Below are 56,394 nucleotides of genomic sequence, written 5' to 3' on the forward strand. Positions count from 1 at the left end.
GTCGTGGCCGCAGGCGTGCGCGACCCCGCTAACCTCCGAGGTAAACTCCAGGCCGGTGACCTCCGTGACCGGCAGGGCGTCGATATCCGCGCGGAAGGCCACGCGCCCGCCCTCAGTCTCTGGGCCGATGTCGGCCATCAGGCCGGTCTCCGGGAAGCGATGGGCGCTAACGCCGTACTCGGCCAGGCGGGCGGCGATATACCGGGTGGTCTCTACCTCCCGGTTGGCCGTTTCCGGGTGGCGGTGGATGTGGCGGCGCCAGCCGTGAATCTCCGCCCGGTGCTCCTCGAACCAGGCGCCGACGAACGCGCTGATTGACTGTGGGACCGCCGGGTTTCCCGTCTGGTCTGCCATAAATGGCCTCCTCACCGCGTTAGGCAACTACTCGTAAAACTACTCGCCACAGTCTACAACTAGACCATGCTGTTCAGTTAGTCGCCCAGTATAACCGCCCCTCCTCTGGGCGCCAATAGCCGGCCACTCAACGTGCCCACGCGGCCGGGAAGGGCTGGCTCGTCGCCTCGCGGCGGCGCTGGCGCACGTACGCCGGCGAGAAAGCGGCGACGTCGGAGACCTCGGCCACCAGCGAGGCCGCGAACTGCCGGGTGTACGGCAGCAAGACCGCCGGCGGGATCTCCAGGGCCAAGGCCAGCTTGTAGACCGTGGAGACGGTCGGATCCGCGGCGCGGGCGCGCTCCAGGTTGCCGATCTGGTTGCGGGAAACACCGGAGATATCCGCCAGCGCCCGTTGGGACAGGCCGCGGCGCACCCGCGCTGTGCGCAGGTTACTGGCGAATAATTCCCCGCAGGATTTCCAAAAGCTCAAGGCCGGACGCGCGATCGTAGTCAAAACTTCCCCACCCCCGTGGAAGACGCTCGATGATGTGCGCCTTAAAGCCTAGCTTAGAAGTCGATGTTGCGCGGGCCGTAGAGGCGGTCACCGGCGTCACCCAGGCCGGGCACGATGTAGGCCTCCTCGTTCAGGCCCGGGTCAATGCACGCGGTGACCAGGCGCACCGGCAGGCCCGAGTTGGCCAGCGCGTCCACGCCCGGCTGTGCCGAGACCATGCAGATGGCGGTGATATCGGTGGCACCGCGGTCGGCCAGCAGCTGCAGCGAGTGCAGCAGCGAGCCGCCGGTGGCCAGCATGGGATCAACCACGAAGACGGTGCGGCCGGATAGGTCCTCCGGCAGGGCCTCCAGGTACGGGACCGGCTCGTGGGTCTCCTCGTTGCGCGCCATGCCGATGAAGCCGACCTGGGCGTCGGGGATCATCGCCAGCGCGGGGTCGATCATTCCCAGTCCGGCGCGGATGATCGGCACGATGATCGGCGGGTCCTGCAGGCGGGTACCTTCCGCCACGTCCACCGGGGTCTGGCAGTCGAAGTGCTCCACCGGCAGGTTCCGCGCAGCCTCATAGACCAGCATGGTGCCCAGGTCCTTCAGCGCGGCGCGGAAGGCCGCGTTATCGCTGCGGGCGTCGCGCATCAGGGTCAGGCGGGACGCCGCGAGGGGGTGATCAACAACGTAGGTTTCCATGTCCCCCATCGTAGGGCATGGACAGCACTGAGAAAGTGGCGGGAACCGTGTCGGCGCCCGCGCAGTCTAAGAAGGCATGAGCATTTTCGACGTTGACCCAGATCTGACCCACCAACTAGCCACCGACGTAGCCCGCAACGCCCAGGGCAGCCTGCCTGCCCCACCGGTAGTCCCCCTGGATGCCGCCACGCACGACTTCGGCGCCCACCTGGCCGCCGCTGTGACCAATATTAACCAGCGCACCGAGCGCCTGCGCGCGGACCTGGCGCATATTTCCCGGGCCGGCTACGCCCTGGCCGCGGCCGCGGCCGCTACCGACGAGCACACCGCCGGCCGCTTTAGCGCCCACTCGGAAGGTTCCTAATGCAGGTCATCACCCAGGCTCTCAAGACCATCTCCGAGATGCGCCCGGCCGACCTCCCCGCCGGCGCTCAGCTGCCTGTCAACCCCGACGTCGCGGCGGTGGAGCCGCTCGCACGCATCAGCCAGACCGACGCCACCCCAGTGCTGGCGGCCGCCGGCGCCCTAGCCAGCGACCAAGAATCCCTCCACCAGGCGCTCGCCCGCGGCCGGGACTTGGTCTTTGCCGCCGGCGGGGACATCGTAGGCATCGCCGTGGAGCTGGGGCGCCAGGCCCTGCCCATCGCGCTGGGCATGCTGACCATCAACCCGGCGGCCCGCGCCGCGGCGGCCGCCCAGCTGGAGGCCCTGGCCCAGCAGTTCGTCGCCCGGGCGGGCGCCCGCGTGGCCCAGCTGGTCGAGGAACTCGCCACGGCCGCGCAGCCGCTGGCCGATATCGCCGCCTCCCACGTGGGTTCCGCCCTGCCGTCGGAAGAACGCGGCGCGCATGCGGTCGCCGCGCTCGAGGAGCAGGCCGCCTCCCTCGGCGCCGGGGGAGGCCGCGCGCCGGAGGCCCTGCCGGAAAACGAGGTCGAGCCGGTCGCCCACCAGGAAGATACCGGCGGGGAGGACGGCGGCAACGCCGCGGGCAAGGCGGCGGTTAAGGCCGCGCTGTCTCAGCAGGGCACGCCTTACGTCTGGGGCGGGACGACCCCGAACGGCTTCGACTGCTCCGGCCTGACCCAGTGGGCCTACGCCCAGGCCGGGGTCGACCTGCCGCGCACGGCGGACCAGCAGGCCGTTGGCCGGCAGGTGGACGCCAGCGAGCTGCAGGAGGGAGACCTGGCGGTGTGGGACGGGCACGTGGCCATGTACGCCGGCAACGGCCAGTTGGTCGAGGCCGGCGATCCGGTCCAGGTCAACCCGGTACGCACCTCCAACATCGGGATGCAGTTCCACGGATTCTGGCGGCCTACTGGCTAAAGCTCGGGCGGGTCGCCTATCCGGGCGGGAGGTTTGGGTAGACTTAAACGCCATGAGCACCCGCGCGATCGTTCCCGTAAAGCTGAGTTTGCCCGCCGGTGATTACTTCACCCTGTGGGCCCCGAAATGGCGCCAAGACGGCTCCGAGTGGCAGGCCTTCTTAGGCAATGACGAATCCGTCCTGCTGTTCGGCTCCTCCGCCGAGCTGCTGTGCTACGTGGAATCCGACCACAAACACGATCTGCTCGATCACCCGGAGTGGCAGGCCTTCGCCGCCCGCGGCGAGGACCGCATCACCCCGGCCACCCGCGACGTCTACGACCTGGTGGACGTGCCCAACCGCTTGGCCGGCGCGCCCAGCCACGACAACGTCGGCACCGTGGCCCGCAACTTCGAGCTGACCCAGTCACTGGCGGAGGTCTCCGGCGCGGAACACTCCGTGATCTTCTTCGCCAGCCACTCCCTGCTGCGCAACGTCGCCCGCGGCGCCGACCACTACGCCGGCCCGCAGGGCATGAGCGAGTGGACCGGTGTCGGCAGCGTGGTCGCCGGCAACTGGGCCGAGGTCTTGGACGACCTGGAGGCCCACACCCAGGTGGTGGATAGCTCCGAGTTCGACTCCGCACAGGTCGAGGACGCCGACAAGCGCATCACCGCGGCCGCCGCGGCCACCCGAAAGGCCCGCGAGGACGCCGCCGCGGCCCGTAAGGCCGAGGAAGAGGCCGCCGATCCTTACGACAAGTCTATCTGGGCGGCCGCCGGCATCGACCCGGTGAAGATCACCATCGACCAGAAGTCCGTGTACACGCTGCGCACCTACCTGGGCTCCTCCCCTGTCTTTTTGGGCAAGTGGGGCGAGATCTTCACCTTCCCCACCGGTAAGCACCTGGCCCGGTGGGTGATAGAGAACGACGACCACGACCTGGCCCGCGTGTCCACTTGGGAGGACATCGTCAACGCCGGCAACGCCGGCGAGCTCGAGGTCACCGTCCACCCGGACAACCAGTACACCTTCAACGGGATCGCCCGGGACATAGAAAAGGGCCCGGAACACGTCGACTCGCAGCAGATGAATCGCTGCTACGAGGTTTGCGCGGATGCCGCCGACTGGGCCGGCGACGACTCGGTGAACTCCTTCTTCCTATCGCACCCGCGCTTCCAGGACTACCTGGGCTACATGCTGGGCTCGACCGAGCAGGCCGGCTACGTGCCGTCCAAGCCGTTTAACGACCACGCCGAGGCGTGGAAGGAGCTCGAGGAGATGCTGGTCAAGCGCTTCTCCAAGTTCTAGGCCAAGTTTTGGGCCAAGGTTTAGGCCCGCCACCGGCGCGAAAGACAGCCGGCATAGCAAAAGCCAGCACCGAGTGATTATCTTCGGTGCTGGCTTTTGCTTGTTGACTAGCGCAGCGCGGCCAGGATGCGCTGGGCCAGCGGCTCCGAGGAGACCGGGTTCTGGCCGGTAAACAGGTGGCGATCCTTGACCACGTTGGGCTGGAGGGGTTCGGCGGCGCGGTAGTCCGCGCCCAGCTCCCGCAGGCGCTGCTCCAGACTCCACTTCGCCTTCGCCAGCGTCTCCTCGCCCTCCTCGACGTCGCTGAAGGCGGTCATCTCGTAGCCGGCGAACGGCCACTCGCCGTTCTCATCGGCCGGCACGGCCAGCAGCGCCGCCGGCGCGTGGCACAGCAACGCCAGGGGGCGGCCGGCCGCGTGGCGGCGGGCCAGCAGGGCCGCCGAGGTGGCGTCCTCAGCCAAGTCTTCCATCGGGCCGTGGCCGCCCGGGTAGAAGACGACGTCGTAGTCGGCCTCGTCGACCTCGGCCAGATCCAGCGGCTGGGACAGCTCGTAGTCGATGGCCGCCAGGTAGTCCTCCTGGGACTCGCGCTGCATCTCATTCAGGCCCTCCAGGCTGGCCTCGTCCACGACGGGCTCGCGCCTGCCCGGGGTGGCAAAGGCGATCTCCCAGCCCGCGTTGGCAAAGGTGCGGTGCGGGGCGACGAGCTCTTCGGCCCAGAAGCCGGTCTCGCGCGTGCTGCCGTCGGCCAGCGTCCATTCCTGCGCCGCGGAGATTACGAACAGTACTTTCGACATGGTTTATACCTCTTCTCCTGGGGTTTCGGCAGCACCTGGGATGCCTTCGGCGCCGTCGTGTTCGTGGTGGTCCTCGGCGAATTCGGCGTCGGAGAGTTCCTCGTAGGCCGGCAGAAAAACCGTCTCGAGCAGGTGCTGGCGGTCGTCCTGGGTGGCGAAGGAGTGCTCTATCGCATTCACCGACAGGTCGAAGAATTCCTCCAGCCCGTAGCCGAAGGTTTCCGCCAGGGCACTGAGTTGCTCGGTCATGCTGCCGGTGTCCCAAGACCCGGAGCTGACCGCGCAGTTGAAGCCCAGCTGCTGCAGCAGCGGCAGCGGGTGGTCAACCAGCTCCTCGATCTCGCCGCGGTCCACCTCGAAGCGGGGTGCGGCATCCAGCAGAATGTGGCGGTCGCGCACCCAGGCCGAGACCCGGCCCGGCTCGATGCCCTCCAGCGTAGCGCTGAAGTCATCGATGATGCCGGCCGTCAGCGTCAGCCGCGTCGCACCCGCCTGCAGCGCCTGGCCGATGTCCTCTGCCTGCCCCGCGGCCGTCAGCCTCACCGCGAATGGCATGTAGGCCTCGCGCAGGGCCTGGAAGGCCTCGGCGAAGCCGGCCAGCGGCGCCAAGGCCTGATCGTCATGGCCTTCCTGGCCGTTATCCGCGGCGAGCTCGAAGCCGACGATCTTGCCGCTGTGCTGGGCCACGGCGAGCCGGGCCAGCTGGGTCACGGCCGCAGGATCCTGCGCGCCGCGCTCGGCGGTGACGATGATCCGGGCGTCGATGCCCTCGACGTCCAGCCCGGCCACGGCCGCGGCCAGCGCCTCTTCCGCCGCGAGCTGGGTGCGGGCCGGGCTAAAGCGCAGCTCCGCGTAGACCACGTGGTCGTCTACCAGCCGCTGCAGGTGCGCGGAGACTGCCGCGGTGAGAGCCGCCGGGCTGCCAGCCTGCGCGACCGTGGCGCCAAGCTCCTCGAAGAGGGTGATCTTCGGCAGCTGGACGAAAACGTCCGCGTCCGCGTCTTTGTTTTCCGGACTAATTAATGGTGCGTCATGCATACCGGCCATAGTAGGTGTGCCTTTAAGATATGTCATGCCATGAAAAGAATTATCACTGCAGCTCTAGCCGCAGCCCTCGTCGCCCCCGCCCCCGTCGTGGTGGCCCACTCCCCCGCCGGAGTCGCCGCCCAGGCCCAGGAGGCCGGGCAGGGCGATCCAGCCGCCGAGGTGCCCGAGGGTTTTGAGGAACCCGCCGCCGATCTGACCGACGCTGAGGTCGCCGAGGGCCTGCAGGACGACGGTACCGGCGACGAGCCGAGCAGCTCCATCCGCACCACCGCGCCGGATACCAACGACTGCCCGCACTCCCTCGTGCCGGCCGAGCCGAACACCACCTCCGAGAACCTCGCGCCCGGCCAGGAATCCCCCTCCCCGCTGCCGCAGGTGGAGGGCGCGGCCTGCGGTGCCACCGCGCCGGAAGGTTTCGATCTCAACCCCGAGGTCGTCGCCAGCGCCTGGATGGTAAGCGACATCGACACCGGCGAGATCATCGCGCAGAAGGATCCGGACGGGCGCTACCGCCCAGCCTCTATCATCAAGGCTCTTCTGGCCCTGGTCGCCATCGATGAGCTGGATCTCGACAAGGAGGTCGTCGCCAACGAGGAAACCGCCGGCATCACCGGCTCCTCGGTCGGGATCGGCGCCGGCGGCCGCTACACCATCGAGCAGCTCCTCCAGGGCCTGCTCATGGCCTCCGGCAACGACGCCGCCCACGCGCTGGCCCAGGAGCTCGGCGGGGACGCCAAGGCCTTGGAAAAGGTCAACGACTTGGCCCATGAGCTGGGCACCACCTCGACCTTTGCTGCGTCCTATTCTGGCTTGGACGCACCCGGCATGTCGACGTCCGCCCGAGACATCTCCCGCATCTACCGGGTGGCCTACGCCAACCCGACCTTCGCGCGGATAGTCAACACCGAGTCCGTGGACTTCCCCGGCTACGAGGACCATCCCGGTTACGAGTTGGGCAACGACAACGGGCTGTTCATGCACGACCCAGACGGAATCGGTGGTAAGACGGGCTACACGGACGACGCCCACCACACCTTCGTCGGCGCCCTCAACCGCGACGGCCGCCGCCTGCAAGCCGTCATCCTGGACACCACCATCGAGCACGGCCCGCGGGCCTGGGAGCAGGCCCAGATGCTCCTCCACGCCGCCTACGAGGTCCCGGCCGGGGCCGGCATCGGCAGTCTCGACCAGGAGGATGCGAACGACAAGGAAAAAGATAGCACCGCCCAGGACGCGACCCCCACGCCCGCCCCGCCGGCGGATGCCGGCACCCACCAGCGCGCCAGCTGGATCGAGAAATCAGACGGCTGGCTGGGCATCGCCGCGGTGGCGGCGGTGGCCGTAATCGTTATTGCTGCCGCGGCTTTTTCGTTACTTCGGCGTCGGCCCAGCGGTCGTGGGAACCACGCAGCTCGTTAGACGGGCTGATAGAAGCCAGCACGAACAGAGAACCACCCATGGAGACCAGCGAACCCAGGCCGGGGATGATCTGCACGACGCGGAACCACTGCCGCTTGACGGACTCGCCCAGGGTCAGGTTGCGGCCGGTCTCCACGTTGGCGACCTTATAGCCCATCATGCGCTTGACCGGGGTGCCGCCCATGTAGGTTTCAAAGCCTAGGAAGTAGGCGATGGAGAGCAGGGTGAAGACCACGACTCCCAGCGTTCCGCTCATCGCGTCGGAGAGCACCCCACCGCCGGCGGCCAGCAGACCACCGACCAGGCCGGAGGCGGCGGTGGCAAGAAAACCGTCGAACAGGGCCATGCCGAAGCGCCCGCCGGCGCTCGGCCGGGCGGCGATGCGCTCGACCTCGGGGTTGGCCGCCACCGCATTCGAGTAGCGCTGGGCCGCCGGCAGGTTCGCGCTCTGGGTGGGCACCTGGTGCGGGTTAAAGGGCTGCGCGTACGGGGACGCCGGCGGGGCGTACTGCGTCTCCGGCTGCCCGTAGGGCGACCCCTGCTGTGTTTCCGCCTGCCGCTGCGGCTGCTGGAAGAACTGCTGGGTGTGCTGCGTTTGTTGCGGGTGCTGGGCCTGTTGCGGCTGTTGCGGCGGCTGCTGGTTGTCGGCATTGGTGACCGGCCGGGCGAGGTTCGGATCCGGCCAGCGGTCGAAGTTGGCTAGGTGCTCCAAGTCGGACCAGTCGACGCTGCGGCCGGCGGAGATGGCGGCATCATAGAGCTCGCGGCGCTGCGGGTTGGACAGCACGGCGAAGACCAGCTGGGCCTCGCGGCGCTGCGGCGACTGCTCGGATTCGCCCAGGCTCTGCAGGCGCGCGTCCCGGCCGGCCATGACGATCCCCAGGGCTTGGCAGCTATCGCTGGTATCAAGTTGGTGCGCCTGGTAGAGATTGTGCGCAATGGCCATCCGGGAAAACCTCACTTAAATTACCTCGTCAAAACTATTTCTTGCGGTTGAGCAGTGCCAGTATACCGGCGGCGGCAGCGCCCATAGCCGCGCCGGCCCCCAGGGTAACACCGGTGTTCGGGCCCTCGTGGACCTCATTGCGTACGCGGATGACGGCCGGCTCCGGCGCCGGCAGCGGGGTCTGAGCCAGCGACTCATCGGTGGTCGCGGTCCAGGCGGAGACGTAGAGCACCACGCGCCAGATCAGGTACATCACAATCATCAGCACGATGACCGGGCCGAAGACTGCGCCGGCCGGGGAGCCGGTGGCCGAGGACATGATGACGGTGGACAGCTGCTTGATGACCTCGAAGGCGATAGCGCCCAGCAGCGCGCCCTGCAGGCCCGACTTGGCCGGGACCTTGGTGCGAGGGAGCACGACCACTAGCCACCAGATGACCAGGAAGTTGGCGATGAGGCCGACCACCAGGCCGGCGGCGAAGAGGACGAAGTTCATGCCGGGGAAGGACTCGATGCCCACCCACTCGAAGACCTTCTGGGTCAGGCCGGAGGTACCGGCGGCGGTCACGCCGAAGGCCACGGCGAAGGCCAGCAGTAGGCCGATAAGACCAATCAGGTCGTTGAACTTTTTGACCACGAAGTTGCCGCCCTCCGTGGCGTCGATGCGCCACATGGCGGAAATGCCCACGCGGAGGTTGTTCATCCAGCCCAGGCCGGACCACAGGGCGGTAATACCACCGATGCCGAACATGGCGCCGCGCTGGTCCACGGCCGTCTGCAGGACCTCGTTGAGGGTATCGCCTAGGTCGCCGTCCACGGCGTTGGTGATTTGGTCCTGGACCTGCTCGAACAGGTCCGGGCGGTTGGCCAGCACGGCGGCGACTGCGGCCATGGCCAGCATGAGGATCGGGAACATGGCCAGCACCGAGTAGTAGGTAATGCCGGCGGCGAACTGGTTGCCGCCCTCCGCGGAATAGCGCTCCTGCATGCGCATGGTGCGCTCAACAATCCGGGACTTGTCTCGCAGCTTGTCTACGGCGCCGGGTTCATCCTGGCGGGTGCGCTCGATGCCGTACTGGTCGGTGTTCTCGCGGCGCGAGGTGTTCTTGGCTGCCACGACGGGCTCTCCTCTTGGGTTCGGGGGGACGGGCTTGATTGCGGGCTAAGTTATTTCCTGCGGCTGTCCAGACAGCTTAACCGTAATTGCTTATCGGCGCGCAGGCAGGAAACCTACCTTGGCGTAGACGTCGTCTACCAGGGGCTGGGCCACTTCAGAGGCGCGCTCGGCGCCGCGGGCCAGGATCCGCTCGATCTCGGCCGGGTCCGCCATCAGCTCGTCGAAGCGCGCCTTCAGCGGGGTGGTAAACGCCTCCAGGGCGTCGGCGGTATCCACCTTCAGGTGACCATAGCCCTTGCCGGCGTAAGACCCCACCAGCTCGTCGATGGCCTTACCGGTCAGCGCGGACTGGATGGCCACCAGGTTGGATACGCCCGGCTGGGTCTCGCGGTCGAAGGCCACCACGCCCAGGTCGTCCGTCACAGCCGACTTGATGCGCTTGGCCGAGGTCTTCGGCGGATCCAGCAGGTTGATGATCCCCTTCGGGTTGTCGCCCGACTTGGACATCTTCGCCGTCGGGTCCTGCAGGTCGTAAATCTTGGCAGAGCCCTCCGGGATGAAGGCCTCCGGCATGCGGAAGGTCTCGCCGTACTTGCTGTTGAAACGCTCCGCCAGGTTGCGGGTCAGCTCGAGGTGCTGACGCTGGTCCTCGCCCACCGGCACGTAGTGCGGCGAGTAGAGCAGGATGTCCGCGGCCATGAGCACCGGGTAGGTAAACAGGCCCACGGAGGTCCGCTCCGAGCCCTGCTTGGCGGACTTGTCCTTGAACTGGGTCATGCGGGAGGCCTCGCCGAAGCCGGTCAGGCACTGCAGGACCCAGGTCAGCTCCGCATGGGCGGGCACGTGCGACTGCACGAAGAGGGTGGATTTGTCCGGGTCAATGCCCAGCGCGATAAGCTGCGCGGCCCCGGCCAGGGTGCGCTGGCGCAGCTCCTCCGGGTTCTGCTCAACGGTAATGGCGTGCAGATCCGGGATGAAGTAGAACGCGTCGTGGTTGTTCTGCAGCTCAATCCACTGCTTCAACGCTCCCAAGTAATTGCCCAGGTGGTAGGAATCCGCCGTGGGTTGGATGCCGGATAGTACTCGGGTGGTCGCGGCCTCGGCCGCGTTCGCGTTCTGATCAGTCATGACTCAAGTGTAATCCCTGTTACCCCCGCCCGGGTCACGACGCCCCTCCCGGGCGCGAAGCCCGCGCCGCCCGCCGGCCGGAAGCAGGCACGAACAAGCACCGCCGGACATGCCGGCGGGAAAACCACCGGGTATGAAAAACCGCCGGGCAACGCGGTGCCTGGCGGTTGGGTGTTTGCTTAGAAAGCTTAGAGCTTGCGGCTGGTCGGGCTCTTGACGTCCATCAGGACGGCCCAGCCGGCCACCATGAACGCGCCGCCGACGCCCATCGTGATGGTCGGGAGCAGGAAGGCAAAGCTCGGGCCCATCACGGTCCACCACCAGATACCGAGTGCCAGCAAGACAGCACCGAGCACGAAGTAGATGATTGCGCGCGCCATAGTTTCTATTAACTCCAAGTTTTCCGGGAAATATTGTGCGTGCCATAGTCTAGCACCCGGGTACGCAGATTGCCTTAATTGTTCTGCTCCCACTGCCCCTCATCCGGGCGGCTGCGCCGCGGCAAGCCGCCCTTCGGCAGGCGCGGCCACTTGGCTTTGGGCTTGGGCTTGGGTTTTTTGGGCGCCGCGGCTTGGCGCTTCGGATCCGGCTTGGCGTGCCGGGTGGGCTGGGTGGCCTTGCGGGGGCGCTGGATGACCCACTGCTGCTGCGGATCGCGGTTCCGGTTGCCGCGGGCGTGCTTGCCGGTCTGGCGGTTGACCGAGGTGTAGGCGGAGGCGTCGAAGCGCAGGCTCCGGCCGCTGGCCAGGCTGCCGGCGCGGCGCTTCATCGAGCGCGCCCCGTCGCGCACTAGGCGGGCGGACAGGCGCAGACGCGGATCGATGGGCTGCTCGGCGCCCTTGTACTCGAAGACCGGCAGGCCGCGCTTGGAGTAGATGGCCCACAGGCGGGCGCAGAAGCCGAAGATGACGGTGACGATAGCGGCGATCTCCACGCTCAGGCCGGCCTCCAGCAGCAACATGTAGACCGCGGTGGCGGCCAGAGAGATGGAGGCGTAGAACTCGCCGGAAAAGACCAGCGGCACGCGGTCGGAGAGCAGGTCGCGCAGGATGCCACCGAAGACGCCTGAGATGATAGCGGCGACCGAAGCGATGACGAAGCCGTGCCCCAGGTTGAGCGCGGCCTGCGTACCCAGCACCGAAAAGACCGCCAGGCCGAGCGCGTCTAGGATCAAAAACAGGTGCCGGAAGTAGTGCATCAAAAACGACATCCACACCGTAATAATTGCCGCTACCAGCACGAAGACGAGGTATTTGGGCTGACCCACCCAGGTCAGCGGGTAGTCGTCGAGCACCATATCGCGCACCGTGCCCCCACCCAAGGCCGTAATGGCGGCCAGCAGGGTCACGCCGAAAAGGTCGAGTTTTTGCCGCCCGGCGGACAGCGCGGCCGTCATCGCCTCGGCGGTGATTCCGATGATGTAGAGGACGCTAAACAGTGGGGTCAATCTGTTCTCCCGCCGTTTCTTAAGCGTAGGTCACCAGCAGTGGGGAGTGGTCCGACCAGCGCTGTTCCACCGTGGGCGCCTTATCCACGCGGCTAGACTGGGCGCGGTCCAGCATTGCCTGGGTGGCGGCTTGGTAGTCGATGCGCCAGCCCGCGTTGTTGTTGAAGGCCTGGCCGCGGTAGGTCCACCAGGTGTACGGGCCGTCCTGCTCCGGGTCCGGATGCAGGCGCCGGTCGACGTCGAACCATGCCGGTTCCTCGGCCACGGCCCAGACCTCGCCGCCCGGGTAGTCCACTACCCCGCGCCAGTCGCCCAGGCCAGTCTTGTCCTGCGGTGTGGGATCCGGGAAACTGCCGAAGACGTGGTCCATAAAGGCGCGCTCCTCCGGCAGATGGCCGGAGACCTTCTCGTTGGGCTTGTTGTTCTTCAGGTCCTGGGAGCGGTGGCAGATATTCCAGTCGCCGCCGATGACCATCTGCGGGTAAGTTTCCGCGCGCTCGGCCAGGACCTCAGAGAACTGCCCCAGGAAGCGGTACTTCTGGTCCTGCTTGGCCGTGCCAGTGTCCCCGCTCGGCAGGTAGAGCGAGGCCACGCGCAGGGCGCTGCCGCCAGCGGCAGCCGCCGGGTCCTCGACGGTGGCTTCGATCCAGCGCCCGGAGTCGCCGAAGGTGCCCAACCCGACCACGACGTCGCGCAGCGGGGTGCGGGACAGAATGCCCACCCCGGCCCGGCCCTTGGTGCCTGGGTCCAGGGACTCGGCCATCGCCAGGTGCCAGCCGGCCTCCAAGGCTGGGGCCAGGGCCTTTTCGGCCTGGACCTGAGAGGCCCGCACCTCTTGCATCAGCACCACGTCAGCATCAGTTTCTTGCAGCCAGGCGTTCATGCCTGGGTTGTTCTCATTGCGCTGTTTGCAGGCCGCGCGGATGCCGTTGACGTTGACGGTGGCGATGGTAAAGCTCATGCTGCCAAGCTTAACGCGCGCGCTGCGCGAGCGCCCAGATGCCCACGGCAATGGCGGCGAGCACTGCGCCTGCCAGCGCCGGGGAGCCGTAGCCCCACCCCGCGCCGACAACGGCCCCGCCCAGGGCGGCGCCGGCCGCGTTGGCGGTGTTCAGCGCGGACTGGTTGAGCGCGGCGGCCAGGGTCTGGGCCTTGCCCGCGTAATCCAGCAGGCGGACCTGCAGCGGCGGCTGAAGCGCCATGCCGAAAACGCCGATGAACATAAACGTCACGATGGCCGGCACCACCGCGGTGGAGGCGAAGTAGAAGGCCAGCAGGGAGATGCACAGCAGCCCGACACAGAGCACCAGGCCGCGCTCGAGGTTCCAGTCGGCCAGCCGGCCGCCCAGCCAGTTGCCGGCGGTCATGCCCAGGCCGAAGAGCATGAGAATGAGCCACATCCAGCCCGCGCCCAGCCCGGCGCGCTCGGTCATCACCCAGGTGATGTAGGTGTAGACGGCGAACATGCCGCCAAATCCCACCACGCCGATGGCCAGGGTCAGCCACACCTGGCGGTTGGCCAGGGCGGAGAACTCGGCGCGCAAGGAGGTCGCTGGCATGAGCGTCATGTGCGGCATGACCACCCACAGCAGGGCCAGGGCCACCGCGGCCAGGCCGGCGACGATCCCGAAGGCGGCCTTCCAGCCGACGGCATCGCCCACGGCCTGGACGGCCGGCACGCCGAAGATGGTGGCCACGGTCAGGCCGGTGACCACGAAGGCGAGCGCCCGGCCGCGCTCCTTGGGCGGGGACATCGACGCCGTGGACAGCATGGCTACGGAGAAATACGCCCCGTGCGGGATGCCGGCTAGAAAGCGCGCCCCCAGCAGCACCGGGAAGGAGCCGGCCATCACGGACAGGGCGTTGCCGGCCACGATCACCGCTAGCAGGACGATGACCAGGCGCCGGCGCGGCTGCCGGGCCGTCAGCGCGGCCACGCCGGGCGCGCCGAGCACCACGCCCAGGGCGTAGGCGGAAATCACCGCGGAGGCCTGGTCCTCCGTCACTCCTAAGTCCCCGGCGATAAGCGGCAGCAGCCCCATCGCGGCAAACTCGGTGGTGCCCAGGGCGAACGCGCCCAGGGCCAACGAGAGCATGACCACCTTCCGGCGGGCCGGGGTGATATCGGTTTGGACCGGCCGTGGGCGCCGGCGCAGCGCCGGTGGCGGGACGTGGAAACGGGACATGAAAATTCCCTCCTTCCGGGCAGTGGGATAGGGAGCAGAAGTAGGCACCGGCCGCGGGGAGCGGGCCCGAGCCTTCGCGACAGCCTTAGCGACGAGGTCTCGCGGGTTTTAGCTGGCCTTTTTAGCGCGGGCTTTGGCGGCCTGCGTGATGAACCAGATGACGATGGCGCTTAGCGCTAGGCCGGCGCCGGCTAGAGCCGGGCTGGCGTAGCCGAGGCCGGCGCCGACCACGGCCCCGCCCATCGCGGCGCCGGAGGCGTTGGCCAGGTTGAGCGCGGAGTGGTTGAGCGCGGCGGCGAGCGTTTGGGCATCGCCGGCAACGTCCATGAGCCGGATCTGCAGCGAGGGCACCAGGGAGGAGCCAAAAAGCCGATGATGCCGAAGTTCAGCACGCCTAGCACCGGCGACTGAGAGCTGAAGTAGAAGGCCACGAGCACGACGGCGATCATCACCAGGGAGAACAGGATGCCCTTTTCCAGGTTGCGGTCGGCCAGGGTGCCGCCGAAATAGTTGCCGGCCACGTTGCCTATGCCGTAGGCCATGAGCACCAACCAGATGAGCGACGGGTCTAGGCCGGCGCGCTCGGTCATGGTCCAAGAGATATAGGTATAGACCGCGAACATGCCGCCGAAGCCGACGGTGCCCATCGCCAGCGTCAGCCAGACCTGGCTGCGGACGAAGGCGCCCAGCTCCGTGCGCACGGACGTGGCCAGCATGCGGGTCATGTGCGGCATGAGGAACCACAGGGCCACCAGGGTGGCCACGCCGATGAGCGCGACCAGGAGGTAGGCCGCGTGCCAGCCGGCCGCCACGCCGAGCGCCTGGGCGGCGGGCACGCCGGCCACGGTCGCCACGGACAGTCCCATGCCCACCAGGGCCACGGCCTTGCCGCGCTTGCCGGCCGGGGCCATCGAGGCCGCGGCTAGGCCGGCGACGGAGAAATACGCGCCGTGTGGCAGGCCCGCGATGAAGCGGGCGGCCAGCAGCAGCGGGTAGTTGGCAGCCACCACGGACAGGGCGTTGCCCAGGGTGAAGGCAATCATCAGCAGGATGAGCAGCCGGCGGCGCGGCGTGCGCCCGGTGACCGCGGTAATCAGCGGCGCGCCTACCACCACGCCCAGCGCGTACGCCGAAATGGCGTGGCCGGCTTGGTTCTCGGTAATGCCAAAGTCGTCCGCGATGAGCGGTAGCAGGCCCATGGAGACGAACTCCGTGGTGCCGATCCCGAATCCACCCAGCGCCAGTGCGACCATGACCACGCGGCGGCGGAGCTCGGAAATCTCGGTCTGCCGCGGCTTCGGCTGGCGGCGCAGGCCCCGCCCGGGCTGTCGCTTCTGGGGTTCTGATTGGTTGCGCATCGGGCTTAGAGTACGCCGCGCCAAAAATATTCGCACGTCAGCGCCATATTCCCGTGAACTTTCCAACGCGCACACGTGACGGGCGATATAGATCACTTTGCCCCGACTAGGATACACCCGCCCCTGCCACTAAAGTAGGTAAGCCTAAACAAGCACCACCTAGGAGGTTCCCGCCCATGAGCAACCCTCATCTCCCCTCTGCCACCCGTCGCCGCGCCCTCACCGGCCCCGCCCGCACCGCCGCAGCCCTCGCCACCGCCGCCTGCCTGTCCTTCGGGCTGGTGGCCTGTTCCAGCGGGGATGAGTCCGGCAGCGACTCCTCGGCGCACTCGACCTCCGGGGATAGCGCGGCCAACGGCTCCGACGCGGAGCAATTCCCCACCACCGTCACCCACGCCTTCGGCGAGACCACCATCGAGCACACCCCGCAGCGCGTGGCCACCGTCGGCTGGTCCAACCAGGAGGTCCCGCTCGCCCTCGGCATCGTGCCCGTCGGCATGGCCAAGGTCACCTGGGGCGACGACGACAACGACGGCATGATGCCCTGGGTCAAGGACAAGATCGACGAGCTCGGCGGCGAGCAGCCCGCGCTCTTCGACGAGACCGACGGCATCCCCTTCGAACAGGTCGCCGACACCCAGCCGGACGTTATCCTGGCCGCCTACTCCGGCCTGACCCGGGAGGACTACGAGACCCTATCCAAGATCGCCCCGGTGGTCGCCTACCCCGACATCCCCTGGGCGACCTCGCTAGAGGACATGGTCACCCTGAACTCCCAGGCGTTGGGCAAGCCTAACCAAGGCCGCGAGCTCCTGGAGAATCTGGATTCGCAGGTCGACGCCGCGCTCGAGAAATACCCGAAACTTAAGAAGACCAAGCCGCTGTTCACCGCCTTCGGGGGTGCGTCCGACAAGTCGAAGATCGGCTTCTACACCACTGGGGATCCCCGCATGGGCTTCCTCACAGACTATGGTTTCGAGGCGCCGCAGATCATCAAGGATCACTCAGAAAACACCGAAAGCTTCTGGGAGGAAGTCTCGGCTGAAAACCCCGAGCAGTTCGAGGACGTCGACTTCCTCATCGCCTACTCCTCCGGCAACGCGGACGAGGACGCCAAGGCCATCGAGGACATGCAGAAGGATCCGCTGCTGTCGAAGATCCCGGCCGTCCGCGACGGCCGCATCGCCCTGCTGCCCGACGGCCCGCTGGGAGCGGCCGCTAACGAGTCCCCGCTGGCCCTGCCACCGACCATCGACGACTACTTCCGAATTCTGAATGACGCCGTTGAAGATTAAAAACTCCGCTGTTGTCGCCCTGCTGATCCTCGCCGCCGTCGCGGCGGCGGTCAGCTCCGTCATGTTCGGGGCCCGTTCCATCGGCGTCGCCGACGCCCTGGACGCCCTCCGCGGCCTATCCGCCACCCCGGAGCAGGCGGGGGCCTATACCCGCCTGCCGCGCACAGTCATGGCGCTAGTGGTGGGGGCGGCCCTTGCCGTCAGCGGCACCACCTTACAGGCCGTCACCCGCAATCCCCTGGCTGATCCGGGAATCTTCGGGGTTTTGTCCGGCGCGTCCTTGGCCGTCGTCATCGGCATCGCCTTCGGTGGGTTGGCGAGCGCGCTCGGCACCATGGTGGTGGCCATCGTGGGCGCTTTCGCCGCCGCTGTCTTCGTCTACGCGATCGGCTCCTTGGGGCGCGGTGGGGCCACCCCACTCAAGCTCGCCCTGGCCGGGGCGGCCACCGCGGCAGCCTGCTCCGGGCTGGTCAGTGCCATCCTACTGCCGCGCACCGACGTCATGGACCGCTTCCGCTTCTGGCAGATCGGTTCCGTGGGCGGCGCCCAGTGGGACCTGCTCGGAATAGCGGCCCCGCTGCTGGTGCTGGGCCTGCTGATCGTCGTGATGCACACGGGCGGGCTCAATGCCTTGGCCCTCGGCGACGACGTGGCCACGGGGCTCGGCGTCAAGGTGCTGCGCACCCGCCTGCTGGCTACCGTCGGCGCCGTCGTCCTGTGCGGTACCGCCACGGCCCTAGCCGGGCCCGTCAGCTTCGTCGGCCTCATCGTCCCGCACGTCCTGCGGTTGCTCATGGGCCCCGACAACCGCTGGCTAGTTCCCGCGACGGCCCTAGCGGGAGGAGTGTTGCTGACGGTGGCCGATACCGTGGGGCGGCTTGTCATCCGCCCCGAGGAACTCGCCGTCGGCATCATCACCCCGCTCATTGGCGCTCCGCTGTTCATCTGGATTGTCCGTCAAGTCAAGGTGCGTGAGCTCGCATGACAAAGCTTTCTTACCCCGCGCTCAACGCCGACCGGCTGCGCGCCCAACGCAACCGCCGCCACGCCCGCTACGCCGTGGCCCTGGCATTACTGGGCATCGCTGTGCTTGCACTGTGGTGGATAACCCTCATGGTGGGTGAGACCACCTACTCGGCCGGGGAGATCCTGCGCGTCCTACGCGGGCAGACGGTCCCGGGCGCTTCCTTCACGGTCGGTGACCTGCGCCTGCCGCGGGCTACCGCGGCGGTCGCGGCGGGAATCGCCTTCGGCATCGGCGGCGCCACCTTCCAGACCCTGCTGCGCAACCAGCTGGCCTCCCCGGACATCATTGGCATATCCGCCGGGGCCTCGGCCGCCGGGGTCACCGCGATAACCTTCCTTCACCTGTCACAGACGGCCACCTCCGCCATCGCGCTGATGGCCTCACTGGCGGTCGCACTCATCATCTACCTCACCAGCCTGAAGTCGGGTTTTTCGGGCACGCGTCTCATCCTCATCGGCATCGGCTTTGCCGCCCTCCTCCAGGCCTGGGTCAACTACGCGCTGTCCCAAGCCGCCGCGTGGGATCTGAACACCGCCACCCGCTGGATTACCGGCTCCCTCAACAACATGAGCTGGGAACGCGGCCTGCCCCTGCTGGTCGTGGTCGCCGTCGTCGCACCCGGCATGCTGGTGTTTTCCCACGTGCTCAACCTACTGGCCTTAAACGACGAGCTAGCCATTGGTTTTGGCCTGCGCGTCAACCTCTCCCGCGTGCTACTCATCCTAGGTGCGGTCACGCTGGTTTCCGTGGCCACCGCGGCCACCGGACCCATCGCTTTCCTGGCCTTTATGTCCGGTCCCATCGCCAGCTGGCTGGTCCCGCGCGGCTTCCCCGTGCTGGCTCCCGCCGCCCTCGTCGGCGCGGTACTGGTGTTGGCCGCGGACCTAGCGGGCCAGCTTTTCTTCGGAACCCGCTACCCCGTGGGGGTTATCACCGGCGTGCTGGGCGCGCCCTTCTTAATCCTCGTTCTTATCCGATCCCACCGCTAAACCGATCCCTGCGTTAGGAAAGTCATGACCGGTCAATTACACGCCCGCGACCTCCGCCTCGATTACGGGCACGGCACCGTCTTAGACGGCCTCGAGGTCAAGCTCACCCCCGGCGCGATTACCTCCATCGTCGGCCCCAACGGCTGCGGCAAGTCCACCCTGTTGCGCTGCCTGTCCCGGCTACTGGCGCCGACCTCCGGGTCGGTTTACTTAGACGGGCACGACATCAGCTCCCTGCCCACCAAGCAGCTGGCCCGGCAGCTGGGCCTGCTGCCGCAGTCGCCGGTCGCCCCGGACGGGATCGTCGTAGCCGATCTCGTGGGCCGCGGGCGCACCCCGCACCAGGGGCTGCTCGGCCGCTGGTCGCAGGAGGACTACCGGATAGTTGCCGAGTCCCTGGAGGCCACCGGCACCGCCGCGCTGGCCGAGCGCGCCGTCGACGAGCTTTCCGGCGGGCAGCGCCAGCGCGTCTGGATCGCCATGTCCCTGGCGCAGCGCACCGGCATCCTGCTGCTGGACGAGCCGACCACCTACCTCGACGTCAAGCACCAGCTGGAGGTCCTAGACCTGCTCACCGACCTCAACCGGGACAACGGCACCACCATCGTCATGGTCCTCCACGACCTCAACCTCGCCGCCCGCTACTCGGACGAGCTGGTGGCGGTCTCCGACGGCTACGTCTACTCCCACGGCGCGCCGACGGAGGTCATTACCCCCGAGGCCGTCCGGCACGTCTTCGGCATCGACTGCCAGGTCATCACCGACCCGGTCTCCGGTACCCCGGCCGTAATGCCCATGGGCCGGCACCACGTCCCAGAGCGCCCAACCAAAGAGCAACCGCGTTAAAGTGCACTAGCCCTACACCGCCTACTCCATCGAGATTCTTAGAGGTCTACCCCATGCCATTTCTGCCCTTCCTCGCCCGGGTCCGGGCCAGCCGGCGCATTAGCCCCAATTTCCAGCGCGTGACTTTGTCCGGGCTGGCGGGCATGGGCCCGGCCGGGCCGATCCGGGACCTGCGCATCAAGCTCATCATCCCCGGCCCCGAGCCGCTGACCGGTTTCGCGGGCGCAGCGGACTGGTTCGCCACCTGGCGCGGCCTCGATCCCCGCGTGCGCGGGGACATGCGCACCTATTCCATTCGCGCCCGCCGCGGCGACGAGGTCGATATTGACTTCGCCCTGCACTCCGGCGCCAACCCCGGCCCCGCCTCCGCGTGGGCCGCGTCCTGCCAGCCCGGCGATACGCTGTGGCTGATCGGCCCGACGGCGGATGATTCCACCGGCGCCGGCATCGAATTCCGGCCCGGAAACAGCGAGCGCGCCCTGCTCTTCGGCGACGAGACCGCCCTGCCCGCCATCGCCCGCATCCTCGACGAGTGGCCCGCCGGGCTTGCCGGCCACGCCTTCATCGAAGTGGCCTCTGCCGCCGATGCCGAGGCCCAGTCCCGCGACATCGCGCTGCCCGACTGGGTGGAGCTGACGTGGCAGGTCCGGGGCAACGCCCCGCGCGGGAGCCTGCTCACTGACGCGCTGCGGCAGTCGTCCGCCGCAGGGTCAGGAAAGACTGCGGAACAAAAGGCAGAAACGGAAGAAAAGACTACAGGGGCGGATAGGCCGGCTGACGCGAGAGAAGATCGCAGCGCCACTGACTCCGACGGGGGCGCCACTCTGGTGTGGGAGACACCCCAATTTTCGTCGTCGGGCGAAGCTCTCCCGCCCGCGGGCCCGGCGTTGCGCGATTATTACTGGATCGCCGGGGAATCGGGTGCGGTGACCAGCATGCGGCGCTACTTGGTGAAGGAATGCGGCATCGACCGGCGGCAGGTGTCATTTATGGGCTACTGGCGCCTGGGGCGGACGGGTTCCTAAAAATTCATAGAATTCGGCGCTGGAGCGGGGTAAACTAGTCCAAGCTGTACTTTAGTTAATCGACACTACGCAAGAGGAGATACTTACCTTGGCTAAAATCATGTGGACTCGCACCGATGAAGCGCCGCTGCTGGCGACCTACTCGTTCAAGCCGGTAGTCGAGGCCTTCGCCTCCACCGCCGGGATCGACGTCGAGACCGCGGATATCTCCCTGGCTGGCCGCATTGTCGCCCAGTTCCCGGAGCGCCTGACCGACGAGCAGAAGCAAGACGACGCCCTGGCCCAGCTCGGTGCCCTGGCCAAGCGCCCGGAAGCCAACATCATCAAGCTGCCAAACATCTCCGCCTCCCTGGTCCAGCTGAAGAAGGCCATCGCGGAGCTACAGGCCGCCGGCTACAACCTGCCGGACTACCCGGACAACCCGTCCACCGACGAGGAAAAGGACATCGCGGCCCGCTACGACTCCGTCAAGGGCTCCGCCGTGAACCCGGTTCTGCGCGAGGGCAACTCCGACCGCCGCGCGCCGGAGGCCGTGAAGAACTTCGTCAAGAAGCACCCGCACCGCATGGGCGAATGGTCCGCTGATTCCAAGACCAACGTCGCCACCATGTCCGACGGCGACTTCCGCCACAATGAGAAGTCGGTCATCATTGACAGCGAGGACTCCCTGACCATCAAGCACACTGCCGCGGACGGCACCGAGACCGTCCTGCTGGACGGCCTGAAGGTCCAGGACAAGGAGGTCATCGACGGCACCTTCATGTCCGCCAAGGCCCTGGACGAGTTCCTGCGCGCCCAGGTCGCGCGCGCCAAGGAAGAGGGCGTTTTGTTCTCCGCCCACCTGAAGGCCACCATGATGAAGGTCTCCGACCCCATCATCTTCGGCCACGTCGTGCGCGCCTTCTTCGCCGATGTCTACGACAAGTACGGCGAGGAGCTGCTGGCCGCCGGTCTGAACGGCGAGAACGGCCTGGGCGCCATCTACGACGGCCTGGAGAAGCTGGACAACGGCGCAGAGATCAAGGCGGCTTTCGACGCCGCTTACGAGGCCGGCCCGGACCTGGCCATGGTCAACTCCCACAAGGGCATCTCCAACCTGCACGTACCCTCCGACGTCATCATCGACGCCTCCATGCCGGCCATGATCCGCACCTCCGGCCACATGTGGAACAAGAACGATGAGGAGCAGGACACCCTGGCCGTCATCCCGGACTCCTCCTACGCCGGCGTCTACCAGGCGGTCATCGAGGACTGCAAGGCCAATGGCGCCTTCGACCCGACCACCATGGGCACCGTCCCGAACGTCGGACTGATGGCCCAGAAGGCCGAGGAGTACGGCTCCCACAACAAGACCTTCAAGTCCCCGGCCGACGGCAAGATCGAGGTCCTCAACACCGCCGGCGACGTCCTGATTTCCCACGACGTCGAGGCCGGCGACATCTGGCGCGCCTGCCAGACCAAGGACGCCCCGATCCAGGACTGGGTCAAGCTGGCCGTCAACCGCGCCCGCCTGTCCGGCATGAAGACCATCTTCTGGCTGGACCCGGAGCGCGGCCACGACGCTAACCTGATCTCCCTGGTAGAGAAGTACTTGGGCGACCACGACACCGAGGGTCTGGACATCGAGATCATGGATCCGGTGGCCGCTACCAAGACCTCCGTGGAGCGCATCCGCCGCGGCGAGGACACCATCTCCGTGACCGGTAACGTCCTGCGTGACTACAACACCGACCTCTTCCCGATCCTGGAGCTGGGCACCTCCGCTAAGATGCTCTCCGTCGTCCCGCTGATGGCCGGCGGCGGCCTCTTCGAGACCGGTGCGGGCGGCTCCGCCCCGAAGCACGTCCAGCAGGTCGAGGAAGAAAACCACCTGCGTTGGGACTCCCTGGGCGAGTTCCTGGCCCTGGCCGAGTCCTTCCGCCACGAGCAGCAGTCCAACGGCAACGAAAAGGCCGGCGTGCTGGCCGCCGCCCTGGACCGCGCCACCGAGCGCCTGCTGAACGAGGGCAAGTCCCCGTCCCGCAAGGTCGGCGAGATCGATAACCGCGGCTCCCACTTCTTCCTGGCCGCCTTCTGGGCCGACGAGCTGGCTAACCAGACCGACGACTCCGAGCTGGCCGAGAAGTTCGCCGCCGTCGCCAAGGAGCTGAACGAGCAGGCCGACGAAATCGCTCAGGCTCTGCTGGACGTTCAGGGCTCCCCGGCGGATCTGGGCGGCTACTACCTGCCGGACGAGGCCAAGACCACCTCCGTCATGCGCCCAGTCGACAAGTACAACCAGATCATCGACGGCCTGAAGGCTTAACCACTTCGCCTTCTCCGCCTAGCGCGCACTAAGCCCCGGGGGCTCCCCGGGGCTTTTCGCATGCCTCGGGCCTAAAACCGGGTCACTCAGCTTCTCGCCCCAAGCAGCACCGGAGTTCCAGGCCGGCTTCCCAAGCCGGATTCCCCGCCGGAAAGCCGGCTTTGCCGTTATCCTGAAGGGCATGGATATAGGCACCCACGACCGTGAATTCGACATCATCCTGTTTGGCGCGACCAGCTTTGTCGGCGCCACCACCGCGCGCTACCTGGTGGACTGCCACCCCGAGCTGAAGATCGCCGTGGCCGGCCGCAACGCGGACAAGCTCGCCGCGTTAGACCTGGGCGTGGAGACCATCGTCGCCGACGCCCAGGACGCCGCGGCTATCGATGCCATGGTTCAGCGCACCGCGGTGCTGATCTCGACGGTGGGGCCGTATACCCGCTACGGCGACGAGGTCGTGCGCGCCTGCGCCCAGTATGGCACCCACTACGTGGACCTGTGCGGCGAGGCCCTGTTCATCCGCCGCACCATCGACCAGTGGCACACCACCGCCCAGGAAACCGGGGCCAAGATTGTGCCGTCATGCGGCTTCGACTCGGTGCCGTCCGATATGGGCATGTTCCACCTGTTTAGCTCCGCCGGCTACCCGGAGTTCGCGGAGGTGACCATGGCGGTCGAGCACCTCCAGGGCGGGCTGTCCGGCGGGACCATCGACTCGATGCGCGCGGTCAGCAAGGACGCCAAGGAAATGCCCAAGGGCGGGGCCATTCTCCACAGCCCGCACTCGCTGTCCCCTGATCATAAGCAGGAGCCGGATCTGGGGCCCGAGCCGGACCTGGTGGTCGATTTCGACGAGCTGCTGCAGCAGTGGGCCGGGCCGTTTTTCATGGCGATGTTCAACACCCGCGTGGTCCGCCGCAGCAACTCCCTGCTGGGGCACGCCTACGGGCCCATGCGCTACCGCGAGGTCATACCCACGGGCACGGGGCTTGCGGGCAAGTTCAAGGCGAACCTGCTCAAGGCCGTCACCGCCGCGGGCTTCGCCATCATCATGGTGGACAAGCTGCGCCGGCCGCTGTCCCGTTTCATCCCGGAGCCGGGCGAGGGCCCGAAAGACATCGACGCCGGCGGCTTTGTCATCTCCCACACGGGTCTGACCACCGACGGCGCACTGCACACCTCCCGCGTGGCCGCCGACGGCGATCCCGGGTACAAGACCACCGCCATGATGCTGGCCGAGGCGGCCGTCACCCTGGCTACCCAGCCCGACGATCTGCCCGAGACCGCCGGCGTGCTCACCCCAGCCACGGGCCTGGGCCGGCCGTACCTGCGCGCGCTGCAGGCCCACGGCATGCGTTTTAGCTAAGCCTGGCTACGGGCTCACTAGGACGCTGGGAATACACAAAGTACACAAAATACATAAAGTACACATCCATACACAACGAACTCTGCTATTTTGTGGGCATCAGCAAGGTCCACAATCCGTTCCGCGCCACTTGCCCAGGAAGGGTGGTGGGTGTTCGCGGAAACCGCGACGCGCAGTTTTACCGAGAAGCTAAGAGAGCAGCTCTTTGAGCAAATTTCCCACCACCAGCCCCCGCCATCGAGGCGAGGAATTTCGATAGGCCCGAGCTTTGCACAGTTCCGCCTCGACCAACCGGCCAATACCCAACGTCCCTCCACGCTACGCGGTGCATTCAATTATGCCTTTAGCTATCTCGACTCACTGAGTCGATTTAATGAGGAGCCCACGGGCATCATGGTGACCATTGACGAACTGCATTACACACACGTCGATGAAATCACAGAGTTTGCCTCCACAATTCAGCATCTAATTCGCGAGGACCGCCAGATTGCGGTGGCTATCGCTGGCATCCCTTCTTCTATGCGACCGCTGCTATCCGATAACGACGGGCGCAGCCCCATCACCTTCCTCCGCCGCGCCAACCGCATAGATCTGGGTAAGATTCCTCTGGATGAGGTACGCGAAGGTTTAGAAATTCCGGTGGGACGCCTCAACCTCCGATGGGAGCCTGAGGCGCTCGACCTCGCCGTCGAGGGCAGCGGTGGTTACCCATTCATGATCCAACTGATCGGGCACTGGGCCGTCCGTAAAAGCGAGGGCGAGACCATCTCGAAAGCCGCGGCCTTAGAAGGACTCACCAAAGCCCGAAAAAACTTGGGCAGCTGGTTCACGAGCCAGCGTTATCTGACCTCTCAGCTGAAGATCGACGTTTCCTGGCAGCTATGTCCCTTGATGATGGCCCCTCGGAAATAATCGACGTCGCCCACCGGTTAAGAGTTAGCGTGCAACAAGCGTATAACTACCGGAAGCGGCTAGTTGACGCGGACATGGTCACGGCAGGCCGCGGAACAGCGAAATTTTCCCTTCCCTATCTTCAGGACTATTTACGCGAACACGTGGTTGCTGAATTACTCGACTAACGCTGCGGCCCGCAGCCAGGCCGCGTGGACTCGGTCATCGCCGTTTTCTTCCGGGTGGAAGCTCAGCGCGGTGACGGCCCCGGCGCGCACGCCCACGACGACGGGTTCGCCGTCCGGGCCGGGCACGCGGGAAAGCACCTCGACGCCCTCGCCCACGCGGGTGACAATCGGCGCGCGGATGAAGCTGGCATCGACGGTCAGGCCCGCGCCCACGGGCACGGCCTGCTCCGCGGAGTGGCGCTGGGAGCCGAACGCATTGCGGCGCACGGTCACGTCCATAACCCCCAGGGTGTGCTGCCCCGGGGCGGGGTTGTCCAGCTCCCGGGCACAGTAGATGAGCCCGGCGCAGGTGGCCAGGGTGGGCAGGCCGCCGCCGATGGCCGCGGCCAGTGGTCCTGCCAGGTCGAAGGTGCGGGCCAGCTTGTCGATGACGGTGGACTCGCCACCGGGGATGACTATCCCGTCGAGGCCGTCCAGGATTTCCAGGTGTTCTTCCACCCCACCCTGCAGGGCGAGTACGTCAATGCGCATGTGGGGCTTACCAGCCGCGCTCGGCCAGGCGGTGCGGGGCCGGGACGTCGGCGACGTTCAGCCCCACCATGGCCTCGCCCAGGTTGCGCGAGACCTCGGCCAGCACAGCCGGGTCGTCGTAGGCGGTGGCGGCCTTGACAATGGCGGCGGCGCGCTTGGCCGGCTCGCCGGACTTGAAGATGCCGGAGCCGACGAAGACGCCCTCGGCGCCCATCTGGCGGACCAGGGCCGCATCGGCCGGGGTGGCCACGCCGCCGGCGACGAAGAGGACCACCGGCAGGGAGCCGGTCTCGGCGACCTCGGCGACCAGGTCGTAGGGGGCCTGCAGCTCCTTGGCGGCGACGTAGAGCTCGTCGCGGTCCAGGTTGCGCAGGCGGGCGATTTCACCCTTGATGGTGCGCAGGTGGCGCACGGCCTCGGAAACGTCCCCGGTGCCGGCCTCGCCCTTGGAGCGGATCATGGCCGCGCCCTCGGTAATGCGCCGCAGGGCCTCGCCCAGGTTGGTGGCGCCGCAGACGAAGGGGACGTCGAAGTCCCACTTGTTGATGTGGTTGGTGTAATCCGCCGGGGAGAGCACCTCGGACTCGTCGATGAAGTCCACGCCCAGCTCCGCCAGAATCTGGGCCTCGACGAAGTGGCCGATGCGCGACTTGGCCATCACCGGGATAGACACGGCGCCCACGATGCCGTCGATAAGGTCCGGGTCGGACATGCGGGCCACGCCGCCCTGGGCGCGGATATCGGCGGGCACGCGCTCGAGCGCCATGACGGCGCTGGCGCCGGCGTCCTCGGCGATCTTGGCCTGCTCCGGGGTCACCACGTCCATGATGACGCCACCTTTGAGCATGTCCGCCAGGCCGCGCTTGACGCGGGTGGTGGCAATCTGGGCGCCGGCCGGGGCCTGCGCGTTCTGGTTAGCGTTGTTCTGGGTTTCAGTCATGGCCTACATCCAACCCCGCCCAAGTGGTTTATGACAAGAGCCACTTTTGGCGTGTTGAATTGGACCACTTACTATGGGTTTTTATGCACACCCTGCCCCTGCCCGCCCGGATCGCCGCTGAGCTGCGCGAGCAGATCACCCACGGCGTCTACCAGCCGAACGAGAAGCTGCCATCCACCCGCGCCCTAGCCCACCGACTGGGGGTAGCCAGGGGCAGCGTGGTCACCGCCTACGAGCAACTCATCGCCGAAGGCTACCTCGTGGGCCAGCACGGCTCCGGCACCCGCGTGCACCCGGATCTCAGCCCCGCTACCCCGCGGCCCGCCCCCGCGCAACCAGCGCCCGAAGACAAGGCCGGGCTGCTGCAGCTGACCCCGGGGCTGCCGGATACCGCGCGCCTTATCACCCCCGCCTGGCGGGCGGCGTGGCGCTCCGCGGCGGCCGATGCCAGCCGGCTCACCGAGCAGGCCCCCGCCGGCCTGGCGGAGCTGCGCCGGGAGGTGGCCGCCCACCTGCGCCACATGCGCGGGCTCAACGTGGATCCCGCCCGCATCATGGTCACCGCCGGGGCCCGCGAGGGCTTGGGCCTCCTGCTGCGCGCGGTGGGCGGGCGCCTGCGCGTCGGCGTGGAGTCCCCGGGGTATCCCAGCCTGCGCCAGATCCCGCCGGCCCTGGGCCATGCCCTGGTGGAACTGCCCACCGACGACCACGGCCTGCGGGTGCCCAGCGGACTCCCCGACGGCGGGCTCGACCTGGCGCTTATCACCCCGAGCCACCAGTACCCCTACGGCGGCTCCCTGCCGGCCGCCCGACGGACGGAGCTGGTCGCCTTCGCCCGCCGCCACGACGTCCTCCTGGTCGAGGACGACTTCGACTCGGAGCTGCGCTATGCCGGCCAGCCACTGCCGGCCCTGGCCGCGCTGGGCCCGGAACAGGCCGTCCTGCTGGGCACGTTCTCCTCGGTGATTTCACCTTCCATCGCGTGCGGCTACCTGGTGGTCCCCGACCGGCTCATTGCCCCCATCCGCCAGGTGCGCGCGGTCACCGGGCAGCCGGTGGCGGCCATCACCCAGGCGGCCCTGGCGAAGTTTCTAGCCAGCGGGGAGCTGCGCCGGCACACCGGGCGCGTGCGGCGCGACTACCGGCGCCGCCGCGATCTGGTGGTCTCCGCGCTCGGCCCGGCCGTGCGCCCCATCAGCGGCGGCCTGCACGCCGTGGTCATCTGCACCCGGCCGGCCCGCGAGGTCGTGGCCGCGGCCGCCGAGCGCGGCCTCGCGGTGACCGCCCTGACCGACTACTGGGGCGGCACGGCCGCCGACAACGGCATCGTCATCGGCTTCGGGCACCTCCCGGAGGACGAGCTCACCCAGGCCCTGGGAATGCTTGCCGACTGCCTACACTACCCGACGAGTTTCAAACCAGAAACACACCGCTTTGTCTATTTTTATTCACGTTGCGAACTGCACGTTTTCTGAAAGTCCTTCGTGATAGACAGAGCGGTTTAGTACGGTTTCTGGCATGACGACGAAATACGACAACACCGAATCCAACCCGAACTTCGCTAACTGGGACATCGCCACGCGGGCGCTGCACGTGGGCCAGGACCTGGACGGCAAGAACAACGCCCGGAACCTGCCGATTTACCAGACGACGTCCTACGTCTTCGACAACGCCGAGCACGCCGCGGCCCGCTTTGGCCTGTCCGATGCCGGCCCGATTTACTCCCGCCTGACCAACCCGACGCAGGACGCGCTGGAAAACCGCATCGCCTCCCTGGAAGGCGGCGTGGCGGCCGTGGCTTTCGCCTCCGGCCAGGCGGCCGAGACCGCCGCCATCCTGACGCTGGCCGGCGCCGGCGACCACATCGTGGCCTCCCCGCACCTCTACGGCGGCACCGCCACCCTCTTCACGGTCACCCTGCCGCGCCTGGGCATTGACTTCACCCTGGTGGACAACCCGGACGATCCGGAGTCCTGGAAGGCCGCCATCCAGCCGAACACCAAGGCGCTCTACGGCGAGACCTTCGGCAACCCCGCAGCCGACGTGCTGGATATCCCGGCGATCGCCAAGGTCGCCCACGCCGCCAACGTCCCGCTTATCGTGGACAACACCATCGCCACCGCCGCCCTGGTCCGCCCGCTGGCCCTGGGCGCGGACATCGTGGTCAACTCCACCACGAAGTTCTACACCGGCAACGGCTCCGCCCTGGGCGGCATCCTCGTCGACGGCGGCAAATTCGACTGGACCGTTGAGCGCGACGGAAAGCCGGTTTTCCCCGGCTTCGTCACCCCGGATCCGGCCTACCACGGCCTCAAGTACGCCGACCTGGGCGCCCCGGCCTTTGCCTTGAAGGCGCGCGCCGGCATCCTGCGCGACACGGGCGCGGCCATCTCCCCGTTCAACGCCTGGCTCGCACTCAACGGCCTGGAGACCCTCACCCTACGCATCCGCCGCCACAACGAAAACGCCCAGGCCGTCGCCGAGTACCTGGAAGGCCACGACAAGGTCACCAAGGTCAACTACGCCGGCCTGGAGTCCTCCCCCTACCGCAAGATCAAGGAAAAGCTCGGCCTGGACTACACCGGCTCGGTGCTCTCCTTCGACATCGAGGGCGGCAAGGACGAGGCTTGGACGTTCATCGACGCCCTGCGCCTGCACTCCAACCTGGCCAACATCGGCGACACCCGCTCCCTGGTGGTCCACCCGGCAACCACCACGCACTCCCAGTCCGACGAGGAGGGCCTGCGCGTGGCCGGCATTGCCCAGTCCACCATCCGCCTCTCGGTGGGCATCGAGGATGTCAAGGACATCATCGCCGACCTCGAGCTGGGCTTCGCAGCGCTGGGCTAAACCCTGCTGCGCCGCACCGGGCCGCACCGCTGTGCACAGCACAGCACAGATCGACCCTGCCCGACCCGCACTGGGTCTTTCCCTCGCCGCTGATTGTCCCCTCGCTTAGGAAGTAGTTGATTATGTCCGAATCTCCCCGCCTCGCCCCGCCCGGTCGCCGCACCACCGTGCCGGTGGGAGCGGTCACCACGGAGGCCGGTGCGGAGATCCCGGACGTGGTAATCACCTACCAGCGCTGGGGCAGCTTCCGCGGGGATCCGGCAGGGATTAACAACGTGCTCATCGTCGAGCACGCCCTGACCGGCGACTCGGACGTGACGGACTGGTGGGGCGACCTCATCGGCCCGGGCCAGGCGCTGGACACGGATCACTGGTGCGTTATCGCCACCAATGTTCTGGGCGGCTGCGGCGGCTCCACCGGTCCGTCCTCGCAGCACCCGGACGGCCGGCGATGGGGCTCGCGCTTCCCGGCCGTGTCCATCCGCGACCAGGTCGAGGCCGAAAAGCTGCTGATCGATGCCCTGGGGCTCAACACCGTCCACGCCGTCATCGGCGGCTCCATGGGCGGGGCGCGGACCCTGGAGTGGTCGCTCATGTACCCGGCAGCGCTCACCGCGGCCTGCGTCATCGCGGTCTCCGCGCGGGCTTCCGGGTGGCAGATCGGTATCCAGTCCGCGCAGATTTCCTCCATCGAAAACGACCCGCAGTGGCACGGCGGCGACTACTACGAGCTGGGGGTTGCCCCGGAGGCCGGCCTGGCCGCCGCGCGCCGGATCGCGCACCTGACCTACCGCGGCGAGCAAGAGATCGACGAGCGCTTCGGCACCACCGCCCAGCGCGGGGAGAACCCCCTTGGCGCCTACCGCGCCGGCGACCAGCGCTTCGCAGTCAACTCCTACCTGGAATACCAGGGAAAGAAGTTGGTCGACCGCTTCGACGCCGGCTCCTACGTCGCGCTGACCGAGTCCTTAAACCGCCACGATGTCGGCCGCGGCCGCGGCGGCCTAAACAAGGCCCTAGCCTCGTCGACCGTGCCGACGATGGTCGTCGGCGTCGATACCGACATCTTGTACCCCTATCACCAGCAAGAGCACCTCTCGCGCAACCTGGGCAACCTCCTGGCCATGGCCAAGGTCGTCTCCCCCGTCGGTCACGACGCCTTCCTCACTGAGACCCGCCAGATGGACCGCGTGCTGCGCAATTTCCTCACGCTGTCGGCCCCGGACGGCCTGGACCTGCCGGGCGGGCTAACCGATGACGACTACGCCATCTAACTGAAGCCGCTAGCTGCCCAGCGCGTCCACGGAGATAGCCAAAAAGACTAGCGCGGCCCCCACCACCGCGCTGAAAATGCAGTCGAAGCGGCGCGAGCGCACCGAAAAGACCCCGACTCGGTGGGAGTCGCAGGTCGCGCGCACGACCACCAGCCAGAGCATCGCCGCTCCTAAGGCAAACGCCGCCCGGCGCCAGTGCTCCAACAGGGCAAAGACCCCAGAGAGCACCACCACGGCAACGAAGGCCCCGATCATCGCCCACTGCACCTTGGCCGGCAGCTTCGACGGCGCCACGTGCCGGTCGTGGGGATTATCCAGCGAGGTCTTGTCCAGCCCGGCGCCCTGCCGCGCGGGTGCGGCCTGAGCCTTATTAATCGGCGAGGCCATGAGCCTTTTCTGCCCGCTCGACGATGTTGCGCACTAGGAACGCGCGGGTCAGCGGGCCCACGCCGCCTGGGTTCGGGGAGACGAATCCAGCCTTGTCCCAGACGTCGTCGGCGACGTCGCCGGCCAGCTTGCCGTCCACGCGGGAGACCCCCACGTCCAGGATGGCCGCGCCGTCCTTAATCATGTCCGCGGTCAGCATGTGGGCCCTGCCGGCCGCCGCGATGACCACGTCCGCCGCGCGGGTCTCCGCAGCCAGATCCTTCGTGCCGGTGTGGCACAGGGTCACGGTGGAGTTCTCGCTGCGGCGAGTCAGCAGCAGGCCGATGGGCCGGCCGACAGTTACGCCGCGGCCGATCACCACGGTCTTGGCCCCGTCGAGCTCCACCCCGAAGCGGCGCAACAGGTGGATGCAGCCGTTCGGCGTGCACGGCAGCGGCGCGTCCTCATTGAGCACCAGCTTGCCCAGGTTCACCGGGTGCAGGCCGTCGGCGTCCTTGTCCGGATCGATGCGCTCGAGGATGCGGTTTTCGTCTAGGTGCTTCGGCAGCGGCAGCTGCACGATGTAGCCGGTGCAGGCCGGGTCCTCGTTCAGCTCATCAATGACCGCCTCCAGGCCCTCCTGGCTGATATCGGCCGGCAGGTCCTTGCGGATGGAGTTAATCCCCAGCTGCTCGCAGTCGCGGTGCTTCATCTTCACATATGACTGAGAGCCCGGATCCTCTCCCACCAACACGGTGGCCAGGCCCGGAGTAACCCCCTTTTCCTCCAGCGCAGCCACACGCTGCTTGAGGTCTTCAAAAATCTCGTCGCGGTACAGTTTGCCATCTAGTTTGGTTGCAGCCATGGCCCCCATCCTAGTGGGAGGCACCTGCCGAGGCCCCACGGGAGTGCCGCCCTGCCCGCTCCGATGCCCCTACAACGCCCCCAAAGCAGGTCAAAGTCCTCGTTGCTTCCTCCGTGAGGAAGCAACCCCACGGTCTGATTTGCTCCTTTTCCTACTGGAAACGGCTGATTTTTTATATAGACTACCGACACCGAAGACGTCCTTGAACAGCCCTTCCATTCGGCAGGCAAGATGGCCCTGTACGCAGGGTCTTTCGCTTTGAGTGAACAGATGTAGGTAGAAAGGTTTCTTCGATGGGATTCGGCGGTGCTCTGCAAAGAACGAGCAAAGACGGTGGACCGTGGGTACCTCCGGCATGGTTCTCGTTTATTGTCCTACCAGCCATTGTCGTAGCAAGTTTCTACATCAGCCAAGTGACCGGCTGGCGCGGCGTAGCTTCACCCAACGAAGAAGGTGTCTCGTGGAGCGAGGTGAGCTCGGAAGGATTATTGGGCTATTCGGCGCAATTCCTTGCCTTCTATTACTTTCTGGTCCTGCCGTTTTTCCTTGTGCGTAGGTGCAGGTGGAAAAAGCGCGATAATCGCGAGACCGACGAATAAGAGAAACCGGTTTCTAAAGGCAGCGGGGAAACAAGAGGTGCGACTCCTACCTCTGCCTTTAACCGACTACCCTAAAACCATGACCAACCTGCACATCGTCTTCGACAACCCCGTGATCCCCACCAATACCGGCAATGCCATTCGGACTGCGGCGGTCACGGGCGCGCACCTGCACCTCATTGAGCCGCTGGGGTTCAACTTCGACGACAAGCACCTCAAGCGGGCGGGGCTGGACTACCACGACCTGGCCGATATGACCATCCACCCTAACTTCCAGGCCTGCATGGATGCCCTGCCCGGCGCGCGGGTCTTCGCGTTTACCACCCACACGGACAAGTGGTTTACCGATATCGAGTATCAGGAAGGCGATGTTCTTCTCTTCGGTACGGAGCCGACCGGCCTGCCGGCCGAGCACCTCGCCCACGAGCGGATCACCGAGCAGGTGCGCATCCCCATGGTGCCGGCGCGGCGCTCGATGAACCTGTCGAATGCGGCCTCGACGGCTGTGTTCGAGGCCTGGCGGCAGCTGGGCTTTAACGGCGCGGTTTAGGCCGGGGCCGGATCGTCTTTGGCGTTGATGCTCAGGGCCGCCGGCAGGCGCCGGGCGCGCAGGTGGCTCAGCAAGGCGGCCGCGTCGGCTGGATTCAGGTCGCTGCCGGCCATGCGCACCGGCCCGGCGACCAGTTCGTAACGGACGGTGCCCAGCCGGCACAGCTGAGCAATCGGGCCGGCGGTGTAGGCCAGCTCCTGGATGTGACTGTTGGCAATCACGCTGACCCGGCGGTTGAGCAGCCCGGCGTGGGTGATGCTGTTATCGCCCACCAGGGTCACGGCCTGCCGGTGGGAGTCTAGCGGCGAGACCCACCTGGCCCGGCACGGCGAGGAGTAGGTCGGCTCACGGGCGCCCTCCGGCTGGGCGTAGCGGTCGATCTCCTTCTTGTCCAGCGGGCTGAGCAGCTCCAGCAGGCGGAGGGCCTGCTCCCGGCTGCCCACGGGCAGCACCCGGGTAGTGCCCGAGCCCTTGCCCGCGGCGGAGCCGTAGCCGGCCACGGACACGCGGACCTCCCACCACTTGGTCAGGCGCCACAGCAGCGGCTGGCGGACCTGGACGCCGTGGATGCGATCCAGGCGCACCGACTGGTGGCGCCGGTCGGCCAGGCCGTAGTTGATGATGAGCAGCGCGCGGCCGGCGTCGTCCTCATCCAGGCGGGAGCTAAACCGCCACGAGGTGTCGATGAGCTCCCAGACGTTGGGCACCAGGCCCACCAGGATCGGCACCACGGTGGTATTCGGCACCGGGGTGAGAACCAGAACCGTAGCAATCACCACCACCAGCAGCGTGCTTAACCGCAGGGCCGCGCCGAGCAGGCTGCGCCGCGTCGGGATGGGCGGGATGACCACCTCCTGGTGGTCGGCGTCGTTGCCGGTGTCGCTGCCGGCGGCATCGTTAGCGGCAACTGGCTCCGCGCCGGTGGGTGGGCGGCGGCCGCTGGTGCGGGTGAGGATCTCCTCGCGCAGCTGGGTGGCCGCGGGCTTTTTCAGGTAGGCGATCTGGATGTGGGAGGACGCCCCGCCGGCGGTCTCAACGCGGACGGCCGCCACGCCGAAGATCCGGGCGATGACCGGCTCGATGACGTCGACGGCCTGGATGCGGTCGTAGCGGGCGGTGCGCAGCTGCGTGGACAGCACCCCGCGCCGCAGGGCCAGCTCGTCCGTGCCCAGCCGGTAGCCCAGGCGGCGCCACCAGATGGCGGAGAAGAACCAGATGGCCAGGCAGATGCCGATGAAGGCGGCGGCGGTCCAGGCGGCGTCCCGCAGGCCGCGGCCCCAGTGGCCACTAGCGATGAAGCGCGCGGCATCCCCTAGGACCTCGAGGTTGATGTTGACCACCCCGATGGCCAGGATGGCCAGGATGACCGACCAGAACTGCAGCAGCGGCGTGAGCCGGTGCACGCGGTGGAAGCCGTCGACGTCAACGGCCGCGTTGTCCGGGCCGCGGCGGTGTTTGCTCACAGCCCGCTCATCCTCTCCCGGGCCTTGACGGCCAGGCGCTCGCGCAGCTGGGCCGCGGTCTGGGCCGGCAGGCCCTTGACGGTCGCGTCCGTGGTCACCGAGGCCGTGTGCAGCTGCAGCTTCTTAATGCCCAGCCAGCGCTGGATGGGCCCGGCGGTTACGTCCACGAACTGGATGCGCCCGTAGGGCACCACGGTAAAGGTGTGCCACAGCTTGCCGCGGGTGATCAGCAGCTCGTCGTCGGTTTCCAGCCAGCCCATGTTGCGCACCTGGGCGGGGATGAGCCAGGCCAGCCACGCGCCGAAGGCGGCGATGACGATAAGGCCCCAGTACCACCAGCTGGCCCAGAAAAAGCCCAGGGCGCCCACGCCCAGGGCCAGGGCTATCAGCCAGATCACGGCATTGATATAGCGGGCCTTGACCAAGGCTTGGGAGACCGGGTTGAGCTCCGGCGAGGCGACAGCGTTCATGCGCTTTACCCTAACAAACCTGGGCGCGGCTGCCGAGTGATAGCCGGGGTGCTGCTCCCAGGCGGGTGCCTCGCGCCGGAAAACTACACCTTGACTAACCGTTATGTTTATACAATAATTTCTTGCATGTCCCCGAAGAAGAAGCCGCGCCGCCCCATCTACAACCGCGTGCGCCTGCTTCGCGTCGAGCGCGACGTCTCCCGCGCCGAGCTGGCCGCGGCCGTGGATGTGAACCCGCAGTCCATCGGGGCGCTCGAGCGCGGTGACCACTCGCCCAGCCTGGACCTGGCCTTTAGCATCTGCGAGTTCTTCGACCTACCTGTCGAGGCCGTCTTCTCCCGCACCGAGTTCACCCCGCTGTCCAGCGAGCTCTACCAGCGGATCTAGCCGGGCCCTCCTGGCGCCTCCGGCGGCCGGCACCCGCCTAGCGGAAGTCCCGCGAACCGCGGCTGAAATACTCGCCGATATCCAGCGGCTCGAGCTTGTCCGCCACCACGCTGACCGCGCCCGTGGCGTTCTGGACAATACCCCGGATAACCAGCGCCTTGGCCGTGCGCGCCAGCACCTTATGCCGCTTCCACAGCCCGGGCGAGACCATCACGTTCATCAGCCCGGTCTCATCCTCCATCCCTAAGAAGATGAGGCCGGCGGCCGTCTGCGGGCGCTGCCGGTGCGTGATAATCCCGGCCAGGCGCACGCGGGTGCCGTCCGGGACCGCGGCCAGGTCGCGCGCCCGCAGGATGCCGGCGGCATCCAGGGCCCCACGCACCGCGGACATCGGCTGCCGGTCGTGGCTGACCCCGGTAGCGGCGATGTCTTGGGCCAGCAACTCGAAGGAGGACATGCCGGGCAGGGCCGGTGCGGAAATGGCAGACATGCCGGGCAGCATGCCGGCGCGCTCGGTGGCCGCCACCCCGGCCTGCCACAGCGCCTGCCGGCGACTTAGCCCCAAACAGTTCAGGGCTCCGGCCTCGGCGAGGGCCTCGACCTGGGCGACCTTCAGCCCCGCCCGGCGCGACAGGTCCGGGATATCCGTGTACGGCGCGTTGGCCTCTACCCGTTCGGCCGCCTTGTCACCAAGTCCCTTGACCAGGCCCAGGCCTAGGCGGATGGCCACGGGACCAGGTGGGTCGCCCGGTTGGCCCGGGGTGGGCTCGATGGCCTCCACGCTCGACTCCTTGCCGGAAGCATTGATGCTGACCGGGCGCACCGGCACGCCGTGGCGGCGGGCGTCCTGGATGAGCGACTGCGGGGAATAAAAGCCCATCGGCTGGGCGCGCAGCAAGCCCACGCAGAACTGCGCCGGGTAGTGGTGCTTGAACCAGGCGGAGAAATACACCAGGGAGGCAAAGGACTGGGAGTGCGACTCCGGGAAGCCGTAGGCCGCAAAGGCCACGATCTTGTTCCAGAGCTTGTCCGCCGTCTCCCCGGTGATCCCGTGGGTGGCGGCCAAGCCGGCGAAGAACTGGTCTTTCAGCGCGGCCATCTTCTCCGGCGAGCGCTTCGAGCCCATCGCGCGGCGCAGATCGTCGGCCTGGGCGCCGCTAAAACCGGCAGCATCGACGGCAATCTGCATCAGCTGTTCCTGGAACAGCGGGATCCCCAGCGTCTTGCCCAGGGACTTTTCCAGCACCGGGTGATCGTAGACGACCTCCTCCAGCCCGTCGCGCCGGCGCAGGTACGGGTGCACGGACCCGCCCTGGATGGGGCCCGGCCGGATGAGGGCGACCTCAACGACCAGGTCGAAGAAGACGCGGGGTTTCAGCCGCGGCAGGGTGGCCAGCTGCGCGCGGGACTCGACTTGGAAAACGCCGACGGCGTCAGCACGGCAGAGCATGTCGTAGACGGCCTCCTCCGCCAGGTCCAGCTCCCAAAGGTTAACCTGCCGCCCGGTGGACCCGGCCACCAGGTCCTGCATGTGGTGCAGGGCCTCCAACATGCCCAGCCCCAGGAGATCGAATTTGACCAGGCCGGCGGCCGCACAGTCGTCCTTGTCCCACTGCAACACCGAGCGGCCCTCCATCCGCGCCCACTCCATGGGTACCACGTCCGCAATAGGCCTATCGCACAGCACCATCCCGCCGGAGTGGATACCCAGGTGCCGCGGCTGGCCCAGGAATTCCTCGGCGAGTGCGACCACGTCCGCCGGGGGCTCATCAGTGCCCTTCGACCAGGCGTCCGCACTGCCCTGCGGGTAGCCCAGAGCGCGGGCGGCGTCCCGGGTCGCGCCCTTGCGGCGGTAGGTGTTGACGTTGGCCACCTGCGCGGCCTGCTGGCGCCCGTAGGCGGAGTAGACATACTGGATGACCTCCTCGCGGCGGCCGGACTCAATATCGACGTCGATGTCCGGCGGGCCGTCCCGGTCCAGGGACAGGAAGCGCTCGAAGAGCAAACCCGCGGAGAGGGGCTCCGCGTTCGTGATGCCCAGCGCGAAGCAGACCGCGGAGTTGGCGGCAGAACCGCGACCCTGGCACAGGATGTTTTCCCGGCGGCAGAAATCCACCAGGTCCGTGACGATGAGGAAATAGCCGGGAAAGCCCAGCTGCTCCACCACGGCGAGTTCGTGCTCTATCTGTCTTTTCGCGCGCTCGCGGATATCGGCCGGCCGGCTGGCGTAGCGCTTGCGCGCCCGCGCGTAGACCAGCTCGCGCAGCCAGGTCATCTCCGTGTGCCCGTCCGGTACGTCAAAGTGCGGCAGGTTGGGCACCAAAACATCCCAGCTGAAGCTGCATTCGCGCCCCAGCTCGGCCGCGGCGGCCAGCAGATCCTCGCGCCCCGGCAGCAGGCGCGCCATGTCCTCGCCGGAGCGCAGCCAGCTCGCCCCCATCGGGTGCTGGTCCGGGTCCGCCTGCTGCAGGGACTGCCGGTGGGCCAAGGCGTTCTTCGCCGCCGCCAGGCGAGCCTGGCCGCGCCGCGCCGCCGCCGGGCGGGCGCTCGCTATAGCCCGCAGCCCCCAGTCTTTTCGGGCACTATCTAACCGACGGTGGCGGTCCGCGTCCGCCGGCACCATGGTGCTGGCGTATTCGAGCACCACGTTGCTGGCCCCGACGGCGCCCACCAGCTGGTCTAGCCGGTCCACCCAGTCCACGTCGGCGAGGTAGACCACCTCCTCGCCCAGGGCGCGGGCGACCTGTGCCAGCGGCGGGTAGGCGGTCTTATCCTTCTCCCCGGCCGCCATCTTGGCCTGGGCGATAAGCCGCGACAAGCGCCGGTAGCCCTCCGGGCCGCGCGCCAGCACCGTCAGGACGCCCTCGTCCAGGCTCAGCTCGGCGCCGAAGACCGTGGGCAGCCCGGCGCGGGCGGCGGCTTCGGCGAATTTCATCAGGCCGTAGAACCCGTCCCTGTCCACCAGCGCCAGGGATTCCAGCCCTAGTTCAACTGCGCGTTCGACCAGCTCCTCCGGCTCAGAAGCACCCTGCAGAAACGAGTAACTCGACACGGCGTGCAGTTCCGCAAACGGCACCGCGGACTTCTTTGTTTCGCGCGGTAATCCCTGCTCAGCGCCGTGCTTTACGGGCACAGGTGTGAGCGCCGGGCGGCCGGAAAGGATCCGCTCCAGCCGCGACCAGCTCAGTGCCCGTCCGCCGTTAAACTTCACGTCACACAGCCTAGCAAGATGCGAACCCGTGTTCTAATTACTCGCACCTTACAAACCGAGCAGTCTGTGAATATACATAAAATCTGCAAGTAAATAGACAAAGCGGTATACAGGCTGTTAGGTTATAAATCATCGAGGTTGCGCACCCCGCACCCCGCTTTATTACGCCTACCGGACGGCGCCCGGGCACTGCCCCGTAACACCGCCCGGCCTTATAAAAGTCACACAGAAAAGGACCATTCTCATGCAGATCCGTCGCGCTCTTGCCACAGCCGCCGCCACCGTCGTGGCAGCGACCGGCCTCGTCGCCTGCTCCTCCGACTCCGAGGGAGGGGAAATCACCAAGGACTCGAAGATCTCCGTCGGCACCACCGACGCCTCCAAGAAGGCCTGGGCGGCGTTTGAGACCGCCGCCAAGGACCAGGGCTTCGACCTGGACATCGTCAATTACTCGGATTACACCACCCCGAACCAGGCCCTGGAGCAGGGCGAGCTGGACACCAACAACTTCCAGCACCTGAAGTTCCTGGCCGAGTACAACAAGGGCAACGGCACCGACCTGGTGCCGATCGCCGCCACCGAGATCGTGCCGTTGGCCCTGTTCTGGAAGGACCACGACTCCCTGGACGGCATCGAGGGCGAGACCGTCGCCGTCCCGAACGACTCCACCAACCAGGGCCGCGCCATCAACCTGCTGGCCCAACAGGATCTGGTCACCCTGAAGCAGGACGGGCTTTTGACCCCGACCCCGGCCGACATTGATGAGAAGGCCTCCAAGGTCAAGGTCACCCCGGTCGGCGCCGAGCAGACCACGTCCGCCTACAGCGAGGGCACCCCGGCCGTCATCAACAACTCCTTCCTGGAGCGCGCCGGCATCGACCCGACCACCGCGGTGGTCCAGGACGACCCGAACTCCGAGGAGGCCGAACCCTACATCAACGTCTTCGCCGTGCGCTCGGAGGACGCCGACAACGAGACCCTTCAGGAGCTCGTCAAGATCTGGCACACCCCCGAGGTCCAGGAAGCCGTGCAGGAAGACTCCAAGGGCACGTCCGTTTCCGTGGAACGCAGCCCACAGGAGCTGCAGGATATCCTCAACCGCCTCGAGGAAGAGCTCTAAACTTCCTCCCCGGCACCTTCTACCCCGCCGACGCGCCCGGCTCAATGGCTACCGCGTTGCCGGGGTTGTGCCACGTTTAATGAACCCGCCACTGCACACGCAACTACCAAGGGGCTTTTAGTGACCGAATCACCCACTACCGGAACCCGCGTCGAGTTCCGCCACGTATCCAAGGTCTTTGAGCATAAAAAGACCACCACCCAGGCGCTCAACGATGTCAACCTGACCGTGGAGCCCGGCGAAATCATGGGCATCATCGGCTACTCCGGCGCCGGCAAGTCCACCCTGGTGCGCCTCATCAACGGGCTCGACACCCCGACCGACGGCGAGCTGTTGCTGGACGAGACCAACATCGCCGGCATGTCGGAGAAGAAGCTGCGCTCCCTGCGCCGCTCCATCGGCATGATTTTCCAGCAATTCAACCTGTTTAACTCCCGCACCGCCGCCGGCAACATCGAATACCCGCTGCAGCTAGCCGGCGTGGCCAAGGCCGAGCGCAAGCGGCGCGTGCAGGAGCTGCTGGAATTCGTCGGCCTGGGCGACAAGGGCTCGAGCTACCCGGAGCAGCTCTCCGGCGGGCAGAAGCAGCGCGTCGGCATCGCCCGCGCGCTGGCCACCAACCCGCGCCTCCTGCTGGCCGACGAGGCCACCTCCGCGCTGGACCCGCAGACCACCCACGAGGTCCTGGAGCTGCTGCGCCAGGTCAACCAGAAATTCGGCATCACCATCGTGGTCATTACCCACGAGATGGAGGTCGTGCGCTCCATCGCCGACAAGGTCGCCGTCATGGAGGAGGGCCGCGTAGTCGAGCAGGGCTCCATCTACGAGGTCTTCTCCAACCCGCAGACCCCGGTGGCACAGCGCTTCGTGTCCACCTCCCTGCGCAACACCCCGGACCACGTCGAGGCTGACGACCTGCTGGCCCACGAGGGCCGCTTGTTCACCATCAACCTGACGGAAAACTCCGGCTTCTTCGGCGCGGCCGCCCAGCTGCGCGAGCGCGGCGTGTCCATCTCCATCGTCCACGGCGGCGTGACCACCTTGCAGCAGCACTCCTTCGGCAAGATGACCGTCCGCCTCAACGGCTCTGACGAGGCCATCGAGGAGTTCTACCACACCATGTCCCAGACCACCGACATTCAGGAGATCAAGCGATGACGACAACTATCTTGGCCACAGCGGACTGGGACCGCCTGTCCGGCACCCTCATGGAGGCGGTCGTCGACACCCTCATCATGGTCTCGCTGACCATGATCATCGGCGGCATCCTGGGTCTTATCCTCGGCATCCTCCTCTACACCACCCGCCCGTCGGGAATCCTGGCCAACCGGTTTATCTACACGATCCTCAACATCGCGGTAAACATCATCCGGCCCATCCCGTTCATCATCTTGCTGGCGTTCGTGCAACCGGTCACCGTGGCCGTGATGGGCTCGTCCATCGGCCGCGAGCCCGCCACCTTCGTCATGGCGTTTGCCGCCACCTTCGCCGTGGCCCGCATCGTCGAGCAAAACCTCGTGGGCATCGACCCCGGCGTCATCGAGGCCGCCCGCGCTATGGGCGCCAGCCCCTGGAAGATCATCACCAGCGTCATCATCCCCGAGGCCCTCGGCCCGCTGGTGCTGGGCTACACCTTCCTGTTCATCGCTGTGGTCGATATGTCCGCTATGGCCGGCTACGTCGGCGGCGGCGGCCTGGGTGACTTCGCCATCGTCTACGGCTACCGCGCCTACGAGTGGCAGGTCACCGTCGTGGCCACCCTGATCATCATCGTCCTGGTCCAGGCTGCCCAGTTCCTGGGCAACTGGGTCTCGGCCAAGATCATGCGCCGCTAACCAGCCCCCGCCACAACACCCCAACCCCCGGCCAGCACCTAGCCACTAGAGCTAGTGCCCGCCGGGGGTTGGCTTATCCCCAGGGCGTCCTCTGGCCAACGATGGCCCGGGGCCTAACGATGCCCCAGGGGCCGGCCTTAGACGACTTCCCAGATGAGCGAGGACTTTGGTTCCTTCCCGCAGGAGGCGACGATGCCGTCGTGTTCGCGCTGGACCAGCTCGATGTCCCAGTGCCGCCCGTCGCGGTGGGACACGCGCACGGGCCCGGAACCGGCGTCCTCGGGGCGCAGATCCGCATAGCCTACCTCCTCGCCAGCCTCGATGAGGCGGCGGGCGACCTCCAGCTCGGCGACCTGCCCGCGCTGGGAATACAGGCCGCGGCCGCGGTTGGCCGGGTAGAAATAGCTGCCGTTTAAGGCCCGCTTGGTCATCTCGCGCGCGGCTTCCAGGTTCAGGCGGCCGAAGGAATAGCCCCACGGCATCAGCAGCACCGAGGGGGCGAAACGGTGGCCCTTGGTGTGGGAGGTCTCCCAGACAATCGCCGGGAAGATCTCGCCCAGCTGCGCGGCCAGCGGGCGGCCCTTGATGGCGCAGCACTTGTCGCGCTTGGAGTGGGTGCACACCAGCACCAGGGGCGTGTCCAGCTCACCGCCGCCGTTGCGTCCCGGGCCAGAAAGATCCAGGTCGAGAATGTCTTCCGGGCCTTCCAGCAGGAGCATCTCCATTTCCCCGCGCTCGGCCCAGACCAGGTAGCAGCGGTGCACGCTGCCGACCTGGCGGCCGGCCCGTCCGGGGCGCCGGATGAGCTGGAGGCCCGCCTGCCCGCCGAGCTTGTCCTTCAACCGGGCGGTGAGCTCCGGGGGGAAGGTGCCGCCGTCCAGGATGTCGTGGGACCACCCGCCGGGCCACTCGAAGAGAACATAGACGGATTCCTGCTTCGCGGAACCCGCCAGCGGCTCGACGTCCACGTCGGAGCACAACGCTTCAGTTGGCCCGTTTTCCCCGATCTTTTCAGCTGTTGACATGACCGTCATTCTACCTCCTGCCGGCCTGCCTATAACCCCTAGCGGAGGCACTGCAATAATTTTATTTCCCTTCGAACGAAATCGAACTCGTATTTTGTTTCTCCCTGGAAAACCGCTACCGTAGGCACTATGTCTGCCCCTGACCGAGCCCGCCGGGCCCAAATTGCAGCAATTTTTATCACCGCTGCGTGTGGCCTGTCTGCCTGCTCTACAGACGGCTCCCGGGGCATGCTCGCCGGGATTGGCGTCGCCCACCCCACGGATTCTTCCTCGGCGGACTCCGACAAGCAGGATCAGAACGTCTCCGGTCCCAGCCCCCTGGGGGACGCCGACAAGGAGATGAAGACCCAGCGCCCGCCGGCACCCGCCCGGCTGATGGTGACCAACATGCGCATCGGCCAGCACCCCGGCTTTGAGCGCGTGGTCTTCGACCTGGAGGGCGAGGGCCAGCCCGGCTGGTTCGTCGATTTCCAGGACCAGCCCACCCAGCAGGGCTCCGGCAAACGCATCAACTACTACGGCGCCACCGCCCTCAACGTCAACATCGACGGCACCGTCCTGCCCTACGAGCTGGGCAAGGACGACCCGGCACTCGGCACCATGACCGGGTACGGAAGCATCATCACCGAGGTCACCAGCGCCGGCACCTTCGAGGACCGCTCCCAGTTCATCATCGGCCTCGACCAGGCCCGGCCCTATTCCGTGGAGGTCCTCACCGACCCGAAGCGCGTGGTCGTCGACGTCCTTGACCGTTAGCCCACGCCGCGCAGACGTCATGGCACTGGGGCGGCCTTCCTAGACGTAGCTGGCCTCGACCGTCCACCGGCCAGCTTGCCAATTGAGCAGCCAGGCCCGGGTCTTTTCTTGATCCGTGCCGACTATCTGCAGCCGCGCTAGGCGCGTGCCGGCGGCCGTCCACCAGCCCGTGTCCACCGGCCAGGGGCCCGCCCACGCGGTGACCAGGTAGCGGTTTTTTCCCCAGGCCAGGCCGGCCGGCTCGGCCGAGAGCAAGGCCTCCTCGGTGACGAAGACGTCGTGGCCTTCGGCATTGATCATCCGGATGCGGGCGGCCGGGTGGTTCGCGCTCGGGTGGTCGAGCTCCAGCTGGGCCGGCAGCGGCGCCGGAATCCGGCCCGGCCAGGCGCCCGGCGGCGCGGGCTCGACCCGCTCGCCGTAGGGCACGAAGTCAACCCGCTCGGCCACCCCGCGGCCGCCGCGGTCGACCGGTTGGACCACCTTGTCGATGCCCAGCTGAGACTGGACGCGCTCGATGACCTGCTGGGCGCGGGCCGCCGAACCCGTGCCGGATTCCACCAGGCTGTGCTGCTCCGGCTGGGCGACCTCCAGCGGCTCCAGCCCGAGCCCCACGATCCCGCCCTCGGCCTGGTTGCCTACCAGCCAGCCGTTGAGCTGCCAGCGCACCCGGTCCGCGGTGGCGGATTCGCTCAGCGCCGCGCGCGTGCGCCAGATCCGCCGCAGCTCCGTGCCGTCGGCCCACTGCGCGCTCACGCGCAGGCGCAGGCACGACAGCCCGGCCGCGCTCAAGCGCTGGTGTAGCTGGGCGGCCAGCTGGCGGGCGGCGAACGCGGCAGCGTCCACGCGCTCCAGCGGATCCTCCGGGCGCATCCACACGTCCAGCTCAGCCCCCGCCAACTCCGGAGCGACCCGCCGGTCCAGCTGCGCGCTGGCGATGGCGTGACACCGCCGCCCGGCGTTGCCAAAGCGGCCGGTGACCTGGTGCAGCGGCAGCTGCGCCACATCCCCCAAGGTGGGCAGGCCCAGCTGCACGAACTGGGCAACCAGCTCCGGCGGGCAGCCCAGGGAGACCTCCGCGGCCAGCACCTGGGCGCTGCGCGGGGCCAAGAACTGCCGGGAGGCCCCCGGCTCCACCACCGCGCCGAGCCCGCGGTCCCGGGCCGCGATGATGGCGGTGGCCAGCTCATCAGCCACCCCGACCGTCATATCTAGGCCCTGGCGCGCGGCGGCGTCGACCAACATCTCCACCGCGGTGGCCTCCCCGCCGTGGAAGCGGGCGGCCGCGGCGGCGTCCACCACCACGAGGCCGGGGCGGATGACCTCAATGGACGAGGCCACCGCGTCCAGGGATTCCACGATTTCTGCGAAGACGGCGCCCTCGCGCTCCGGCTGGGACTCCCAGACTACAAGCTCCGGGCAGACCGCCTGGGCCGCCCGCACCCGCATGCCGCGGTGGACCCCGGCGCGGCGCGCGGCGGTATTGCAGACCTTCACAGCCCCGCCGGCAAGGACCCCGACGGGGCTGCCCGCCCCCGCGCCCTCCGGCAGGGTCTCGGCGTAGCGGGCGGCCTGGATGGGCCAGTCGGGAAACCAGAGCGCAGCAATCCGCACTGCCGGCGCGCTCATGCGCACCTCACCACGGACTGCGCCGGGTGCGACAGGTACTTCGAGTACGCCTGCACGCGCACCTCGACCCCGCGGATGCGCCCGCACCCGCGCCCGATACCCGGGTAGGACTCTACCTGGGCGTCCAGCCGCAGCGCCGCGGACGGCACGTGCTGCCCCACGGTAATGAGCACGGCGCGCCCCTGCCGCAGCCGGGCTGCCACCGGGCGCGCCCGCGCGGGTCTGAGCACCCGCTGCTGGGAGGCCGCGCGCACGCGTTGGATGACAAAATCCATGCCCTCGACCAAGGTGGCGCTGACTGCCCACGGATCCGTGCCCGGATCCGGCACCGCGACCACCTTGCTAATATCCCCGCGCTCACACACCTGGGCCAGAGCCAGCTCCGGCCAGCCGACTAGGGCCACGTAGTAGCCTTCCTCCGTTGCTTGGCACACCAGTTCTATTATGAAGGCTGGGCACTCGCTGCAGCGCACCGCGCTGCCGCGCACCAAGCCGCCCGCCGGGAGGGCACCGGCCAGCGCGCCGCCCAGCTCAATCTGCCGCTCGGCAGCATGCGCCCCGCGGGGCGCCACGCCGCCAGCCGGCGCGGCCTGCCCGCCGGAGTCCCCGGAACTTTTGCCATTCCCCTGCTCATCACCGCTTTCGGCGGAGCGTGCAACGCGCTGTTTAGGCCCGCGCGCGGGCAGGGCGGAGCCGCCGCCCATCTTTTCCATCTGCGCGCGTAGAGCCGCCACCCGGTCCTCGACCGACTGGCCCACCACTTGGGGAACACTTGTTTGCTGCACCCCTTAAGTATGAATCCTCCCCCGGACATATGCAAACGTACGTTCGACTGGCGCGAGGGGCGCCCCGCCTCACCTGGGATTAATCAGTCTAGGTCGCGGCTGGCCGCCCAGCGGGTGAGCTGATAGCGGTTGGACTGCTGGGTCTTGCGCAGGATATTGGAGGCGTGCGTTTCCACCGTCTTGATGGAGATGAACAGCTTCTGCCCGATCTCGCGGTAGGTATAGCCGCGCGCCAGCAGGCGCAGTACCTCCAGTTCGCGCGGGGTCAGGGCGTCGACTATCGGATCCTCGCCCTGGGCGGGCAGGGGCTTGGGCTCACCCTCCGGTTCCGGGGCCGGCTCTCCGGCGGCGAAGGCGTCCAGCACAAAGCCGGCCAGCCGCGGGGAGAAATACGCGTCCCCGTCGTAGACCTGCTCGACCGCCCGCGCCAGCTCCGCGCCGTCAATATTCTTGGTCACGTAGCCGCGCGCCCCGGCGCGGATGAGGGCGATGACGTCTTCCGCGGCATCGGAAACGCTCAGTGCCAAAAACTTCGGGCCCGGCTCAATGCCCTGGATGACGGCCAGCCCGCCGCCGTCCGGCATGTGTACGTCCAACAGGACCACGTCCGGGCGGGTCTCGTTGATGCCGCGGATAGCCTCGGCGACCGTCCCGACGTCCCCCACGATGTCTACTTTGTCGGCCAGCTCCGCGCGCACCCCGGCGCGGAAGACGGAGTGATCATCGACCAAGAAGACAGTAACCATGCCTATAACGCTACCGTGAGCTCCACTTCCGTGCCGGCCCCGGGCTGGCTATCCAGCCGCACCACACCGCCCACGCGTTCCATGCGCTGCCGGATGGAGTCCCGGAGCCCGTGGCGGTCGGCCGCCACCGCAGCCGGGTCGAAGCCCACGCCGCGGTCGCGCACGAACAGGGTCAGCTCGCCCGCCAGCACCTCGCAGAAGACGTCGACCGTGTCCACCTGCGCGTGCTTGCCGGCGTTGACTAGCGCCTCGCGGGCCGCCTCAACCGCCAGCTTGGTGTTGTCGCTCAGGGGCGCGTCCTGCCCCACGGTCACCGGATTAATCCGCACGTTAAACAGGTCCTCGACCTCGGCGCAGGCGGCTTCCACCGCGCCGAAGATGGTCTCCGGGGTGGCGGAGTCGGCGTCGAAAAGCCAGGCTCGCAGCTGGCGCTCCTGGGAACGCGCCAGCCGCGCGACCTCCGGGCCATCGTCGGCGCGTTTCTGGATAAGCGCCAGGGTCTGCAGCACCGAGTCGTGCAGCTTGGAGGCGATAACCGTCCGCTCGTCCGCCGCCGCCTTCGCCGCTTTTTCCTCCGCCAGCGAGCGCCACAGCTTCAGCACCAGCGGGATGACCAGCACGCCCAGCCCCAGCATGGTCAGTAGGGAGGCCACCAGCGCCGAGCTGAACCCGTGCTCACGGTCCCAGAAGACCGCCATGACCACCGTGCCGGCCAGCACCAGGGCAAAGCCGGCCGCGAGGCTGCCCATGCCGAGCAGTGTATTCGTCGAACGGTCATAGGCCTGCCAGGCCAGCAAGGCGCCCACCGCGACGAAAGCCAGCGGCATCAGCACCTGCGGCGGCACGCCCAGCACCACCGTCGCGATTGCGACCCCGGCCGCCAGCGCGAGGGCCACCACCAGCCCCCAGCTCCAGCGCGGGATCTCCCACTGCGAGGTCGGGGCCTGGGCGTCCTGGCGGGCCGGGGTGCAGATCCACAGGCCCGCGTACAGGATCAGCCCCACCCCGGAGACCAGCGCCAGCCCGGCCAGCGCCAGTCGCACCCAGAGGATGTCCACGCCCAGGTTCTCGGCCACACCGCTGGCCACGCCGGCGACCATCTTGCCCTGCTGCGGGCGCACCATGGCCGGGTAGGGTGCCGCGCGCCGTTGGGAATACGCGGCGGGCTCGGACGGGGGAGTACTCATAGATCAATATCGTGCCACGCTCCCGCGCAGACCACATCCGGGATCACCCTGAGAGACCTAATCCGGGCAAAGATCAGGGCGCTCCCCGATGTGCCGGAGCATAGACGCAGACCATACTTAAAGCATGACTTCCCCATACGATCCGTTCCACTCCGAGTCCCACCCGGACGCTTCCGCTAACGACGCCCCCGCCAGCTCCTACGACACCTCCTCCGACTCCACACCCACCGACGGCCTGGGCGAGACCCTGCGCGCCATGTGGGCCACCCGCCCGCCGCGCATCCCCGCCGAACAGGGCAGCAACGCCAAGATCGCCGGCGTGTGCGAGGGCATCGGCGCCCGCTTCGGCATCGACCCGGTCCTGCCCCGCGTGGCCTTCGTGGCCACTACCCTCGCCTTCGGCGGCGGGCTGGCGGCCTACTTCCTGGCCTGGGCGCTGATGCCCCGCTATTCCAAGGCCTCCTCCCCGGTCGAAGACCTCTTCGGCCGCCGGGACGGGGAGACTTCCGAGTCTGGCCTAGCCATCGCCTTGCTCATCGGCTTCCTGATGACCTCCGGGGCGTGGTCGGCAACCATCATGGAAGACTCCTTCTTCCCCTCCTTTAGCTCCTCGGCGCTTGGCATTGCCCTGTTCACCGGCCTGATCTGGTTCTTCCTGTACCGCCACCGCCCGACCCCGCCGGCGGGACTTTTGTCGGCCGGGCAGCTCGCCCAGACCGACTCGCAGCAGGCGCAGCCGGCCGCGGACCCGGAGGTGGACATGTCGATGTTCACCCCGGTGGACGGCTACCCCTTCCCGCCGGGCCGTAACACCCCGCCGGCCTGGGATCCGCTCGGCGCCGCCCCGGACACCTGGCACCTGCCGGACCCGCGCCCGGCCGAGGAGCCGAAGAAGAAGCGCTCCCTCGTCAAGACCCTCCTGGTCGTCGCCTTGAGCTTTTTCGGCGTGGTCCTGGCCGCCGCCCTGGTCATCGCCGCGACCGTGGGCTTCCGGGTGGTCCGCCACGTCGACAACCCCACCGACGGGCTGACCGTCAGCGACGGCTTCGTCTTTGACGACCGCGAATACACTCCCACCTCGGTGAAGGACCTGCCACGAACCTACGACTTCTCCGTCGGCTACGGCAAGGTGGACTTCAGTCAGATCCGCGACTGGGACCAGCTCAACCACCGCACCGAGATCACCATCGACGCCGGGGTCGGCAACACCGACATCGTCCTGCCGAAGGGGGTCTCCTACAGCCTGACCTGTGACGACGGCGTGGGCGCTAGCAACTGCCACGAGCAGGACAACCCCGACGCCAAGTTCGCCGTCCACGTCGACGCCGGCGTTGGCAACGTCACCATCGACTACCCCACCCCGGCCACCAATTCCTAGGCTCGCAGCCCGCTCCCTTCTCCCCGTTCCCCTCTCCCCGCTCTTTTTCCCTCTCCCTTTTCATCCTCCCCGACATGATTTAACGCAAGGCTTCTGGTTTTTCCGAAATCATTCTCAGGGAGGATTAAGGAGAGGGTTTTCGCGTCTATAGTCAGCAACTGCCAAAACTTGCCCGTCTGCCACCCCAGCGGTGCCAGAGCCTTAAAACCTGCCTTTGCCCCGAGGCCTTTACTCAAAAGGAGTACTAGCTGTTATGGCCATTGAGCCCGCTACCGCTAAGAAGAAAACCAAAAAGCCGTTGATCATCGGCGCCATTATCGCCGTGGTTGTCCTCGTCCTCGGGGCGCTTGCCTGGTCCTGGTACGCCAGCGTGGCCAGCGGGAGCATCCTGCAGGCCGACGACGTCACCGAGGTCACCCGCGGGGACGTCACCAACGCGGTCAGCGCCAACGGCACCGTGGCCGCCCGCGAAGAGGCCGTGCTGTCCACGCGCCTGACCGGCCCGGTCTCCAGCGTGCGCGTGCACGTGGGAGACCGCGTCCAGGCCCAGCAGCCCCTGGCCGTCATTGACACCACCCCGGAGGAGCAGGAGCTGGCCGGCCAGCGCGCCACCCAGCGCACCGAGCTGCGCTCTGCCCAGAACCAGGTGGCTGACGCCCAGGCCGAGCTCGACCGCCTCTACACCGCCGCCGCCAACGGGGAGACCGCGGCCGCGAGCGCCGGCGCGGACGAGGAGGGCGCTGCCGCCGCTGCCTCCGGCGATATCCAGGCCCAGATCGCCGCCCAGGAGCGAGCCCTGGCCCGCGCCCAGGAGGACGTGTCCGCCGCGCAGGAGTCGGCCAACCTGGCCAACGCCGGGTTGGAAAACTCCATCAACGCCGGCACCCTGTCCGCCCCCTTCGAGGGAGTCGTGACCACCTTAAACGCCAAAGAGGGCAGCCCCGCGGAAGGACCGGTGGCCAGCGTGGCGGATGACTCCACGCTGGAAATCCACACCACCGTCAACGAAGCCGACATGCCCAACCTGCGCCCGGGCAACCGGGTGACGTTTACCTCCCCGAGCGCCCCGGGCAAGGAATTTGCCGGCAAGGTCACCGGCATCTCCCCGGTCGCCCAGCAGCCGGAGGCCGCCGCTGGCGCCGGCGCCGGCGGGGATAGTGCCGCGCTGGCCGGACAGGGCGGGGCCACCACGGCGACCTTCCCGGTCACCATCGAGGTCACCGGCGACACCGAGGGCCTGCACATCGGCTCCACCGCGAAGACCAAGATCGTCTCCGCCGAACAAAAGCACGTGCCCACCGTGCCGCTGACCGCGATTCTCAGCGAGGGGCAGCGCGCCTTCGTGCTTGTGGCCGAGCCCGCCGGCGACAACCCGGACGAGGACGGCTACCGCGTGGTCAAGCGCCCCGTGACCGTGGGCATTACCAGTGCCTTCGCAGCGGAGCTCAAGGGCACGGAGGTCAAGCCGGGCGCGTTCGTGCTCACCCAGGCCCGCGATCACGAGGACCTGGTCGATCAGAACGTCACCATCGCCGGATTCGAAGGTAGGCAACAGTGACCCCGCCAAACGCCCTCATCGACATGCGCGGCATCGTCAAAAGCTTCAACCTCGGCACCGAAGGGGAACTAACCGTCCTGCCGGGGTGTGATTTCCAGGTCCCCCGCGGGGAATTTACCGCGGTGGTCGGCGCCTCCGGCTCCGGCAAATCGACCCTGATGAACATCATCGGGCTGCTGGACCGGCCGAGCGCGGGCACCTACCTGCTCGACGGTATCGACGTGCTCGATAGCACCGACGACCAGCTGGCGCACTACCGCAGCCAGGCCATCGGCTTCGTCTTCCAGAACTTCAACCTGGTCGTTCGCATCAGCGCCGCCAAGAACGTGGAGATGCCCTTGGTCTACGCCGGAGTGCCCGCCAAGCAGCGCGCGCAGCGGGCCACGGAGCTGCTCGAGCTCGTCGGCATGGCCGACCGCGCCCACCACCTGCCCAACGAGCTGTCCGGCGGGCAGAAGCAGCGCGTGGCCATCGCCCGCGCGCTGGCCAACGACCCCGACATCCTGCTCGCCGACGAGCCGACCGGCGCGCTGGACTCGTACACCGGCCGCCGCGTGATGGACCTTTTCCACACGCTGCACCGCGAACACGGCAAGACCATCGTGTTCATCACCCACAACCCGGAACTGGCAGAAGAGACCGAACGCACCGTCACCATGCGCGACGGCATCCTGCAGGAGGAGCCCCGTGAGCATTAAGGAATCCGTCTTCCTGGCGCTAACCAGCCTGCGCACAAACAAGATGCGCTCGTTTCTGACGCTACTGGGCGTCATCATCGGCATCGCCGCAGTCATCGCCATCATGACGCTGAGCGCCTCGCTGAAAAACCAGTTCCAGCAAAACCTGGACGACGCGGGCATCAACAACCTCAACGTCGATGTCACCTCCCGCCCCGCCGACGGGGAGGAAGACACCCAGGACCCGACTGCCATGTACGGCTCCGGCGGGGGCATCGATAGCGCCTCGCTGATTAGCCCAGATCAGCTCGACCAGCTGCGGGAGCACATGGGCGACTTGGTCACCGGGATTGGCGTCGGGGAAAACTCCGCCACCTCCGGCAAGGTCTCCATAGACAACCAGCTCGTGCCCCAGGAGGTCTCCGCGACCACCCGCGGCATCAACCCGGACATGGCGCTGATTAACGGCGACCCGCTGTCGGCGGGCCGGGACATCGAGGCCGCCGACATCGACGGCGCCCGCCCGGTGGCCGTGCTCAACGCGGATCTAGCGGAAGAACTCTTCGGCGCGGACCCGCACAACGCGATCGGCCAATTCCTGGAATTTACCCCGGAGGAAGGAAACGCGGTAGATCTGATGGTCGTCGGCGTAAAGGCGCGGGAGGAATCCGCCGGCCTGCTCAGCGTCAACGCCCAGGATCTCAGCATGACGGTCCCCTACCCGCTGGCGGCGAATTACTCGAAGCAACCCGGCACCGGGGAGGCTTTTAACCACCTGACGGTCCAGGTGGCCAATTCGGCCGACAAACAGGTCGCGGCCGACCGCCTACGCGCGGCCTTGGACGAGATGTACGCGGACAACGACGCCTACCACGCCAAGGTCACGGACTTTAGCCAAGACATGGCCAGCTTCAACCAGATCATTAACTCGCTGAGCATCGGCCTGGCCGCCATTGGCGGCATCTCCCTGCTGGTCGGCGGAATCGGCGTCATGAACATCATGCTGATCACCGTCACCGAGCGCACCCGGGAGATCGGCGTGCGCAAGGCCCTGGGCGCCACCCGGCGGGATATCCGCTGGCAGTTCGTTACCGAGGCCATCATCGTCTGCCTGGTCGGCGGCATCATCGGCATCATCCTCGGCGCCCTAACCGGCATGGCCGGCTCCGCCGCGATGGGGCTACTCGCCTTCCCACCGCTGTCCACCGTGGTCATCTCCCTGCTCTTCGCCCTCGCCATCGGCCTGTTCTTCGGCTACTACCCCGCCGGCAAGGCCGCTAAACTCGACCCCATTGAGGCCCTGCGGTACGAATAGACGGCCCCACCGGAACTGCTAAAGCCGCGAAAACACAAAAACTCGCCGCCGTTACCAGAACGCGTTCCTAAGGTAGCGGCGGCGGGTTTTTACGCTGAAAGGCGCGTGCCTTCAGCTGAAGCCGGTTTAAGCTTTCCGGCTTATTCCCATTCGATGGTTCCCGGCGGCTTGGAGGTCACGTCGAGCACGACGCGGTTGACTTCCTTGACCTCGTTGGTGATCTTGGTGGAGATCTTCTCCAGCACGTCGTAAGGAATGCGGGTCCAGTCCGCGGTCATGGCGTCCTCGGAGGAGACTGGGCGCAGCACGATCGGGTGGCCGTAGGTGCGGCCGTCGCCCTGGACGCCGACGGAACGCACGTCCGCCAGCAGGACCACCGGGCACTGCCAGATCTCGGCGTCCAGGCCGGCGTTGGTCAGCTCGGTGCGGGCGATGAGATCGGCCTGGCGCAGGGTCTCCAGTCGGTCCTCAGTGACCTCGCCGATGATGCGGATGCCCAGGCCCGGGCCCGGGAAGGGCTGGCGGTTGACGATCTCTTCCGGCAGGCCCAGCTCGCGGCCCACGGCGCGGACCTCGTCCTTGAACAACAGGCGCAGCGGCTCGACCAGCTCGAATTCCACGTCGTCCGGCAGGCCGCCGACGTTGTGGTGGGACTTGATGTTCGCGGTGCCGTCCCCGCCGCCGGATTCCACGACGTCCGGGTACAGGGTGCCCTGCACCAGGTAGTCCACGGTGGAGCCTTCCGGGGCGTCATCCAGCACGCCCGCGACGGCGCGCTCAAAGGAGCGGATGAATTCCGCGCCGATAGCCTTGCGCTTGTCTTCCGGGTCGGTCTTGCCGGCCAGCTTCTCCAGGAAGGAAGCGCGCTCGTCCACGGTGACCAGCTTGGCGCCGGTGGAGGCCACGAAGTCCTTTTCCACCTGTTCGTGTTCCCCGGCGCGCAGCAGGCCGTGGTCCACGAATACACAGGTCAGGCGGTCGCCGATGGCGCGCTGCACGAGGGCGGCGGCCACGGCGGAGTCCACGCCGCCGGACAGGCCGCAGATGGCCCGGCCGGTCTCGCCGACCTGGGCGCGGACGTCGTCGATGAGCTGCTCGGCGATGTTATCGGCGGTCCAGTTCTGCTCCAGGCCGGCGATCTCGGTCAGAAAGCGGGTCAGAACTTCCTGGCCGTGCGGCGAGTGCAGCACCTCCGGGTGGTACTGGACGCCGGCCATCTTCTTGTCCACACACTCCATGGCGGCCACCGGGGCGCCCGCGGAGGAGGCGGTCACAGTGAAGCCCTCCGGGGCGGCCGAGACCGCGTCGCCGTGGGACATCCAGACCTTGTGGGTTTCTTCCAGGCCGGCGTGCAGCACGCCGGCCTGGCCATCCACGTGCAGATCGGTGCGGCCGTACTCACGCTCTCCGGTGGAGGAGACGGTGCCGCCCAGGGCGTGGTTCATGGCCTGGAACCCGTAGCAGATACCAAAAACCGGCACGCCAAGCTCCAGCAGCTCCGGCTTCAGGGCCGGGGCGCCGTCGGCGTAGACGGAGGAAGGGCCACCGGAGAGGATCAGCGCGGCCGGGTTCTTGGCCTTTATCTCCTCCACGGTGGCGGAGTTGGGAACTACCTCGGAGTAAATCTGGGCCTCGCGCACGCGACGGGCGATAAGCTGCGCGTACTGAGCTCCGAAATCCACCACGAGGACTGGACGAGGGGTAGTGGAAGGCTTAGTCACCCCGCCAGTTTAACGCATAGGCGGCCTGACGCTATAGCCTGCCCATCCCCCGCAACCTCTCCGCCTCGCGCCCGGTTGCATAATCATGCAATCCCCCCGAACCCATGCCCCGTGGTTTATCACTCGTCTATGCTAGAGTGTTATATTTCACATCAGACGAGGAGGAGAGGAATGAGCACTCCCATCCACGGCGACGAGCTGCCTGAGCAACATAGCCCGGAGCATATTGCGCAGTCGCGCGAAGAATTCGACCTAGAACACATCCACGAAGAGGACATCCAAGCCCCGGTAGAGGGCGAAGACTCCTCTGCCGGCTCCGACCTGACGTGGGCTATCACCCTGTTCGGCACCGCGGTCGGCGCGGGCATTCTCTTTTTGCCGATTAACGCCGGCAGCTTCGGCTTCTGGCCGCTGCTCATCGCCACCGCCTTCATCGGGCCCGTGGTCTTTTTCTCCCACCGCGCCTACGCGCGCATCGTGGCCGCCTCCCCCATCAAGGGCCTGGACGTTTTGCAGGTCATCACGGCCCTGACCGGGCGCAAGCGCGGGCTGGCCACGGCGCTGCTGTACTGGCTGGCCATCTATCCCACCGTGCTGATCTACGGCATCAGTATCACCAACACCGTCGACAGCTTCATTGTCAACCAGCTCGGCGGCCCGGAAATCAACCGCTGGGTGCTGGCTAGCGTCTGCATCGGCGTGCTCACCCTCGCCTTCGCCGCCGGTAAGAAGGCCGTGCTCTGGCTGGGCAATGCGCTGGTCTACCCGCTGATTATCGCTCTGGCGGTGGTCTCCTTCTACCTCATCCCGCAGTGGGATTTGGCCAGCTTCTACAGCTACCAGTCGGACACGCCCCTGTGGAAGTCCCTGCTGCTCATCCTGCCGGTGCTGGTCTTCTCGTTTAGCCACATGGCGGCGCTGTCCCAGTTCGCGCTCGACGCCCAGCAGGGCCACGGTGATGACGTCGCCGGCACCGAGCGCCAGGTCTCCCGGGTGGAACTTATCACCGCCTGCCTGCTGGTGGCCTTCACGATGTTTTTCGTCTGGTCCTGCTCCATGGCCATGGGCGCGGAAGGCATGGACGCCGCGGGCGAGGCCAACATCCCGATCCTGTCCTACTTCGCCAACGTCACCCACACCCCGTTCATGTCTTTCCTCGCCCCCGTGGTGGCCATCTGCGCCATCGCCTCGTCCTTCTCCGGCCACATGCTGGGCACCGAGGAGGGCACCAAGTACATCTTCCGCGTGCTCGCCCCGCGCACCGCGGACAAGCTCACGGGCAAAAAGCTCACCTACGTCATCTACGTGATGGTCTTTATCGGGTCGGTCGCCGTGGCGGTCTACAACCCGTCCATCCTGGACTTCATCTCCGTCGTCGGCGGCATCTTCGTCGCTTTCTTGGTCTACATCGTGCCCATGCTGCTCTTCCGCAAGGCCACCGCCTTCAAGCACTACGCCACCAGGCCGGACACCATCTGCGTCTTCGTCGTGGGCCTTGTCATCATGGCCGTCTCCGCCTGGGACATCGTCGCCGGCAGCTAGGACTCGCCGCCGCGATTACCGCCGCGATTAAACGGTCCGGCGCGACTGAACCGGGCCCGCGCGCAGGCCCGGGAGTTCGCGCGCTAA

52 protein-coding genes and 1 pseudogene (1 of these 53 only partly in view) are annotated in these 56,394 nt (G+C 67.3%); 27 read left to right on the top strand and 26 right to left on the bottom strand.

Features of this window, described 5'->3' with window-relative positions; all coding sequences use genetic code 11:
- From QQS52_RS02055 to upp, 3 genes are all read right to left on the bottom strand, one after another.
- A protein-coding gene (locus tag QQS52_RS02055) for an amidohydrolase (RefSeq protein ID WP_472772364.1) crosses the window boundary here: on the bottom strand, positions 1 to 354 show its start. 876 nt of this gene lie to the left of the window's left edge; 354 of the gene's 1,230 nt are visible here — the first part of the coding sequence; its start codon is at positions 352 to 354; the stop codon falls past the left edge of the window.
- Positions 355 to 481: 127 nt separating this feature from the next.
- Complete coding sequence (locus QQS52_RS02060; protein WP_472772365.1) at positions 482 to 826, bottom strand: helix-turn-helix transcriptional regulator; 345 nt, start codon at positions 824 to 826, stop codon at positions 482 to 484.
- Between the two features lie 77 nt (positions 827 to 903).
- Positions 904 to 1,539, bottom strand: a complete 636-nt coding sequence (gene upp, locus QQS52_RS02065) for a uracil phosphoribosyltransferase (RefSeq protein WP_472772366.1) — start codon at positions 1,537 to 1,539, stop codon at positions 904 to 906.
- Positions 1,540 to 1,615: 76 nt separating this feature from the next.
- On the opposite strand from upp, the gene QQS52_RS02070 reads away from it, so the two are divergent.
- From QQS52_RS02070 to QQS52_RS02080, 3 genes are read left to right on the top strand one after another with little or no spacing between them, the layout of a single operon-like run.
- Positions 1,616 to 1,903 (top strand): transducer protein Htr23, encoded by a 288-nt coding sequence (locus QQS52_RS02070; RefSeq protein ID WP_472772367.1) that lies wholly within the window; start codon positions 1,616 to 1,618, stop codon positions 1,901 to 1,903.
- The gene (locus tag QQS52_RS02075; RefSeq protein ID WP_472772368.1) at positions 1,903 to 2,862 is read left to right on the top strand and encodes a C40 family peptidase; all 960 of its coding nucleotides are present in this window, start codon (positions 1,903 to 1,905) and stop codon (positions 2,860 to 2,862) included. The genes QQS52_RS02070 and QQS52_RS02075 overlap by 1 nt, the downstream gene beginning before the upstream one ends.
- Before the next feature lie 52 nt (positions 2,863 to 2,914).
- Complete coding sequence (locus QQS52_RS02080) at positions 2,915 to 4,153, top strand: hypothetical protein (protein ID WP_472772369.1); 1,239 nt, start codon at positions 2,915 to 2,917, stop codon at positions 4,151 to 4,153.
- Between the two features lie 107 nt (positions 4,154 to 4,260).
- Here QQS52_RS02080 and QQS52_RS02085 read toward each other — a convergent pair whose 3' ends face one another.
- Positions 4,261 to 4,950, bottom strand: a complete 690-nt coding sequence (locus QQS52_RS02085) for a type 1 glutamine amidotransferase domain-containing protein (protein ID WP_472772370.1) — start codon at positions 4,948 to 4,950, stop codon at positions 4,261 to 4,263.
- 3 nt (positions 4,951 to 4,953) lie between these two features.
- The gene (locus QQS52_RS02090) at positions 4,954 to 5,997 is read right to left on the bottom strand and encodes a hypothetical protein (protein WP_472772371.1); all 1,044 of its coding nucleotides are present in this window, start codon (positions 5,995 to 5,997) and stop codon (positions 4,954 to 4,956) included.
- 30 nt (positions 5,998 to 6,027) lie between these two features.
- Here QQS52_RS02090 and QQS52_RS02095 point away from each other — a divergent pair, with 30 nt between their 5' ends.
- The gene (locus QQS52_RS02095) at positions 6,028 to 7,416 is read left to right on the top strand and encodes a D-alanyl-D-alanine carboxypeptidase family protein (protein WP_472772372.1); all 1,389 of its coding nucleotides are present in this window, start codon (positions 6,028 to 6,030) and stop codon (positions 7,414 to 7,416) included.
- Here the strand turns inward: QQS52_RS02095 and QQS52_RS02100 are convergent.
- From QQS52_RS02100 to QQS52_RS02135, 8 genes and pseudogenes are all read right to left on the bottom strand, one after another.
- The gene (locus QQS52_RS02100) at positions 7,346 to 8,362 is read right to left on the bottom strand and encodes an RDD family protein (protein WP_472772373.1); all 1,017 of its coding nucleotides are present in this window, start codon (positions 8,360 to 8,362) and stop codon (positions 7,346 to 7,348) included. The two genes, QQS52_RS02095 and QQS52_RS02100, sit on opposite strands and share 71 nt — an antisense overlap.
- A 34-nt stretch (positions 8,363 to 8,396) precedes the next feature.
- Complete coding sequence (locus QQS52_RS02105; protein ID WP_472772374.1) at positions 8,397 to 9,479, bottom strand: YhjD/YihY/BrkB family envelope integrity protein; 1,083 nt, start codon at positions 9,477 to 9,479, stop codon at positions 8,397 to 8,399.
- A 90-nt stretch (positions 9,480 to 9,569) separates the two neighbouring features.
- Complete coding sequence (gene trpS / locus QQS52_RS02110) at positions 9,570 to 10,607, bottom strand: tryptophan--tRNA ligase (RefSeq protein WP_472772375.1); 1,038 nt, start codon at positions 10,605 to 10,607, stop codon at positions 9,570 to 9,572.
- Between the two features lie 188 nt (positions 10,608 to 10,795).
- Entirely contained in the window at positions 10,796 to 10,987 is a 192-nt protein-coding gene (locus QQS52_RS02115; RefSeq protein WP_472772376.1) for a hypothetical protein, read from the bottom strand.
- A 74-nt stretch (positions 10,988 to 11,061) separates the two neighbouring features.
- Entirely contained in the window at positions 11,062 to 12,054 is a 993-nt protein-coding gene (locus QQS52_RS02120) for a trimeric intracellular cation channel family protein (RefSeq protein WP_472772377.1), read from the bottom strand.
- A 19-nt stretch (positions 12,055 to 12,073) separates the two neighbouring features.
- Positions 12,074 to 13,015 carry an exodeoxyribonuclease III gene (locus QQS52_RS02125; protein ID WP_472772378.1) on the bottom strand — a complete coding sequence of 314 codons (942 nt, stop codon included), beginning with the start codon at positions 13,013 to 13,015 and terminating at the stop codon, positions 12,074 to 12,076.
- 10 nt (positions 13,016 to 13,025) lie between these two features.
- Positions 13,026 to 14,240 (bottom strand): MFS transporter, encoded by a 1,215-nt coding sequence (locus QQS52_RS02130; protein WP_472772379.1) that lies wholly within the window; start codon positions 14,238 to 14,240, stop codon positions 13,026 to 13,028.
- 108 nt (positions 14,241 to 14,348) lie between these two features.
- A pseudogene (locus tag QQS52_RS02135) lies at positions 14,349 to 15,598 on the bottom strand (MFS transporter).
- A 176-nt stretch (positions 15,599 to 15,774) separates the two neighbouring features.
- Here QQS52_RS02135 and QQS52_RS02140 point away from each other — a divergent pair.
- From QQS52_RS02140 to QQS52_RS02175, 8 genes are all read left to right on the top strand, one after another.
- Positions 15,775 to 16,893: an iron-siderophore ABC transporter substrate-binding protein gene (locus QQS52_RS02140; protein WP_472772380.1), complete on the top strand. Its 1,119-nt coding sequence runs from the start codon at positions 15,775 to 15,777 to the stop codon at positions 16,891 to 16,893.
- Positions 16,874 to 17,878 (top strand): FecCD family ABC transporter permease, encoded by a 1,005-nt coding sequence (locus QQS52_RS02145; protein ID WP_472772381.1) that lies wholly within the window; start codon positions 16,874 to 16,876, stop codon positions 17,876 to 17,878. The genes QQS52_RS02140 and QQS52_RS02145 overlap by 20 nt, the downstream gene beginning before the upstream one ends.
- Complete coding sequence (locus QQS52_RS02150; protein ID WP_472772382.1) at positions 17,875 to 18,909, top strand: FecCD family ABC transporter permease; 1,035 nt, start codon at positions 17,875 to 17,877, stop codon at positions 18,907 to 18,909. Before QQS52_RS02145 ends, QQS52_RS02150 begins: the two co-directional genes overlap by 4 nt.
- Before the next feature lie 24 nt (positions 18,910 to 18,933).
- Positions 18,934 to 19,755 carry an ABC transporter ATP-binding protein gene (locus QQS52_RS02155; RefSeq protein WP_472772383.1) on the top strand — a complete coding sequence of 274 codons (822 nt, stop codon included), beginning with the start codon at positions 18,934 to 18,936 and terminating at the stop codon, positions 19,753 to 19,755.
- A 53-nt stretch (positions 19,756 to 19,808) separates the two neighbouring features.
- Positions 19,809 to 20,780 (top strand): siderophore-interacting protein, encoded by a 972-nt coding sequence (locus tag QQS52_RS02160; RefSeq protein ID WP_472772384.1) that lies wholly within the window; start codon positions 19,809 to 19,811, stop codon positions 20,778 to 20,780.
- 88 nt (positions 20,781 to 20,868) lie between these two features.
- Entirely contained in the window at positions 20,869 to 23,085 is a 2,217-nt protein-coding gene (locus tag QQS52_RS02165) for an NADP-dependent isocitrate dehydrogenase (protein WP_472772385.1), read from the top strand.
- A gap of 181 nt (positions 23,086 to 23,266) precedes the next feature.
- Positions 23,267 to 24,451, top strand: a complete 1,185-nt coding sequence (locus tag QQS52_RS02170; protein WP_472772386.1) for a saccharopine dehydrogenase family protein — start codon at positions 23,267 to 23,269, stop codon at positions 24,449 to 24,451.
- A gap of 150 nt (positions 24,452 to 24,601) precedes the next feature.
- Entirely contained in the window at positions 24,602 to 25,363 is a 762-nt protein-coding gene (locus tag QQS52_RS02175; RefSeq protein WP_472772387.1) for a hypothetical protein, read from the top strand.
- A gap of 155 nt (positions 25,364 to 25,518) precedes the next feature.
- Here QQS52_RS02175 and pdxT read toward each other — a convergent pair whose 3' ends face one another.
- Positions 25,519 to 26,061 (bottom strand): pyridoxal 5'-phosphate synthase glutaminase subunit PdxT, encoded by a 543-nt coding sequence (pdxT, locus tag QQS52_RS02180; protein ID WP_472772388.1) that lies wholly within the window; start codon positions 26,059 to 26,061, stop codon positions 25,519 to 25,521.
- A 7-nt stretch (positions 26,062 to 26,068) separates the two neighbouring features.
- The gene (gene pdxS, locus QQS52_RS02185) at positions 26,069 to 27,001 is read right to left on the bottom strand and encodes a pyridoxal 5'-phosphate synthase lyase subunit PdxS (RefSeq protein WP_472772389.1); all 933 of its coding nucleotides are present in this window, start codon (positions 26,999 to 27,001) and stop codon (positions 26,069 to 26,071) included.
- Between the two features lie 83 nt (positions 27,002 to 27,084).
- On the opposite strand from pdxS, the gene pdxR reads away from it, so the two are divergent.
- The 3 genes from pdxR to metX all read left to right on the top strand — a co-directional run bounded on the left by pdxR (position 27,085) and on the right by metX (position 31,125).
- Positions 27,085 to 28,476 (top strand): MocR-like pyridoxine biosynthesis transcription factor PdxR, encoded by a 1,392-nt coding sequence (pdxR, locus tag QQS52_RS02190; protein WP_472772390.1) that lies wholly within the window; start codon positions 27,085 to 27,087, stop codon positions 28,474 to 28,476.
- 43 nt (positions 28,477 to 28,519) lie between these two features.
- Positions 28,520 to 29,851, top strand: coding sequence for an O-acetylhomoserine/O-acetylserine sulfhydrylase (locus QQS52_RS02195; RefSeq protein WP_472772391.1), 1,332 nt, complete (start codon positions 28,520 to 28,522; stop codon positions 29,849 to 29,851).
- 122 nt (positions 29,852 to 29,973) lie between these two features.
- A complete protein-coding gene (gene metX, locus QQS52_RS02200) occupies positions 29,974 to 31,125 on the top strand; it encodes a homoserine O-acetyltransferase MetX (protein WP_472772392.1) in 1,152 nt (383 codons plus the stop codon).
- A 9-nt stretch (positions 31,126 to 31,134) separates the two neighbouring features.
- On the opposite strand, the gene QQS52_RS02205 is transcribed toward metX, so the two are convergent.
- Positions 31,135 to 31,512 (bottom strand): DUF3017 domain-containing protein, encoded by a 378-nt coding sequence (locus tag QQS52_RS02205; RefSeq protein ID WP_472772393.1) that lies wholly within the window; start codon positions 31,510 to 31,512, stop codon positions 31,135 to 31,137.
- Complete coding sequence (locus QQS52_RS02210) at positions 31,496 to 32,356, bottom strand: bifunctional methylenetetrahydrofolate dehydrogenase/methenyltetrahydrofolate cyclohydrolase (RefSeq protein ID WP_472772394.1); 861 nt, start codon at positions 32,354 to 32,356, stop codon at positions 31,496 to 31,498. Before QQS52_RS02210 ends, QQS52_RS02205 begins: the two co-directional genes overlap by 17 nt.
- Positions 32,357 to 32,649: 293 nt before the next feature.
- Between QQS52_RS02210 and QQS52_RS02215 the strand changes: the two genes are divergently transcribed.
- Both QQS52_RS02215 and QQS52_RS02220 read left to right on the top strand, forming a co-directional pair.
- Positions 32,650 to 32,955, top strand: a complete 306-nt coding sequence (locus tag QQS52_RS02215) for a hypothetical protein (RefSeq protein WP_472772395.1) — start codon at positions 32,650 to 32,652, stop codon at positions 32,953 to 32,955.
- Positions 32,956 to 33,034: 79 nt separating this feature from the next.
- A complete protein-coding gene (locus QQS52_RS02220) occupies positions 33,035 to 33,505 on the top strand; it encodes a tRNA (cytidine(34)-2'-O)-methyltransferase (protein WP_070769206.1) in 471 nt (156 codons plus the stop codon).
- Here QQS52_RS02220 and QQS52_RS02225 read toward each other — a convergent pair.
- A complete protein-coding gene (locus QQS52_RS02225; protein ID WP_472772396.1) occupies positions 33,502 to 34,968 on the bottom strand; it encodes a PH domain-containing protein in 1,467 nt (488 codons plus the stop codon). The genes QQS52_RS02220 and QQS52_RS02225 overlap by 4 nt on opposite strands.
- The gene (locus QQS52_RS02230) at positions 34,965 to 35,438 is read right to left on the bottom strand and encodes a PH domain-containing protein (RefSeq protein ID WP_472772397.1); all 474 of its coding nucleotides are present in this window, start codon (positions 35,436 to 35,438) and stop codon (positions 34,965 to 34,967) included. The genes QQS52_RS02225 and QQS52_RS02230 overlap by 4 nt, the downstream gene beginning before the upstream one ends.
- A gap of 126 nt (positions 35,439 to 35,564) precedes the next feature.
- Here QQS52_RS02230 and QQS52_RS02235 point away from each other — a divergent pair, with 126 nt between their 5' ends.
- Complete coding sequence (locus QQS52_RS02235) at positions 35,565 to 35,825, top strand: helix-turn-helix transcriptional regulator (RefSeq protein WP_070769203.1); 261 nt, start codon at positions 35,565 to 35,567, stop codon at positions 35,823 to 35,825.
- 37 nt (positions 35,826 to 35,862) lie between these two features.
- Here the strand turns inward: QQS52_RS02235 and QQS52_RS02240 are convergent, their stop codons facing one another.
- A complete protein-coding gene (locus QQS52_RS02240; RefSeq protein ID WP_472772398.1) occupies positions 35,863 to 39,036 on the bottom strand; it encodes an error-prone DNA polymerase in 3,174 nt (1,057 codons plus the stop codon).
- A gap of 244 nt (positions 39,037 to 39,280) precedes the next feature.
- Between QQS52_RS02240 and QQS52_RS02245 the strand changes: the two genes are divergently transcribed.
- From QQS52_RS02245 to QQS52_RS02255, 3 genes are all read left to right on the top strand, one after another.
- Complete coding sequence (locus tag QQS52_RS02245) at positions 39,281 to 40,156, top strand: MetQ/NlpA family ABC transporter substrate-binding protein (protein ID WP_070769201.1); 876 nt, start codon at positions 39,281 to 39,283, stop codon at positions 40,154 to 40,156.
- 120 nt (positions 40,157 to 40,276) lie between these two features.
- A complete protein-coding gene (locus tag QQS52_RS02250) occupies positions 40,277 to 41,314 on the top strand; it encodes a methionine ABC transporter ATP-binding protein (protein WP_472772399.1) in 1,038 nt (345 codons plus the stop codon).
- Positions 41,311 to 41,991, top strand: coding sequence for a methionine ABC transporter permease (locus QQS52_RS02255; RefSeq protein WP_472772400.1), 681 nt, complete (start codon positions 41,311 to 41,313; stop codon positions 41,989 to 41,991). Before QQS52_RS02250 ends, QQS52_RS02255 begins: the two co-directional genes overlap by 4 nt.
- Before the next feature lie 137 nt (positions 41,992 to 42,128).
- Here the strand turns inward: QQS52_RS02255 and QQS52_RS02260 are convergent, their stop codons facing one another.
- The gene (locus QQS52_RS02260; protein WP_472772401.1) at positions 42,129 to 43,016 is read right to left on the bottom strand and encodes a sucrase ferredoxin; all 888 of its coding nucleotides are present in this window, start codon (positions 43,014 to 43,016) and stop codon (positions 42,129 to 42,131) included.
- A 129-nt stretch (positions 43,017 to 43,145) separates the two neighbouring features.
- On the opposite strand from QQS52_RS02260, the gene QQS52_RS02265 reads away from it, so the two are divergent.
- The gene (locus tag QQS52_RS02265; protein ID WP_472772402.1) at positions 43,146 to 43,772 is read left to right on the top strand and encodes an AMIN-like domain-containing (lipo)protein; all 627 of its coding nucleotides are present in this window, start codon (positions 43,146 to 43,148) and stop codon (positions 43,770 to 43,772) included.
- Between the two features lie 39 nt (positions 43,773 to 43,811).
- Here the strand turns inward: QQS52_RS02265 and QQS52_RS02270 are convergent, their stop codons facing one another.
- The 4 genes from QQS52_RS02270 to QQS52_RS02285 form a co-directional block, all read right to left on the bottom strand.
- On the bottom strand, positions 43,812 to 45,398 hold the full coding sequence (locus QQS52_RS02270) for a Y-family DNA polymerase (RefSeq protein WP_472772403.1): 1,587 nt from the start codon (positions 45,396 to 45,398) through the stop codon (positions 43,812 to 43,814).
- On the bottom strand, positions 45,395 to 46,183 hold the full coding sequence (locus QQS52_RS02275) for a hypothetical protein (RefSeq protein ID WP_472772404.1): 789 nt from the start codon (positions 46,181 to 46,183) through the stop codon (positions 45,395 to 45,397). Before QQS52_RS02275 ends, QQS52_RS02270 begins: the two co-directional genes overlap by 4 nt.
- 83 nt (positions 46,184 to 46,266) lie before the next feature.
- Positions 46,267 to 46,929, bottom strand: coding sequence for a response regulator (locus tag QQS52_RS02280; protein WP_070769196.1), 663 nt, complete (start codon positions 46,927 to 46,929; stop codon positions 46,267 to 46,269).
- 2 nt (positions 46,930 to 46,931) lie between these two features.
- On the bottom strand, positions 46,932 to 48,116 hold the full coding sequence (locus tag QQS52_RS02285) for an ATP-binding protein (RefSeq protein ID WP_472772405.1): 1,185 nt from the start codon (positions 48,114 to 48,116) through the stop codon (positions 46,932 to 46,934).
- A gap of 124 nt (positions 48,117 to 48,240) precedes the next feature.
- On the opposite strand from QQS52_RS02285, the gene QQS52_RS02290 reads away from it, so the two are divergent.
- The 4 genes from QQS52_RS02290 (at position 48,241) to QQS52_RS02305 (ending at position 53,044) form a co-directional block, all read left to right on the top strand.
- Positions 48,241 to 49,494, top strand: coding sequence for a PspC domain-containing protein (locus QQS52_RS02290; RefSeq protein ID WP_472772406.1), 1,254 nt, complete (start codon positions 48,241 to 48,243; stop codon positions 49,492 to 49,494).
- A gap of 253 nt (positions 49,495 to 49,747) precedes the next feature.
- The gene (locus QQS52_RS02295; RefSeq protein ID WP_472772407.1) at positions 49,748 to 51,052 is read left to right on the top strand and encodes an efflux RND transporter periplasmic adaptor subunit; all 1,305 of its coding nucleotides are present in this window, start codon (positions 49,748 to 49,750) and stop codon (positions 51,050 to 51,052) included.
- Positions 51,053 to 51,075: 23 nt separating this feature from the next.
- Positions 51,076 to 51,750 carry an ABC transporter ATP-binding protein gene (locus tag QQS52_RS02300; protein ID WP_472772543.1) on the top strand — a complete coding sequence of 225 codons (675 nt, stop codon included), beginning with the start codon at positions 51,076 to 51,078 and terminating at the stop codon, positions 51,748 to 51,750.
- Positions 51,740 to 53,044: an ABC transporter permease gene (locus QQS52_RS02305; protein ID WP_472772408.1), complete on the top strand. Its 1,305-nt coding sequence runs from the start codon at positions 51,740 to 51,742 to the stop codon at positions 53,042 to 53,044. Before QQS52_RS02300 ends, QQS52_RS02305 begins: the two co-directional genes overlap by 11 nt.
- Before the next feature lie 140 nt (positions 53,045 to 53,184).
- Here the strand turns inward: QQS52_RS02305 and guaA are convergent, their stop codons facing one another.
- Positions 53,185 to 54,765, bottom strand: coding sequence for a glutamine-hydrolyzing GMP synthase (gene guaA / locus QQS52_RS02310; RefSeq protein WP_472772409.1), 1,581 nt, complete (start codon positions 54,763 to 54,765; stop codon positions 53,185 to 53,187).
- Positions 54,766 to 54,936: 171 nt separating this feature from the next.
- Here guaA and QQS52_RS02315 point away from each other — a divergent pair, with 171 nt between their 5' ends.
- Entirely contained in the window at positions 54,937 to 56,307 is a 1,371-nt protein-coding gene (locus tag QQS52_RS02315; RefSeq protein WP_472772410.1) for an amino acid permease, read from the top strand.
- Positions 56,308 to 56,394: the final 87 nt, after the last annotated feature.

The organism is Corynebacterium sp. 1103A (assembly GCF_055700955.1).

Bases quoted from the DNA above. Each gene is read 5' to 3' on its own strand.
- QQS52_RS02145 (WP_472772381.1), top strand. From the start codon at position 16,874: ATGACGCCGTTGAAGATTAAAAACTCCGCTGTTGTCGCCCTGCTGATC.
- QQS52_RS02100 (WP_472772373.1), bottom strand. From the start codon at position 8,362: ATGGCCATTGCGCACAATCTCTACCAGGCGCACCAACTTGATACCAGC.
- QQS52_RS02090 (WP_472772371.1), bottom strand. From the start codon at position 5,997: ATGGCCGGTATGCATGACGCACCATTAATTAGTCCGGAAAACAAAGAC.
- QQS52_RS02075 (WP_472772368.1), top strand. From the start codon at position 1,903: ATGCAGGTCATCACCCAGGCTCTCAAGACCATCTCCGAGATGCGCCCG.
- QQS52_RS02095 (WP_472772372.1), top strand. From the start codon at position 6,028: ATGAAAAGAATTATCACTGCAGCTCTAGCCGCAGCCCTCGTCGCCCCC.
- metX (WP_472772392.1), top strand. From the start codon at position 29,974: ATGTCCGAATCTCCCCGCCTCGCCCCGCCCGGTCGCCGCACCACCGTG.
- QQS52_RS02210 (WP_472772394.1), bottom strand. From the start codon at position 32,356: ATGGCTGCAACCAAACTAGATGGCAAACTGTACCGCGACGAGATTTTT.
- QQS52_RS02130 (WP_472772379.1), bottom strand. From the start codon at position 14,240: ATGTCCCGTTTCCACGTCCCGCCACCGGCGCTGCGCCGGCGCCCACGG.
- QQS52_RS02150 (WP_472772382.1), top strand. From the start codon at position 17,875: ATGACAAAGCTTTCTTACCCCGCGCTCAACGCCGACCGGCTGCGCGCC.
- QQS52_RS02235 (WP_070769203.1), top strand. From the start codon at position 35,565: ATGTCCCCGAAGAAGAAGCCGCGCCGCCCCATCTACAACCGCGTGCGC.
- QQS52_RS02140 (WP_472772380.1), top strand. From the start codon at position 15,775: ATGAGCAACCCTCATCTCCCCTCTGCCACCCGTCGCCGCGCCCTCACC.
- QQS52_RS02070 (WP_472772367.1), top strand. From the start codon at position 1,616: ATGAGCATTTTCGACGTTGACCCAGATCTGACCCACCAACTAGCCACC.
- QQS52_RS02115 (WP_472772376.1), bottom strand. From the start codon at position 10,987: ATGGCGCGCGCAATCATCTACTTCGTGCTCGGTGCTGTCTTGCTGGCA.
- QQS52_RS02285 (WP_472772405.1), bottom strand. From the start codon at position 48,116: ATGAGTACTCCCCCGTCCGAGCCCGCCGCGTATTCCCAACGGCGCGCG.
- QQS52_RS02160 (WP_472772384.1), top strand. From the start codon at position 19,809: ATGCCATTTCTGCCCTTCCTCGCCCGGGTCCGGGCCAGCCGGCGCATT.
- pdxR (WP_472772390.1), top strand. From the start codon at position 27,085: ATGCACACCCTGCCCCTGCCCGCCCGGATCGCCGCTGAGCTGCGCGAG.
- trpS (WP_472772375.1), bottom strand. From the start codon at position 10,607: ATGACTGATCAGAACGCGAACGCGGCCGAGGCCGCGACCACCCGAGTA.
- QQS52_RS02215 (WP_472772395.1), top strand. From the start codon at position 32,650: ATGGGATTCGGCGGTGCTCTGCAAAGAACGAGCAAAGACGGTGGACCG.
- QQS52_RS02230 (WP_472772397.1), bottom strand. From the start codon at position 35,438: ATGAACGCTGTCGCCTCGCCGGAGCTCAACCCGGTCTCCCAAGCCTTG.
- QQS52_RS02245 (WP_070769201.1), top strand. From the start codon at position 39,281: ATGCAGATCCGTCGCGCTCTTGCCACAGCCGCCGCCACCGTCGTGGCA.
- QQS52_RS02315 (WP_472772410.1), top strand. From the start codon at position 54,937: ATGAGCACTCCCATCCACGGCGACGAGCTGCCTGAGCAACATAGCCCG.
- QQS52_RS02170 (WP_472772386.1), top strand. From the start codon at position 23,267: ATGGATATAGGCACCCACGACCGTGAATTCGACATCATCCTGTTTGGC.
- QQS52_RS02265 (WP_472772402.1), top strand. From the start codon at position 43,146: ATGTCTGCCCCTGACCGAGCCCGCCGGGCCCAAATTGCAGCAATTTTT.
- QQS52_RS02195 (WP_472772391.1), top strand. From the start codon at position 28,520: ATGACGACGAAATACGACAACACCGAATCCAACCCGAACTTCGCTAAC.
- QQS52_RS02125 (WP_472772378.1), bottom strand. From the start codon at position 13,015: ATGAGCTTTACCATCGCCACCGTCAACGTCAACGGCATCCGCGCGGCC.
- QQS52_RS02255 (WP_472772400.1), top strand. From the start codon at position 41,311: ATGACGACAACTATCTTGGCCACAGCGGACTGGGACCGCCTGTCCGGC.
- QQS52_RS02085 (WP_472772370.1), bottom strand. From the start codon at position 4,950: ATGTCGAAAGTACTGTTCGTAATCTCCGCGGCGCAGGAATGGACGCTG.
- upp (WP_472772366.1), bottom strand. From the start codon at position 1,539: ATGGAAACCTACGTTGTTGATCACCCCCTCGCGGCGTCCCGCCTGACC.
- QQS52_RS02155 (WP_472772383.1), top strand. From the start codon at position 18,934: ATGACCGGTCAATTACACGCCCGCGACCTCCGCCTCGATTACGGGCAC.
- QQS52_RS02290 (WP_472772406.1), top strand. From the start codon at position 48,241: ATGACTTCCCCATACGATCCGTTCCACTCCGAGTCCCACCCGGACGCT.
- QQS52_RS02220 (WP_070769206.1), top strand. From the start codon at position 33,035: ATGACCAACCTGCACATCGTCTTCGACAACCCCGTGATCCCCACCAAT.
- pdxS (WP_472772389.1), bottom strand. From the start codon at position 27,001: ATGACTGAAACCCAGAACAACGCTAACCAGAACGCGCAGGCCCCGGCC.
- QQS52_RS02080 (WP_472772369.1), top strand. From the start codon at position 2,915: ATGAGCACCCGCGCGATCGTTCCCGTAAAGCTGAGTTTGCCCGCCGGT.
- pdxT (WP_472772388.1), bottom strand. From the start codon at position 26,061: ATGCGCATTGACGTACTCGCCCTGCAGGGTGGGGTGGAAGAACACCTG.
- QQS52_RS02295 (WP_472772407.1), top strand. From the start codon at position 49,748: ATGGCCATTGAGCCCGCTACCGCTAAGAAGAAAACCAAAAAGCCGTTG.
- QQS52_RS02280 (WP_070769196.1), bottom strand. From the start codon at position 46,929: ATGGTTACTGTCTTCTTGGTCGATGATCACTCCGTCTTCCGCGCCGGG.
- QQS52_RS02260 (WP_472772401.1), bottom strand. From the start codon at position 43,016: ATGTCAACAGCTGAAAAGATCGGGGAAAACGGGCCAACTGAAGCGTTG.
- QQS52_RS02300 (WP_472772543.1), top strand. From the start codon at position 51,076: ATGCGCGGCATCGTCAAAAGCTTCAACCTCGGCACCGAAGGGGAACTA.
- QQS52_RS02205 (WP_472772393.1), bottom strand. From the start codon at position 31,512: ATGGCCTCGCCGATTAATAAGGCTCAGGCCGCACCCGCGCGGCAGGGC.
- QQS52_RS02270 (WP_472772403.1), bottom strand. From the start codon at position 45,398: ATGAGCGCGCCGGCAGTGCGGATTGCTGCGCTCTGGTTTCCCGACTGG.